This is a genomic window from uncultured Varibaculum sp., from assembly GCF_902489465.1.
Taxonomy (GTDB): Bacteria; Actinomycetota; Actinomycetes; order Actinomycetales; family Actinomycetaceae; genus Varibaculum.
This window is the reverse complement of record NZ_CABTZZ010000002.1, coordinates 1-57,671: the sequence shown is the minus strand read 5'-3', so window position 1 is coordinate 57,671 and position 57,671 is coordinate 1. Positions and strand designations below refer to the sequence as shown.

Here is a 57,671-nt window from a genome sequence, read left to right as displayed (position 1 = left end):
GTGAACCAGATTTTCCGATGATCTAGAATAGATTCCCATGCGCGTACTTTTCGCTAACTGCTCCGTCGAATACAGCGGTCGCCTCACCTCGTTTTTACCGATGGCACCGCGAATGATCATGGTGAAAGCCGATTCTTCGGTGCTTATTCACTGTGATGGGGGCTCCTATAAACCCCTTAACTGGATGGCAGGGCCGGCTACTATCGAAGAATTACCGGTACCGCCCGAAGACGAAGCCGCCGACATAGAACAGATTTGGTTAGTAGAATCAGCAAAAACTGGGGATCAGCTAAAACTGCGGATCGGAGAGATCTTTTCGGAAACCAGTTGTGAGTTGGGAATAGATCCGGGACTGCAAAAAGACGGGGTAGAGGCGCACTTACAAGAGCTGCTGGCGGCGCAAGTCCCAGATATTCTGGGAACCGGATGGAAGTTAATTCGGCGAGAATACCCCACCGCGGTAGGTCCGGTCGATTTACTGGTTTTTGACCCTGAGCTCAATCACGTAGCCATAGAAGTGAAGCGGCGCGGAGAAATTGATGGGGTAGAGCAGCTCACCCGCTATCTAGATCTGCTTTCCCGGGATCCGATTATGCCGGAAGTGCGGGGGATTTTTGCGGCGCAAGTAATCAAACCGCAGGCCAGAACCCTTGCCGAAGATAGGGGGATTCGCTGTCTAACCTTGGATTACGATACGATGCGAGGAGTAGACGACGCCGAATCGCGCCTGTTTTAAGCCATGAAAAAACAACTTATCGGGCAGGAGCATTGCAGCTATGAATGAAGTATTTGCCATCCGCGGACGAGTAGTAACCACCAACCGCATCATTACCGATGGGGCAGTGGTAGTTTCCGGAGACGCCATTGTTTGGATAGGCGAATCAACTGCGGCTAAAGACGCTGGTTTCGGTGACGAAATACTGGCAGCCACCGCTCCAAGTGACGATCGCTACGTATTGCCGGGGTTGATCGACGTCCACTGCCACGGGGGCGGGGGCGTGTCTTTCCCGGATATCCAGTCCGAAAACCAAGCCCTGGCAGCGGTGGCTGAACATCTACGCTGGGGCACTACCTCGCTGGTAGCCTCGCTGGTTACGCAATCACCGATGGTGTTGCGGGAGAAAGCCGAATTATTAGCCGGGATGTGCGCGGCAGGTAAACTCGCGGGTATCCATTTTGAAGGTCCCTTCATTGCTCAGGGGCATTGTGGCGCTCAAGATCCCGCGCATATTCAAGCCCCTAATGAACCCTTAGCGCGCGAGCTGCTGATTGCCTCCCGGGGGTATGCGGTGTCGATGACTTTCGCTCCGGAAAAACCTTATGCCATGGGACCTTCCGGAGTGGCCGAAGCCTTGATTGCGGGTGGGGCAGTGCCTTCCTTTGGCCATACCGATACCAGTTCTAAGAAGATGCGGGACGCCTTGGTAGAAGTGCGGCAAACTCTGCAGCATTCGGCGCATGCCCGCTGCCCGCATGCCACGGTAACTCACCTGTTTAATGGAATGGCGCCCATGCATCACCGCGATCCCGGACCGGTTCCGGAGATCTTGGCGGATGCGGCCGGGGGCGGAGTGATTGTCGAACTCATTGCCGACGGTGTCCATGTGGCTCCTTCTTTAGTACGCAACGTATATGAACTGATCGGACGCGAACAGATGGTATTCGTGACCGACGCGATGGCCGCTACGGGGCTGGGAGACGGCGACTACGTCCTCGGGGGGCAAGCAGTAACCGTTAAAGAGGGCGTAGCAACTTTGAGTCAGCGCGGCGGAGGGCTCGCGGGCGGAACCTCTCACCTCATCAACCAGGTGAAGATAGCGCATAAGGCAGGAATCCCACTGGTAGATGCGGTGTATTGTGCTTCGGCGCAAGGGGCAAAAATCTTAGGAAACCCCCAATTGGGGCAGGTGGCTCCCGGCAAATTTGCTGATCTTTTAGTTACTGATGCCCATTTGAATCCGATGGAAGTTTACAAACGCGGATCCCGGGTATTTTAAAGTGGCTAGGCGCTCTCGTAAACGTCCCTGGGGGGAGCACCGGCCTTTAAGGATAGATTCCTTAGCTTCCATGCCGCGGGCAGTTTCCCGCCCGGACGGTGATTTCCAGGTGCAGTACCTGTCCCAGGCGCGTAAAACTTATTTGTGTCCCGGGTGTAGCCAGGAGATCCGGATCGGCCAGGCACATGTGGTGGCTTGGCGAACCGACTTTATTTTTGGTACTCAAGCGGGTTTAGACCAGCGCCGACATTGGCATCGTTCATGTTGGGAACGCGGTCTCTAGTATTTGCGGGTTCGTGGAGCTCGCCAAAACCCTAAAACATAATTCCGCAACTATCGTGCCAGTTTTCGCGGTCATCTTCTCCGAGCTGTGCGAAGATGGAGATTATGAACGTGGCTATTTTTACGCGGGACGCGCATAGAATGGCGGGTACCCCCGCAGTGGTTTTATTAGCAGCTTTCCCCTATGACCATCGAATGTGGGAAGGGGTTGCCCGTCGTTTCGAGGGAGTACCGGTAATAGCGATCGATCCGCCTGGGTTTGGCCGTTCCCCGGTTCCGCTAGATCCTCCCTCTTTAGAAATCTATGCCGATTATGTAGCCCAGGCAGTACGAGCAGAAGGAGCGGAAAAAGTACTGGTGTGTGGGAACTCTATGGGAGGATACACCGCGCAGGCGATGATTGAGCGGCATCCCCGTTTAGTGGGCGGAGTGGTGCTAGTGGGCACTAAGGCTGATATTGATACTGCGGACGCGCGGGCTGCACGCACAGAAATGGCGGTCGGGGCTCTGGTTGGCAGGGCGCAAGAACAACTGGTGAAGTCCATCCCCAACATGTTGGCCAAAGAGACCCTCACGGATTTTCCCAAGATTCCCCAGCTGATGGAAAAATGGATTAACGAGGCACCCGGGGAGGCAATTTCTTGGGCGCAGCGTGCTTTGGCGGCGCGCCCTGGCCGTCTCGAGACGCTAGGACGGGCACAAATCCCGGCAATGGTGGTTCGGGGAGAGCAAGATCAAAACTCCACTGCGGCCCAGGCGGAGGCGATGGCCAAGGCACTCGGCACCCGGGTAGTCTCCGTGCCACGGGCGGGACATTTGGTGCCGTTAGAGGCACCCTCGGCGGTAGCGCGGGCAGTGATGAGTGTTTATCGGCGGATGTCCTGACTTGCGCACGGGATGAGTATCTTATTGCCAAAGAGTCGATCCCCTCTTTGGCAAGGGCTGATTTATAAGCCAGCACTCTAAAACAAGTTGCTGAACGCAGCCTGAAAGTTTTGGTATTTACCTGCTGAAACTGGTAAAAATCGACCGCAGAGTGAGACTAGAAAGCACGGGTAGGGCTTAGCCCCCTAACTTAAAACTATGAGTTCGTATTCTGACTTTGATCTAGCGTTGTCTAAGCTTCATCCCCATATGTTTGGCAAGTATGTGTTCTTGTCGGAGCGGGATGGTCTGCCCGCGGGCTTAGAGCCGTTTGCACAGATAAAAGAGGAAGAAGGACTCACCCTAATCGTTCCCTTAGAACAGGCAAAAGCAGCAGGTCTGGCCGCGGGGAAAAAGATTTATCGCCGAATTACTTTGGATTGCGATGTCTCGCTAGAAGAAACGGGGCTTACTTTTACGGTCGCTTCGCAGCTGGCCAGCCAATCTATTCCCTGCAATGTTTTATCGGGACTGCACCATGACCACCTGATGGTACCGGCAGCTAGAGCGCAAGAGGCTATTTCTTTGCTGCAGCAGCTCTCCCAGCAGGCTAAGGGTTGGCTCCAATACTAAAACCGTTAACTGTCGACTGATTTAAGAGGATAAGGCCGCGCTGATTTGAGACAGAGTGGTAGCGTTGCCGCCTACAAAAACATTCTCAATGTTTCGATCCGCCCCTGGCTTCCCCACTTTCTTTCCTTGCGGGTCATAGATTCCGATTTTTGCTCCCACATAGCGGCGCTGTGAAAACGCAAACTTTTTTACCTGGGCAAATCCGGCCTCCAGGATGGCATTAACCATCTCGTCCTCGCCAATCCAAGCTTCGTCATTATAGGAAACCACTATGGTTTGGGCGCGTACCCGGCCAAGCAAGGAAAAGAAACTTTGCGCCATAGTGCGTTTGGAGTTAAATACTGAACGGTGCTGATCACCGCGCGCATCTATCCGTTTGCGCGCCACTCCGTAGGCCTGGGGGGCATCCCAACGCACTAAGGTTTCCCAAATATGGTAGTTAGTAAAGTAACGGTGCTGGTTATAGGGGGGATCGAGGTAAGCGAGATCCACTTGGGGTACCTGGTCAACCAGTTTGAGGGCGTCTCCTTGGAAGGCCCGCCCCTTTCCCGGCAGCAGCTGCGGCAAACGTAGCTCTAACTGGTTATAGGAACGCGGCGCCCACTTCTTCAGATACGCCATCTGGACTCCAGTGGTGGAATCTACGCGGTCGGCAGCCTCCATCAGGGAAGTTAATAATATCGGGAATAAGGGATCGTTTTGCAGGTCAACCAGGTAATCTCGGCAAGCATCGATACGCCTTCCGTTATGGGGTTGAAAGAACCGAGCCTGGTGGCAAAAAGTCTCGGTGAAGTATCCTTCTTTACCTTTAAGGGTGCTCATTGCCTCGAGGTGGTCGCGTAAGGCAGCGATATCAACGGTGTTGGCATCAGTTTCGATATAGGTACGCGCCAGTTGATAACTATAGGAAGCAAGATCGCAGGCAGTAGTGGAGATCCCGCGACGTTTAAACTCTTGGGCGACCCGAGTGGTACCGGAAAACAGATCGAGAGCACTCCGCGCGCCAGCAGCGCTAGCAATGGTTCCTAAAGCTGGTACCAGGTTCCGTTTTGACCCCAGATATTTAATCAACTTACCTCCTTCCCCTCCCGCTCACTATAAACCAGACCCCCAGCATTTAAAGCATCTGACTTACACGCGCGGGGAGTGGGAGAAAAAGTACCAATAGGCAACTAGGGTGGAAGTATGGCAAAAGAGGAAGCAGTAGCCGCACGAGCATTAGTTAAACTGGCAGATGGAACCGTTAAGCAACGAAATCAGTTAACTGGAACCGAGGTGTGGACGGTACCGGGTCGGGGGCATCGCCCACTTTCCAAGCCTCAGGTTAACCCCACTCCCATTAGTGCCAAGGATCATACTTCCACTTGTGCCTTCTGCTCTGACCGCTATTTAGAAACCCCGCCCGAAAAATCTCGAATTGTCTTAGGTGATCCGGATCTGCCAGCAGATAAGACTACCAGTTTCGGAGATTTCCGGATTGTAGAAGGGCTAGCGGCCGATCAGCTTAGTAAGTACCCGGCCGATTTTCGGCGGATCCCGAACCTCTTTGAGATCGTTTCCTATCAGTACTGGCATCTTAATCATGGCCATGAACCATCCGATAAAGAACGCCAGCATCTGGCGGAATACCTTTCTACCCCTACCGGCTATGACCATGTGTTGCGGGTAGTGCGAGCGAAGCTGCACCAATACGGGATGAATGACGAGGAAATAAATAGCCTCAGCGAACCGGAAATGTTGGGGCAAGCAAACTCGTTCTTCTCGGGTGGACATGATCTGATTGTGGCCAATCGGCATTTCGTTCCGGGAGCCACTAACTCCTCTCAGCTGGCTTCCGCGGGTACTCTGACTCCGGATGAGCATCATGCCTATATTGCCTTCACGACGAGGGCGCTGCGGGATCTGTACGATCTGGATCCGGCTGTCAAATATGTGGCGACTTTCCAAAATTGGCTAAAACCGGCGGGTGCCAGTTTCGATCACCTACATAAACAATTGGTAGCGATTGACGAATTCCCTGTTCAGACCACTCAGGAACGAGAACGACTGCGCAAGGACCCCGATATTTACCACACTATTTTGAAGATTCGGGCTACTCGCGGACTGATCTTGGCGCAAAACGAGGACGCGATTGCGATGGCGGGGGTGGGGCACCGTTATCCTACGATCGCGGTCTGGCCACTCGGTAAGCCCTGTAATCCCTGGGATGCGGGAGAAAAGAAGACGCGGGCAGTTTCTGATATTTTGCATGCTATCCATGCTGCTACCGGTGCTGATGTCCCTTGCAACGAAGAGTGGTATCACCGTCCGCTATCGGTTTCGACTCCGATGCGCTGGCGGATCTTACTGAAATGGCGAATTTCGACCTTGGCGGGTTTTGAGGGCGGTACCCGGATTTACCTAAACACGATTGACCCTTGGGGTATTTCCCGGCGGGTGGTGCCACGACTAAAAGAGTTACGGGCAGCCGGTAAAATCGCGGATATGCGCATTGGTGAGGAAACCAAAGTTTCGCCCTCCCTACTGGATTAACTAGGCATTAACGAGGGACTCGGGATAGCGGGTTTTGAGACAGGGTTTGTTCGCGAGGATGCTAGGGGAGTAGGACATAAAAGAATCGGGAGGCGATCGCCTCCCGATTCTTAAACTAGCTATTTGCTACCGTTGAATCTTGCCGGATTTACTTGTCGTTAGAGAATCCTTCTTTGATTTTTTCGGCAGCAGCCTTCAGGTTAGCGCCGGCTTCTTCGGCCACGTCCTTAGCTTTATCGGTAAACTCAGAAACCTTATCTTTGATTTCTGCGCTAACCTGATCTGCTTTCCCTTCGGCTTCTACGTTCTTGTCTCCGCTAACTTTGCCGGCAGCTTCTTTTGCTTTGCCGCCCAAGTCCTCTGCAGAGTTCTTAATCTTGTCGTCCAGTCCCATATTGTTCTCCTTTTATACTTTATGAATCTACGCGATCCGCAGATCCTAAATTGGTTCGCCAATTCGTGGTGATCCGCACCAGAATCGGCATTTTTATTCCTAAAACTTGATCTAACTTCGCAATCGCTTGATCAATTTCTATCTTAACTTCGCGAGGGTTCGTCCCCTTGTAAACCGCGGCGGTTAACGCCAGTCCAGGGCGCTTTTTTACCTCCCAAGAAGAGATTTTTAGAGAGGCAATGTCGCGACTACTAGCCACTTCACTCTCGATTATGTCCTGGATTAACCCCAACTCGGCAGTAATCTCGCCTTCTTTGTCAGAATCCTTTCCGGCCTTATTTAAAGCCAGCGAGCGAATCTTGCCGCCGCCTTGGGAAAACACCCAGACTATCAGCAATAGGATCACTATAATTCCCAAGGCGAGAGCTCCTGCGTGAACTGCGGAAATCTCTCTGCCTTGCACCTGGAAGGTTGACTGTCTAGCCAGGTTGGTAAATCCGGACTCTATTTTTGAGCGGTAGTCAATAAGGCGGCGGTGAATCGAGGCTGAGGATGCAGCGGAGGTAATTGAAACTCCGGCGGCAAGAAACAGCAAACCAAAAATAAACAGTAAGATCCGATTCAAAGCTCGAGGTAGTTTTTTCACTTTTCAAGCCTCCCTTCGGTAGCGATCTTAACTGCTGACTTTAGCCGCGGCCTCAGCTGCCAGGAAGCGACCTCTTCGCTTGCCACCTGTTGGATTTGCGCTTGGTCTAAGGTGCGTCCAGTACTAGGGGTAATAGTACTTACCGAACGTCGTTTACTAACTGCGGTAGAGACGGTTCCTGGTGGCAGACCTGCCTCTTCGCGTACTAACCGAGAAATTCCTGCGGCGACCACACCATCATCAATAACGTAGGCAGTGCGTTCGTCACTGAGGGCATGTTTACTTAAAGTACCCGGCAGTACCGCTTTAGCTAGCAATATTAATCCGCCCAGGGCTAGCAGCACCCCTACGATAATCGCTAGGGGACGGTGACTATTACTTAAAGACGCAAATCCTTGCTGCCACATATCAGCCGGGTTTACCAGCAGGGGATCTTTCCCAAATAACGCCAACACGCCCTCGGTAGCTAAAAACCCCAGAGCAGCAACTATGATGATCGCTAAAATAACGCTGCTTAAAGCGCGAGAGGAATGGGTCTGCCGTCTAACCAGATAAGACACGTGAGAGCCGGATTTGCTGGATTGGTTACTCATTGCAGCTGCCTCCGTTTCTGATGCTTATAGATTCCAGTTAGTCGCAGATTTACTCGCCCAACTTTCACTCCTGCTATCTGGCCAACGCGGGTAACGATGTCATGCCGCGCTGCGTCCGCCAAGGAAAACACGGAGCTATCGGAGGTGTTAATGATAGTGTCTAGAACCTGGGAGCTAAGGGGACAAGAAATATCTATGCCCAATAACCCCTGGTCGTCACGGGTAGAAACTTTTATTTGCTCACCGGGGACACTGATTCGCTGGGCGGTGGCCGCCATCGCAATGGTTTGGATAGCGCGCGCAGACACCGTGGTGATTCCCGCAAGTTCGCTTGGTTCCTTATCGGAATTCATTACTCCTCCTTCTTAATCGGAGGTGGTAGTGTGCTTGCCGATTAGGGCTTCACCCACGCCTTTCAGATCTAGCTTTCCCGAAGCAGCCCTGCCTAATACCGCCCCGATGGCCATAAACAGGATGGCGACTAAGAATCCAAAGAATCCGTGAGCTACGGCCATATATGCGAGAAAAGCACCACAAAAAATACCAGCTATGGTGGTCATGTTATTTTCCTTTCCGGCGAAGGTTACTTCAGATCCTTTTTATCCTTCTCGGCTTCGTCTTCTTCATTGTCGTCATCGTCCGGTACGTGCACATCCGTAACCTTGATGTTTACTTCAGTAACTTCTAGTCCTACTAGCCCTTCGATAGCTGAGAAAATAGCTTCCCGGACTTTATCGGCTACTTCGTGTACCGGGTAGGGGTATTCCACAATCAGCACTACGTCCAGTGCGGTTTGAGTCTGCCCGATTTCTACCGAAATGCCCTGGGTTATGCTTTCGGAGGCTCCGACTTTGGAACGCAAAGCCCCCAGGGCGCGGGCGGCGGAGTTACCAAGATCGTAGACCCCGGGAATCTCTTTGATGGCCAGACCAGCAACTTTGGCAACTACCTGGTCGGCAACGGTGGTTAGTCCCTGCCCTTGATCCTCGGCGACGTTATTTGCAGGGATTAGTTCTTTGGCTTCTTCGGCGGTGGGTACTACGGTCGGGGTCTTTTTATCTTTTTGGGTATTTGCCATTATTCCTATCCCTACTTGGTTGGTAACGTTATACTTTCAACGGTCTATAACCAGCAATTTTTGTATTCCTGATCTTTAGTGACCTGGTTTAAGGGTATCGGAGTTTGATTCTCCAAGCGAGCGTTTAGGTTAATTTAATGAGCATCTAAGTGGGTTTTCCCGGTAGGATCGCCCTATGGCTAACCGACATGATGACGAAGAAACCGCTGAGCATAACGAGGATGCCGCAGATATCAGTTCCTTGAATAAGGCTGCCCTTTCACCCTCAGAGAACGGGGAGGAAAATGCTGCTCTCCTTGCTAATAAGGGCGATCGCTGGCAGGTAGATACTCCCGGCGAGGACGAACAGGCAGGTAAGCAGGAACCGCCGGAGGGAACCGCTACAAGCGCAGAGGGCGACGCCGCGGATGATACGGACTCTCCGGGCGAGGATCTAGTTACCGAGGGAGAAGATAGCGCTGACGAAGAGTTTCAGATTCCTGAGATCCTGCCGCTAGCTGGCGGAAGGGAAGCGGCCGCTGCGGTAGATCCCGAAGTCGCGAGCCAAGGGGACAAGCGAGTTTGGGGTAATCAAGTTGGCGGACACGTTGACCGCGATGAACTCGGGGACTGTGAATCTGGTACTGCCTTTAATGTTGATCAGATTGCCCTGAAGAAGACCGGTCAAATTAAGAAAACTCATTCTCGTTCGCGCACCGTTATTTCCTGGACATTGGGGATAGTGGCAATAGTGGCCGCTATGGGGATTGCGCTGTACGCCAGTGGCGTTTGGCAAAAGTTTTTTACTCCCGCGGGTGCCCCCTCCCCCCAGGCAGGAGCGAAAGCTTATTACGGGGCGCTGCTAGATAAGGATGCGCAAACTATTTGTGCTTTAAGTTCCGAGAAAGCGCGGGGGCAATTGGTGCAAGCGATTAGCCAAAAAACCGATGAAAATAGCCTCGAACAGTGCACGCAGGCAGTTGAGAAAACCTTTGCGCAGTCCGAGCAGTCGCCCTCGGTGAAGTTAGCAGATCTGAGGTTCTCCCCGGAGCCTAAGGCAGATGCCGGCGGAGCGAAGGCGGTTTTGATTAAGGATAAGCAGGGTACTCCGTTGCAAATTATGGCTTGGCAAGAAGATGAGGGGCGTTGGTTCCTGGCGGGGCAAAACTTACAGCAGCAAGTGATGATGAAGTACCAGCAATCCCTGGTTGCAGGGAGTAAGGGCGCTAAGTAGTGGTCAGCGCGACTTTAGCGGTCTAGCTCGTCCTCATCGTCGCTGAAACGCTCATCGATATTGGGGTCTTCAAAATCTTCGAGGGCGGGGGAGAGTTCTTCCCATTCTTCCTCGTGGTTATCCCAATCGCCGCTGGGGGAGAGCACCAGTTCATCGCGGTGATCGCGGAAGGAGTCCGCGTTAGCCATATAAACATAGGCCTGGACTTCTTGGGTGGGACCTTCCCAGGTGCTGTCTTTGTCCGGGAATACCTCTACCCGTACGATTTGCCGGGTATACATATTATTGGGGTCGCCTTCGCCTAAATACCCTTCGTATTCGTCGAGTTCTTCTAGGGTTTCTTCAAATAAACGCTGTTCGATCAGCAGTACTTGCCCCACAATACCGGTGCCGCCGATAGAGCGGATCGCCATCGGGTAGGACGCTCCAATATATAGGGAGGCTTCCCGCAGATAGGCCGGGGCGAATTCGGTCACCGCGGCTTTCAGACTGGAGCCAAAGCCGCGAGAACCGAGTTTCAAGGTGCCGTAGACAAATAAAGGTAGGTATCGCGCGCTCATGTTCCTATTTTCTCAGTAACGACTAGTTTTAGGGCGTCTTTGGGGCGGCGTTTTGGGTTACTGTCATTGGCGGTTGCGGATAGCAATATATATTGGCTGTTCAAAGGGAAAATTAGGGACTAGGTGGAGATCTTGGGGATAGAAAATTTAAAGTTGAGTCTATCTGACTTAACTTTTCGCCTTCAGAATAATTGGCTAGCACTAGGGTGTGGAGAGTGCCAGAATGGGATCCGTGAGACCGAGAGAATCTCGGTAAGAAGATTTCCCGCAACTACGCGGGGGTAAGGAGTAATCATGGTTCGCAGGTATGATCCCTTCCGTCAGATGGAAGCGATTTTTGAAGACGCGATGCGCCAAGGTCCTTCCCGGGCAGCTATGCCTTTGGATCTGTATCGTGATGGAGAAAAGTTTATTGCCCTTTTTGATTTGCCGGGGGTGGATCCGGCCAGCGTAGATATCGATATCGAGGATCGCACCCTCACTATTCGCGCCGAGCGCAAATCCCCCGAAATTACCGGTGCCCAGTGGCTGACTCATGAGCGTCCCTTCGGTACTTTCGCTCGCCAGCTCACCTTGGGTAATGGGGTGGCTCTTGACCAAGTAGAGGCCGAGTATGTGGACGGGGTGCTCAAGCTAGTTATCCCGGTGGCAGAGGAAGCTAAGCCTCGCAAGATTGCAGTCCAGCGTGGCTCTCGCCAGATCGAGGGCAATGCCGAGACTCTTAATGATGCCGACTAAGCGCAGCTGATAGCATTCTTGGGCGGGGACGCAGGTTTTGGGCGTCCCCGCCCTTAAGATTTTTCTCTATCGCCGTTGGTGGCTTCCAGAAGTCCTAGCTAGTCCCCTTTGCTATTTATTTGAACGTTGATTTGCCTCGTAAACTCTATGATCTGACTGGCCACGGTTACCGGATCGAATAGCTGCAGGTGATGGCGGGAAGAATCGGCGCGCACCAGGCGGGCATCAATGGCTCGGGCGTAGGAAGTCAAACCTTGCCAGGTTTTACTGCTTCGGCGGTGGGCAGCGGAAATCACCAGTTGAGGCAGCTGACGATCCAGTAAATCAATCTCTTGGAGATCTTGCCAAGCCAAGTAAAAGGAAGGTTGCTCGCGGGCGGCTCCGCGGTAAATCCAGGCAAGGATCTTTTGCTCCAGCTTTTGATAGAGAGGACTGGCGCCCTCGTTGTTTCCCTCGAAAGAGGGGTCTATCTGTACGATTCCAACTGGCCGTACCCGGGCGGAAGTGGGGGACTTTAATAGTTGTGCTGCCCAAACTCGTACCAGCATTGCGCCATAGGAGTGCCCGACCAGCACCATAGGTAGTGGGTTTTCAAAAGTGGCGCCCAGGTGGAGAGCAAGTTCTTCTCCGCCCGCTCGCATCTCCGCCACTAGGCTTTGCCAAGTCACTTCCGCGCCCTCTTCGGGGTACAAAATCGGGGAGCGGGTTGAGCGAGCGCAGTAAAAAGCACGGCTAAGAATCGGGAAAGTCAGGTTCCAGCTACGCATAGACCCGCCCAGTCCGGCCTCTAACCAGATAAGAGGCTGAGGCCTGGCGACAGCGGTCTTGCCAATCTGAATCTGCATAAAGCTAATTTAAGGTACGAAGCTACCGCGTGAGAAGGATTTACCGTCACGCAGAAACTTGCGGGGAACAATGTTTGAAGCGGATAACCACAGACTTCGCCTCTCAGCTCACAGCGCTAGCCATTGCTAATTTATCTCGATATCGAGTAAAGTTAAGACCAAGGACTTAAAACTAGTAGCTTTGGAGTTATTCATGGCAAAGATCAAAGTAGCCGGCCCGATCGTCGAACTAGACGGCGATGAAATGACCCGGATTATTTGGCAAAAAATCCGTAACGAACTAATCCTTCCCTATCTGGATGTGGATCTTCGTTACTACGACCTCAGCGTAGAGAACCGGGATGCCACCGGTGACCAGGTCACTATTGATGCCGCCAACGCGATTAAAGAATACGGCGTAGGGGTTAAATGTGCAACTATCACCCCTGATGAGGCGCGGGTGGAAGAGTTTGGGCTCAAGAAAATGTGGAAATCGCCCAATGGCACTATCCGCAACATTCTCGGCGGGGTGATTTTCCGCGAACCCATTATTATGAGCAATGTGCCGCGTCTGGTGGGTGGATGGACAAAGCCCATCGTGGTTGCCCGACACGCCTTCGGTGACCAATACAAGGCCACTGATTTCAAAATCCCCGGTGCCGGGAGCCTAACCATTAGCTTCCAACCGAAAGATGGATCCGAGCCTATAGAACATACCGTGGTTGAGTACCCCGAAAGTGGGGGAGTTGCCATGGGTATGTACAACTTCAATGACTCCATCAAAGATTTCGCTCGCGCTTGTTTCCGCTATGGCCTGCTGCGGGGATATCCGGTTTACCTGTCCACCAAGAATACGATTTTGAAGGCCTATGACGGGCAGTTTAAGGATATTTTCGCCGACGTCTATGACAGCGAATTCAAAGAGCAATACGAGGAAGCCGGCCTGCACTATGAGCACCGCTTGATCGATGATATGGTGGCCTCTTCCCTGCGCTGGGAAGGTGGATATGTTTGGGCATGTAAGAATTATGATGGCGATGTTCAGTCCGATACGGTAGCTCAGGGTTTCGGTTCCCTAGGGCTGATGACTTCGGTACTAATGACTCCCGATGGGCGCACTATCGAGGCTGAAGCAGCACATGGTACGGTAACTCGCCACTATCGCCGCTGGCAGCGGGGAGAAAAAACCTCCACCAACCCGATTGCCTCTATCTACGCCTGGACCCGCGGTCTGGCACATCGCGGCAATCTAGACAATACTCCAGAAGTTGCTCACTTCGCGCAGACCTTAGAGGAGGTAATTATCTCTACTGTTGAAGGCGGGCAAATGACCAAAGACCTAGCTCGCCTGATCGATGAGGATCATCCCTGGTTGGATACCGATGGCTTCATGAATGTGTTGATTGAGAACCTGGCTAAGCGTCTAAAACAAGATGCCTAACCTAAAACCCAGCTGACCTAGGGGTTTTAACAGGTGGCTTGAACCTGGAAATCCCAGATCCTGTCGGTCTTTTCGGGGCGGACGCGAAGAAGAAGCGTCCGCCCCGATCTTTTTCGTCTGGTCGATACCAAGAAATAGGTTAGTATTGGGTAGTGAGTTAGATGCTCAGTAACCTAGCAGAATTGGCGTCAACAGAAGGGGGTCACAGTGGCGAAGAATGCTAAGACACAAGCGAAGCGTTTTCTGTTAGTCAGTCCTCCGATGCCGTATGATTCTCCGTTACTTAGCATGGTGATACGCACCGGCTATGAAACCGCCAAGATGGGATTTGACTTAATCCCTGTCCAGGTAGAGGCCGCTAAACTCGATGTTGATGCTTTGGCGGACAGTGCAAAGCTAATTGGCCCAATTTTGCCGCTGGTTCCCTTTAGTAAAGAGCAAAATAAACAGTTGCAAAGCCTGGGTGTACCGGTCGAGCCGGCAATTTTTGCCACTGATTCTCCGGCGTATCCGGTGGTGGCAGCGCTATATGGTGCTTCCGGGCGAGCCATGGCATCCCGAATGGTCTCCTCAGGTCACCGCAACTTGGTGTACCTGTGTTCCTCTGACCCCTTGCTCGAAAACCTTAACCAGTTACGGTATGCCGGAGTGCTACAAGGGTGTATTTTCGGAGGTTGTCCCACGCCCACCATGCTGACTACCGAATACAATTCTCCCAATCTTTCCGGAGAGTTAGTGCAGCTGTTTTCAAAGAATCCTGGGGTTGATGGGTTCATTTGCCATAACGATTTCCTGGCGATGGAGGTTATCCAGGCTCTTAGGATGTGTGGACGCATGGTTCCCAATGACTGTGCCGTTATCGGGGTAGGCAATGCTCCCGAAGGTCAACTCTTCAACCCGCCACTTACCTCTATTGATTTTAATCCCGAAGTAAGCGGGCAGCTTTACGCCCAGGCGCTCGGCAAATTCTTGTCTGGCGAAAAAATCGATGCCCCAGATCCGAAAGAAGTTGACAAAATGATGACGCTGGTTGCCAGGGGAAGCGCCTAGGTGCCAGCCTTCCAGAGGAGGAATAATGGGTCAGTCCACAGGGGCCGAACCGAAGCGTCTAGGAGTCTTAACCTCGGGCGGGGATGCCCAGGGGATGAATGCTGCCGTACGGGCGGTAGTGCGGACCGCTTTAAAAATGGGTGCGCAGCCCTATGCGATCCTTGAAGGTTGGCAGGGAGCTGTTACTGGCGGTGAAATGATCAAACCGATGGGATGGTCCGATGTATCTAGTGTGCTCAATAAGGGGGGCACAATAATTGGGACTGCCCGCTGTAAAGAGTTTCGCGAACGTTCTGGACTGCTCAAAGCCGCTAAAAACCTGATTCTAAATGGTATAGATTGCCTGATTTCTATTGGGGGAGACGGTTCGCTAGCCGGTACTAACGAGTTTCAAGAAGAATGGCCCAGCCTCCTGGAAGAACTGATGCAGGCAGACGAACTTACCCCCGAACAGGTAGCTGGACATGAAAAGTTGCGGGTAGCCGGCCTGGTTGGTTCTATCGACAATGATTTAGTTGGTTTCGATATGACCATCGGCACTGACTCAGCCTTGCAGAGAATCTTGGCGGCTCTGGATGAGCTTTCTTCTACCGCGGCCTCCCATCGCCGCACTTTCGTCGTAGAAGTTATGGGACGCCATTGCGGATACCTACCACTGATGAGTGCGGTTGCCCGGGGTTGCGATTATGTATTCATCCCCGAAGCTCCTCCTGAACAAGGGTGGCAGAAAATCCTGACGAAAAAACTGGAAGCTGGACGCAGGGCAGGCAGGCGCGAATCCATCGTGTTGGTGGCCGAAGGCGCTATCGATCATCAAGGTAATCCTATTACTGCAAACGATGTGTGCGATGCCCTAGAGCAAGAAACCGGAGAGCGTCCGCATCTGACTATCTTGGGGCACGTACAGCGCGGGGGCACGCCCTCAGCCTATGATCGCTGGATGCCCACCGCCCTGGGATATGCAGCGGTGTATGAAGTGCTACACCAAGACCAAGATTCCGAGCCGGTGATCATTGGGGCTCGTAATAACCGGGTTGCCCGCTTGCCTTTGATGAAAGCAGTCAACGATACTCGCGCGGTTGCCAAGTTTACGAAAGCACAAGAATACGAAAAGGCAGTTAAGGCGCGAGGACGTTCATTCAGCGAGATGCTGGCCATTAATGAAGTAATGTCGACTCCGCCCCAGCAAGACGCACTACCCGATAATGCGCGGCGGGTAGCCATTATGCACGTAGGCGGACTTGCTCCCGGAATGAATACTGCAGCTCGAGCCGCAGTCCGGCAAGGCATAGACCGTGGGTTTGAAATGCTGGGAATCTACGGTTCCTTTGAAGGGCTCATGTCTGGAAAAGTTAAGCAGCTAGCTTGGGAAGACGTTGAAGGCTGGGGCTTTGATGGAGGAGCGGAGCTCGGAACGTTGCGCGCCATTCCGCGGGTAGAAGAATACTACGCAATAGGACGCGCTCTGGAAGAACAGCGCATCGACGCCCTAATCGTAATCGGTGGCTACAACGCCTACCTGTCGATCAATCAGATGCGGCAGGAAACCTCCCGCTACCCGGCGTTTAATATTCCGATGATTTGCATTCCGGCATCAATCGACAATAACTTGCCGGGATCTGAGCTTTCTATCGGCGCTGATTCTGCCCTAAATAATGCGGTCTGGGCATTAGATCGTATCCGAGAATCTGCGGCAGCTTCTCGGCGTTGTTTCGTAGCCGATGCGATGGGGCGGCACTGCGGATACCTATCCCTAATGTCAGGTATCGCCGCGGGAGCCGAGTTGGTCTACCTCGATGAATTCCCCTATGACCTGCAGGATCTAGCCAGCGATGTGAAAATGATGCGGGATTCTTTCCGTGACGGTCGCCGCCTGTGCCTGGTACTACATAATGAAGAGGCCGGAGGCAGATATGATCGAGAATTCATAGCCTCCGTGTTTGCCCAAGAATCGCAAGGGATGTTCGATGTGCGCCACTCGGCTCTGGGACACTTGCAGCAGGGGGGAGAACCGTCTCCCTTTGACCGCATCTTAGCTACTCGCCTGGTGCGGGCAGCGATTCAAGAGCTCAGCGAGCAATTCGCGCAAAATCGCAGCGAGCCCTTGGGAGTGGGGCTGTCAGCAGAGGGGATTGAGTCTTTCCCGCTGCTGCAAATGCAGCAAAAGGTTGATCCTCAAGTGCGTCGTCCCCTCAGCCAATGGTGGTTGCCACTGGTTGATATTATCTCGGTGGTTTCCCGTGATGAATGGGATATTGAAGTCCGACCATTGCCGATAACCGACCTATAACCTATACCAATTCGAACAGGAGAAAACATGGGCGCTCCGATTGACCCCAGTACCACCCAGGCATGGCAAGAGTTAACTAATCTTGCCGAATCATTCAAACCGGATCTTACCGGTTGGTTTGAACAACAGCCAGACCGTGCCGAACAGCTTAGTTTTACTGCCGCGGATTTGCGGGTTGACTTGTCAAAGAACTTGGTAACCGCTCCCATATTGGAGGCACTGGCACGCCTGGCGGCACAAACCAAAGTCGAGGCTCATCGTGATGCCATGTTCGCAGGGGAACATATTAATACCACCGAGGATCGCGCGGTACTCCATACCGCGCTGCGGCGCCCTGGGAAAGATAAACTCGAAGTTGATGGGCAGGACGTTAGCGCCGATGTAACCGCCGTTTTAGAGCGAGTTTATGCCTTTACGGAAAAAGTGCGCAGTGGAGCCTGGCTGGGAATTACTGGAAAACCCATCACTACCGTGGTGAATATCGGAATCGGAGGTTCGGATTTAGGTCCGGCGATGGCCTACGAAGCGTTGCTTCCCTATGTTAAAACCGGGCTTGAATGCCGCTTCGTATCCAATATTGATCCTACGGATCTATGCGAAAAAGTGAAGGACTTGGATCCTGAAACCACCTTGTTTATCGTGGCCTCCAAGACTTTCACCACTTTGGAAACCCTCACCAATGCCCGCGCCGCCCGCAGCTGGCTGTTAGACCAGCTGGCTGCCCGCGGAATCTGGGAAGGCAAAGATAGCGGATCGCAGCTTACTGATGAGGATTCCCGACAGGCAGTGTCCAAGCATTTCGTGGCAGTGTCTACTAATCTTGAGGCGGTAGCCGAATTTGGTATTGATCCAGATAACGCCTTTGGTTTTTGGAATTGGGTAGGAGGACGTTACTCGGTAGATTCCGCAGTCGGCACCGCTCTGGCTGTCGCGATTGGTAAAGAGGGATTCTCCGATTTTCTGTCCGGTATGTACGCTATGGACGAGCATTTCCGGACGGCTCCGCTCAGTGAGAATGTTCCGGTGCTGATGGGACTAATCAACGTGTGGTACCGCAACTTCCTGCACGCTCCTACCCACGCGGTCTTGCCCTATTCACAGTATCTGCACCGGTTCCCGGCCTACCTTCAGCAACTAACTATGGAATCCAATGGTAAAGCCGTACGCTGGGATGGGGCAGCGGTAACCTACGATACTGGCGAAATCTTTTGGGGAGAGCCGGGCACTAACGGGCAACATGCTTTTTACCAGTTGATCCACCAGGGAACTCAAATGATTCCCGCCGATTTTATCGCTTTCGCTAACCCCACCTGGCCGCTCAAAGATGGAGACAATGATCAGCACGAGCTATTCCTAGGTAATTTCTTCGCCCAAACTCAGGCGCTCGCCTTTGGCAAGACCGCTGATCAGGTACGTGCCGAAGGGACTCCAGAACCCATCGTCCCTGCCCGGGTATTCCCCGGCAACAAGCCGTCAACCTCGATCATGGCGCCGCGTCTAACGCCCTCGGTACTGGGGCAGCTGATCGCCCTCTATGAACACCTCACCTTTACCCAAGGGGTAGTGTGGGGGATTAACAGTTTCGACCAGTGGGGCGTAGAACTGGGCAAACAGCTCGCCAAGGCGCTTACTCCCGCAATTGCCGGTGATAAAGAGGTATTGGAGCAACAGGATCCTTCTACTAAAGCGATGATCAACTACTACCACGCCAATCGAGAAAACTAGCCTTTACTAGATTTTTATAGAGGGATGCGCGGGGGATAGGAGTTTTGCGTTTGAGCGCGAGGGTTGCGGGTTGGTGCGCTAAAAGCGCTCGGGGCTCTGGTGAGCCTTGCTTCGCTCGGCTCAAGTCGCCCTCTCGCATCTTTTAGCGCGCCAACCGTAAGGTCTTGCCTAGGGGCTAGTATGCGCCCGTTTTGGCGCAACATAGCAGCCTGATTTGTTCCAGCTGTGCGCGGGGGCTAGGTTTTATCCGAGTCGGCTAGGCGGGCGCAAATTTTGGAAAATGTCGCTACGTTTTCCAAAATTTTGGGCAGGAGGAAAAATCTAGCCCCCGCATACTTCTACCGCACCAACCTATTCCCAGGAACCGCTATGGCTGATTGTCAGGTGGGAGGAAAAATATAGGCCTCGCGTTGTTGGCAGATACAGAAGTTTAGAGGATAGCCATAGTGTCGGGGTGGGAACCGGAGCGTCCCGCCTCGCCCTTATCTAAAGAATCCAGATCGGCTTTAGCCTGTTCATCTAGTTGGAAATCAAAAATATCCAGGTTTTCTTTAATGCGGTCGGGGTGAACCGACTTGGGGAAGAGGACGTCTCCGCGTTCAATGCCCCAACGCAGTACTATCTGGGCAGGCGTTTTCCCGAGGCGCCTGGATGCCGCAACTACTATTTCTTCCTCTAAAACATTGCCGCGAGCTAGTGGTGACCAGGCTTCGGTCACGATCTGGTGTTGGCTATGAAAAGCCCGCAGCGCGTTATTGGCAAACTGGGGGTGAATCTCTACCTGGTTGACAGCCGGGGTTACTCCCGTTTCCGCGATCAAACGCTCCAGGTGGTTGATCTGGAAATTAGAAACCCCCACGGTACGGGCGGTCTTATCGAACTGGAACTCCAGGAGAGTGCGCCAAGTCTGCACGAAGTCTCCCCCATAAAGGGTGGGAAGCGGCCAGTGGATCAAAAACAGATCCACATAGTCGGTGCGTAAATCTTCCAGGCTCTGCTGGAAAGACTTCCGGGCGTCCTCCGGCAGGTGCTTGTCATTATTAAGCTTGGTGGTTAAGAAAATTTCTTCGCGGTCAATCCCGGATTCTTCAATAGCTCGTCCCACTTCTGCCTCATTGTGATACATCTGCGCGGTATCGATATGGCGAATGCCGAGATCTAAAGCATATTTAACTGCATCTACGCAATCTTCCGGGGCAATTTTGTAAGTTCCAAAACCAAATTGCGGAATCTGATATCCGGTGGAAAGTTCCACACTGGGAATGGACAGGGCGCTCATGTAATCATTCCTTATTTCTCGACTACTTTTGCCCCTATTGTTCCCTGATCCCTACTCTCTTTGGGCAACATTGCTAGCTAACTCACTCTTTACGCCGTGGGGTCTTTGGGAAAAAACCGCTTTAAAGTGGGTTTATCAGCAAATATGGTTATCTAATTTGTTAATGTGTTTTATCTTGCATCACAGGGCAAACTCGGCCGACCCCTCACAGTTGTGAGTCTTTGTAGCTATACGTTTGTGAGGATATAAGGGGAGATTAAACTATCCCGCGTAACGGTAAACGTTGGTTTCGCGCTGTTTAAATCCGCAGCGCCGATATAGCCGGTTGGCGGCCTCGCGCGAGGGGCGGGAGGTAAGATCCACGGTTTTAGCTCCGACTTTTTTGGCGTGGCGCACTGCTGCCTCTACTAGTCTTTGCCCTGCTCCCTGGCCGCGGGCAGCTGAATCTACGACCACGTCCTCGATCCAGGCCCGCTTACCGGTGGGGATTTTGAAGGTTGCTAAGGAGAGCATCCCTAAGATTTCTCCCTCTTCGGAGCGGAAGACCAACAGATAAACCCCCTCTTGGTCGCAGAATTCTTTTATTTGATGTGGGCTTAGCTGCTTGGCGGACTGTGAAAGCTGGGGGAGGAGCCGAGAAAATGCCTCTACGAGTTCGTTGCTAAACTCTTCAACCAGTTCTACTGCCATGTTTTCTCCTTTACTGCGCGGAATGCTCTTACCTAGAAAAGATATACGCTCCCAGCGCAATTTGGGAAGTAACTTGACCTTAGCGGGCTAAGTTTTGGGAAATCTTTGCCGTAATAGGTTTTGTTTAAGATAAAATCCCAGTTTGCCGCACTTTTAAAGGCTTTTCTTAAAAATACTTAGAAATAGGGGAATAAAAGCTGCCTGTTTAAAGTTGAGTTAAGTAGACTCAGGTTTTGAAGATGTGGCTTGATACTTCGTCGATATTTGGTAACCTTGAGTGCGTAAGGCTCAAGGTTCATGGAAATCTGATCGGAGGGCGCCAATGCTGACAGTATCGGGCATCAGCCGTCAGAGCCTAGAGCTAGTAAGACCAACTAAAAAGATTCTTAGGAAGGAAAGATTATGGCACGTGCAGTAGGTATTGACTTGGGTACCACCAACTCCGCAATTGCGGTTCTAGAAGGCGGGCAACCCACTATTGTTGCCAATGCGGAAGGTCAGCGTACCACCCCCTCGGTGGTGGCGTTCTCTAAGGCCGGGGAAGTTTTGGTGGGCGAAGTTGCCAAACGGCAGGCGGTAACTAACGTAGATCGCACCATTGCCTCCGTGAAGCGTCATATGGGAGACAGCTCCTGGAAGGTAAAAATTGACGATAAAGAATACACCCCCCAGCAGATCAGCGCTTTCATTTTGGGCAAGCTGAAGAAAGATGCTGAAGAGTACTTAGGGGACTCGGTACAGGACGCAGTAATCACCGTGCCGGCCTACTTCAACGATGCGCAGCGTCAGGCCACCAAAGACGCCGGTAAAATTGCGGGACTAAACGTACTGCGTCTGGTAAATGAGCCCACCGCGGCCGCGCTGGCATACGGGTTGGAAAAGAGTGAAAAGGACGAATCCATCCTGGTATTCGACCTTGGTGGCGGTACTTTTGACGTTTCCCTGCTGGAAGTAATGAAGGATGAGGACGGCTTTTCCACTATCGAAGTGCGTGCCACTAACGGTGATAACCGCCTCGGTGGTGACGACTGGGATCAGCGGATCGTGGATTGGCTAATCGGTACCGTCAAAACCAATACCGGCGTGGATCTGTCGAATGACAAGATCGCGATTCAGCGCCTACGCGATGCCGCCGAGCAAGCCAAGAAGGAACTATCTTCGGCGACCTCTACCCAGATTTCTCTGCAGTACCTGTCGATGGCCGAATCTGGCCCGGTGCACCTAGATGAGCGCCTCACTCGCGCCCACTTCGAAGAAATGACCCAGGATCTGCTAGAACGCACCCGCAAACCCTTCGAGCAGGTAATCGCGGATGCCAAGATCCACGTGTCCGATATTGACCACGTGGTGCTAGTGGGTGGCTCCACCCGGATGCCGGCAGTAGCCGAGATGGTAAAGACCTTGACCGGTGGAAAAGAAGCCAATAAGTCGGTTAACCCCGATGAAGTGGTAGCCACTGGTGCCGCCCTACAAACCGGGATTATCCAGGGAGACCGCAGTGACGTCCTCCTAATTGATGTCACCCCCTTGTCCCTGGGAATCGAAACCAAGGGTGGGGTAATGACTACCCTGATTAAGCGTAATAGCGCGATTCCTACCAAGCATTCGGAAATCTTCTCCACTGCGGAAGATAACCAGGATTCGGTGCTAATCCAGGTATTCCAAGGGGAGCGTACTTTCACCCGTGACAACAAGTCGCTGGGCACCTTCCAACTGACCGGGATTCTGCCGGCACCTATGGGGGTTCCCCGGATCGAAGTCACTTTCGATATCGACACCAACGGGATTGTGCACGTATCCGCGAAAGACCAAAACACCAATAAAGAACAGTCAATGACTATTTCTGGGGGTTCGGCGCTTTCCAAGGAAGAGATCGACCGCATGGTTAAAGAGGCGGAAGCCCACGCCGAAGAGGACGAGAAGCGGCGAGAAGAAGCCGATTTGCGTAACTCGGCGGAACAGACGGTTTACTCGATCGAGAAACTGCTAAAAGATAATGCTGAAAAGCTGCCCGAGGAAATCGCCAAAGAGGTACGCGAAGCCTCCGACAAGGTTAAGCAGGCTTTGGAGGGCGAAGACATCGAGGCCGTGAAGGCAGCGATGGAAGAACTGAACACCAAGTCGCAAAAGATTGGGGAAACTCTCTATGCGCAGACCCAGGCAGAAGCAGCACAAAGTCAGGCTGAATCTGGCGCCTCCAGCGCTGAGGATGCTGGAGCGGGAGCAGACGATGACGTAATCGATGCGGAAGTAGTCGACGAAGAGGACGAAAACAAGTAACTCTTTAGTCTCAAACTGTCTGGGGCGCTCGCGAAAGTGGGCGCCCCTGGGCAGGGGGTAAAAATTTGGATCAGCACAATGGGAAACGGAGGATAAAGATCAAGGTGAAAGACCCATTGCATCCTACTTCGGAACCAGAGCCAGAAAAACCAGCGGATTCTGCCGCCTCGCAGGCAGACCAAGCACAACCAGCAGGTACGCCGGAAGTAACCACTAACGGCCAAGATAATCAGGCGGAAGCTTTCCCGGCGCCAGATACTAGCTCCGCTAATTCAAAGCCGGAAAAGGGCGCTGAGGAAGACTTGGATTCCTCCAAGGAATCGGCGCCTGCAGGCAGTGGCAGCATGGAGAAAGCCGAGGAACCGGACGAAAATGCGGCTTTCGTTGACCTCGCCGCACGCCTGGGAGAAGAGATCGCCGATGCTCCGGCACCCGCTGAAGGGGAAAATGGCGTGCCGGCAGAAACCGAAGCGGATTCGGAGCCTACTGCGGAGCTTGATCAGCTTAAAGCCCAGGTGGCAGAGCTTACCGAACAGCTGGCGCGCGCAAGAGCAGAAACCTATAACTTACAGCAGGAATACTCTGGGTATGTTAAGCGCAGTAAGTCAGAAATGTCGGCTCATCATAGCGAAGGGCAAAAAGCAGTCTTGCAGGTACTGCTAGGCGTCCTCGACGATGTGCAAGCAGCTCGCGATGCCGGAGACCTAGAAGGTCCCTTCGAAGCTATTGCGAAGAAACTGGAAAATACCCTGGAAACCAACTTTGGGCTAACTCGCTACGGCAGCATTGGGGAGGAATTCGACCCAAACGTGCATGAAGCCCTGATGGCGCAAAGTGGTGGGGAGGGCGAACCCAGTATCGCCCAGGTACTCCAGCCCGGGTATAAAGTGGGCGAAAATGTTTTACGGGCAACGAAAGTAATAGTCAATAACCCAGATTAGGGATTAAGGAGGTGAGCGTTCATGGCTGGACAAGATTGGATAGGCAAAGATTTTTACGGCACCCTGGGGGTGTCAAAAAAAGCAGATCAGTTGGCCATTAAGAAGGCTTACCGGAAGCTGGCACGTAAATACCATCCCGATCAAAACCCCGGCGATAAAGCTGCCGAAGAAAAGTTTAAGGCGATCGGGGAGGCATATCAGGTGCTGTCTGATCCGGAGCAAAAGCGGCAGTATGACGCGATTCGCGCTATGGCGGGCGGGGGGGCCCGTTTCAGCGCCGGCCCCGCTTCAGGTCGTGGTGGGGCCGGAGGCTTCGAAGACGTATTAGGCGCTATGTTTGGGGGCGGAACCGCTCCCGGGGCCGGCTCCGCTAGGATCAACCTGGGAGCAGGCGACCTCGGCTCCATGTTTAGTTCTCTGTTTTCGTCAGGTGGGCGCGCCAGCTATGGGGCACCTGGTTCCTTCGGCGCGGAGTCTGGCGGCTTTCCCGGTGGGGGTAAAGGTCAAGATTTGGCCGCGGAAGTCACCTTAGATTTTCGTGCCGCTATGGTCGGGAGCACCATGAAGTTGACGGTGGATGGCAAGAGTATGACCGTGCGCATTCCCGGCAAGATTCGTGATGGTAAGAAGCTGCGTCTGCGCGGGAAAGGGCGACCGGGGCCAGCTGGAAGTGGTGACCTGGTAGTAACGGTGCATGTAAAACCGGATCCGGTGTATTCCTTTGACGGGAAGTCTCTGCAAATGCACCTGCCGGTGACTGCAGCAGAAGCATTGGCAGGTGCCACGGTGAAAGTGCCCCTGCTCGGAGGTAAAACTGCAACTATTAAGATTCCTGCCGGGGCTGATTCGGGCACTAAGCTGCGTTTGCGCGGGAAAGGTTTGGATGGGTTAGATGTGGTGGCTACCGTCCGGATAGTCAACCCGCGTAAACCTTCTAGGCGGGTAGTTGATATCGCCCATCAGTTAGGGGAAGCAATCCGAGCCGATCACCCGGATTTCGATCCTCGCTTGGGTCTTGAGAAAAGCTGATGGCACGATCAATGGAAACCCTATATGTGATTTCGGTAGCCGCAGAGTTGGCGGGGATGCATCCGCAAACTCTGCGGCAATATGACCGCATCGGGCTGGTTATCCCTAAACGCGCCAAGGGTAGGGGGCGGCGTTATAGCGCCGAAGATATCGCAGAACTGCGAGAAATCCAGCGTCTGTCCCAAGAAGAAGGTATTAACCTGGCGGGCATTAAACGCGTGCTGGAATTGCGGCGCGCCGCTGCTCACTTAGCCGCAGAAAATCAACGTTTGCGTCAGCGATTGGCTGTTTATGAACGAGGACGCGGACGGGTGTTTTCAGCTGCCCCCACCGGTGAGGTATCTCCACTTACTAAATTCCCGCTCTCGCGGGTGGCGCGAGGGCAGGAAATCGTCCCCTATCTGCCAGGACAAATGATTATTTGGGGCGAAAATCGAGGCTAGCGTTTACAATAGGGCTCAGGCTAATCAATGGGAGGAACTATGGGCGAAACCCCTAACAGATACGGCGCGCACTCTAGCGAACAGGAACAATGGGTGTTGAATGGTGAGCTGCATTCTGGCACCCCGGCCACGCAGCGACAAGCTGCTGCGCCGGCCTCCTCTCAGTCGGAGTCTTCCGCGGGGCAAATGCCCAGAACAGCTGGAGCTAGCGAGGAAAATAATGCCGGCTTTAGGGGAGCAAATGGTTCTTCTACCATCTCGGAGGAAGAATCCTCTCAGCCTCCGTCTTTCTCGGAACCGCAACGGAAATTTCCGGTTCCCCCTGGATATGGTGGGAACGATTCTTGGCGCGAGCCCTCGGGAATGCCACAATCAGGCGGACCGGGAGGTATGGGGCCGGGGAGCTTTTCTGGCCTAGGTGACAATCCGGATACACCGCCGAAAACTCCAAAATCTCGCGCCGTGCCCATCACTATTTTGGTAGTGGGAATCGTGTTGATGCTAGTGGTAGCGCCGATTGCTTTTGTCACGATGCTAGTGGTTTATGGTCTGCAAGTAGATTCCAAGATGGAGACCCACCCAGGGGTCAGCTCTATCACCCGAACTGCGGACTACCAGGGAACTTCACTGCTGGTTGTGGAAGCCTCTAACGGTGGTAACGTGCGCTGTGACGCTACTTTTAATGGAGACAAGATTGAGTCCCTATCTGGGGACAATAGTTTTGTTTCCGGTTTTGCCTCCGACCCGGATGACGAGGAGCAGCACACCTTTATTTACAACCTAGAATCTCAAGGAACCTTGAAGGTTAAATGCGAGCCCATAGGTGATAAAGAGGCTGTTATCTCCTCAATTGCGATTCTTCCTAACCTTTCCTTCGCTCCAATGATTGCGGCTTTCGTGGTGCCCACGATTATCGGCTTTACTGGCCTCGGGTTGTTGATCTGGGGGATCGTTTGGACGGTCAAACGCGGTCGAGATAACCGTCAAGCGTTAATAAATAACTCCTACTATCGGTAGTCTTGCGGCTTAAAGTCTTTTTTCTTCACTGCTGCCGGCGCTTCCTCGGTGGAGTGGGGCATAGACGTGCTTGCTTACGGGTTTCCGCTGCTTATTTTGGCGACAGAAAATGTCGTTAGTAGGAGGGATAAACCAAAGAATCTAAAGTTGAGTGGAATAAACTCAACTTTTGGGGTGTTGGACTAAATAGCAACACCCCATCCCACCCGGATGGGAATACGGGAGGAAATATATGGAAACTAAACTTACTGTTAAATCGCAGGCTGCCTTAGGGGATGCGGTGCAAGCCGCGCAGGCCAATAAAAATCCCCAGGTAGAGCCAGAACATCTGTTGAATGCCTTGCTGGGGCAAACCGACTCGATCGCGTTTGCGCTCCTGGAGGCGGTAGTACCAAATCGTACCCAACAGATTAACGCGCCCCTGCATCATATGCTGGGAACACTGCCTAGCGTCACCGGCAGTTCCGTCGGGGAAGTACAAACCTCCCTGGCTATGCGGCGGGTGATTAATAAAGCCGGTGATTTGGCGCGAGAACTTACTGACGAATACGTATCTACCGAACACCTGTTAATCGCCCTCGCAGATGAATCTGAAGGGGAAACCGGCGTTAGCCGCCTGTTAAATAAGGCGGGCGCGAGCGCAAGCGCGCTGCGTGAAAAGCTCCAAGAGATTCGCAAAGACCCGGTCACTTCCCAAGACCCCGAAGCCTCTTTCGATGCCTTGAAAAAATATGGTCGTGACCTGACGGAAGTAGCCCGCAGCGGCAAACTCGATCCCGTAATTGGACGCGACAAAGAAATTCGCCGCGTAATCCAAGTGCTCTCGCGGCGCACCAAAAACAACCCAGTGTTAATCGGAGAGGCCGGGGTAGGTAAAACCGCAGTAGTAGAGGGTCTAGCGCAACGAATTGTAGCCGGAGACGTTCCCCAGTCTTTGCAAAACAAGAAACTGATCAGCCTAGATTTAGGAGCGATGGTTGCTGGTGCCAAATACCGCGGCGAGTTCGAAGAGCGACTCAAGGCCGTCCTCGAAGAAATCAAGAACGCTGGCGGGGAAGTTATTACCTTTATTGACGAGCTGCACACGGTAGTAGGAGCCGGGGGTGGCTCCGAGGGGGCGATGGATGCCGGCAACATGATTAAACCCATGCTGGCGCGCGGCGAACTACGGATGGTGGGAGCTACCACCCTGGACGAGTATCGACAACATATCGAGAAAGATCCGGCGCTAGAGCGCCGCTTCCAACAGGTGTTCGTAGCCGAACCCTCGGTAGAAGATACGGTAGCGATTTTGCGCGGGATTGCCCCCAAGTACGAGGCGCACCATAAGGTCACGATTACCGATGGGGCGCTGGTGGCGGCGGCGAAACTTTCGGATCGCTATATCACCGACCGCAACTTGCCGGATAAAGCTATTGACCTGATTGATGAGGCCGCTTCGCGGCTACGGATGGAGCTAGATTCCAGTCCGGTGGAGGTAGACGAAAAACGCCGTCAGGTTGACCGGTTGAAAATGGAAGAAGCTTATTTAGCTGATTCCGAGGGCGAAGGCTCAGATGAGCAGACCAGAGCCCGGCTGGAAGATTTGCGCGCGGAAATCGCCAAGGAACAACAAGTCTTGGATGACCTCAATGTGCGGTGGGAATCCGAAAAAGCCTCTCGCAATAAGGTCGGGGATTTGCGTGCCCAACTCGATAAGCTAAACACCCAGCTAGAGCGGGCAATGCGTAGTGGCGATTGGGAAAGTGCCGGACGGTTGCAGAACGGAGAAATCCCGCAAATCCGGGCTGCGATTGCCGCTGCTGAAAAGCAGGAGCAGGAAAGTGATGACTCCCAAGTCATGGTGGTAGAAAAAGTCGGTTCTACCGAAGTCGCCGAAGTCGTGGAGTCCTGGACCGGGATCCCTACCGGAAAAATGTTGCAAACCGAAACTGACAAGCTCTTACATATGGAAACCGAGATTGGTAAACGACTAATTGGGCAAGAGCAAGCAGTGCAGACGGTGGCAGATGCGGTGCGGCGCTCGCGGGCAGGCGTCAGTGACCCTAATCGTCCGACGGGATCTTTCCTCTTCCTCGGGCCAACCGGGGTGGGGAAGACTGAGCTTGCCAAGTCCTTAGCGGCCTTCCTCTTTGATGATCCCACCGCCATGGTGCGCATTGATATGAGCGAATACGGAGAAAAACACTCGGTATCACGCCTAATCGGGGCGCCTCCCGGATACGTGGGTTATGAAGAGGGCGGACAGCTTACGGAGGCAGTGCGGCGGCGTCCCTATTCGGTAATTCTGCTCGATGAAGTGGAAAAGGCACATCCAGAAATCTTCCATGTGTTGCTGCAGGTCTTAGATGATGGCCGCCTTACTGATGGGCAAGGCCGGGTAGTGGATTTTCGCAGCACTATTTTAGTGCTTACCTCAAACTTGGGCTCGCAGTACTTGACGCAGCCGGATATAACCGAGGACGAGAAAGGACGGCTCGTGAAAGAAGCGGTCAATGCCAATTTTCGACCCGAGTTCTTGAACCGGTTAGACGAGATTCTGATTTTTCAGCCCCTTAGCCGCACCCAGCTAGCTAAGATAGTGGATTTGCAGCTGGCGCAGGTCATGCAGCGGCTGGCATCTAGAAGGTTGAAACTGGAGGTTAGCGAGGACGCGAAGAATTGGCTAGCTGACCGGGGTTATGACCCGGCATTCGGAGCACGTCCGTTGCGTCGGCTAATTCAAAGCGAAATTGGTGACCAACTGGCGCAAGGGCTGTTAGCCGGAAAATGGGAGGATGGTTCAGTTATCCAGGTAACGGTGCCGCAGCAGCGGGCTGTTCCGGCGGGTAGGTTTCATCTTCAGCTAAGTTAATGACATAGCGTCAGCAAAGTGGCGCCGGGGTCGAAGGTTCTCGGCGCTACTTTTTGCGTTTTCTTTACTAATAACTGGCGATCGCATGAGATGTGTGGGTGCTTTTATTAGAATAAGTAAATAAACTCTTAATGTGATCTTCGTTTATGTAATTCGCTTACGAAATCTAGTCGATTTGTTAGGTGGTTTGAGGGGAAAAACTGTATCCTAGTTAGAGCTTGGGTTTTTTGTGCCCAGATATAGAAAAGATAATAGGCGGTAGGCAAAAGGGAGGGGGATGCCCAGGTGCCCAAACCAGCACACAAGAGCGGGGAGCGTGGGCCTTACGCCGGTGGCGTAGCTCGACGCGAAGCCATACTTGACGCAACCGTAGACATGATTGCGGAAGTTGGCTACCACGGCTTATCTATGCGCGATGTGGCTCGCCGTGTTGGTATTTCCCACCCGGGGGTCATCTATCACTTCCCCTCCAAAGAAGCCCTACTCATGGCGGTTATTGAACGCTACGAGGATCGCTCTAACTTCGACGTGCAGGCTATGCGGCATATGCAGCCTTTCGGAGTGTTCAACGCCTTCACTGAACTTTCTACAGAACTTAGCTCTAACCCCACGATCGTGGAAATGGAGTGCATGCTTTCGGTGGAAGCCTCTAACGAGGTACACCCCGCCCATGACCACTTCGCAGCCCGGTTTGAAGGATTGCAAAGTGTGCTGACTAGTGCATTTAGTCAGCTACAAACAGACGATCTGATTAACAAAGATGCCGATCCGAAGACACTGGCGCATTCCCTTCTGGCCGAATGGTACGGCCTGCATATCCAGTGGCTCTACAACAGGGACGGGGTAGATGTGGTCGGTTCCCTCACTAACTTGATTATTAATCAGGTCGATCTTTCCAACCCCAAGGCGCTCCGTGCCATCATGTCCAGCGGTTTTGCTACCCCCTCGGCAATGGCTGCAATCGAACAGGTGACTGGGTTTACCTTGGAAGATTTGTTGGAAAAGGGATACATCAGCCTTTCCTCCCAAGAAATGGAGAAATACGGTCTTTCGGACGTGCCCGAAGACATCCTGGACAAGATTGTTCGTTCCGGCATCCTGAATGCCAACGACCTGGAGTACGCACAAGAAAACCAGGCTCTCAGTATCGACTTGCTGGGGCGCTTGGTTATCAACAGCGTTCTCGAAACCGAGGAATACAACACCTTGGCGGATGTTGGCGTCGTGCCGCGTGAAGCGGTGGCGGCACTTACCGCAGTTATGGCAGCTCGCCCCTTCTAGGAACTATCCCGGATGGCTTCTGATCCAGTAGCTGCGGTGCTAGCGCAATTTCCTTTTCCGGTTTCCTGCGCGCTTTTTTCCTATGAATCTGCATCTTTGCCAGGGAGCTGTCAGCTACTTGGAAGCTGGGGTGACCAGGATAAAGTTTATCCTTGGATGTCGGTCACTAAGCTGCTAACTTCCCGCACTATTTTGGGGGCAGTAGAAAACGGAGTCCTCGATCTTAGCGAGCCCCTGCCACAGCTACCAGGAGTTAGCGAGCCCCGCCCGGTAAATGTCGCTGACCTGCTGGCGCACCGGGCCGGCCTGGGTCATGAAAAACGGGAGTTTACCCGTGCCCCCGGTAGCCGCCGGGTGTATTCCAATTCCGGGTATGAGATTCTTGGCGAACTACTCAGCCAGCGCTCCGGGATTCCTTTTACTGTCTGGGCGCAAGAAATGGTGTTTTCACCCCTGGGAATAAAACGCCAGCTGAAGGGATCGCCCGCCTGGGGAATGTACGGAAGCCTGCGGGAACTCTTGGCGTTTGCTTTCGAGGCCGCCTGTCCGCGTTTCCTCTCCCCAAAGCTGTTTGCTGCCTGGTCAGGTAGTGATGGGATGCAGCTTCCGGGAGTGGTGCCCGGCTACGGCTTTCACCGCGACAATGCCTGGGGATTAGGATGCGAAATCCGCGCCGCCAAAGATCCGCACTGGACGCTTCCTGATTCCAGTGAGCAAACTTACGGCCATTTTGGGCAATCCGGTTCATTTTTGTGGATTGATCCTCTAGCGAACCTAGGAGCGGTCTTTTTAGGGCAAGAGCCTTTCTGCGCCCTCCACAAGCAGCTATGGCCGAAATTAAACCGTGCCCTGCGGGAAGTAGCCCAAGCCGCTTAATGGTTCTTAGGAGCCACCTCTAAAATCACCGGTACGTGGTCAGATGCCCCTTTGCCTTTGCGTTCCTCGCGCAAAGACTGCGCTCCCGTGACCCGTTTTGCCAGGGCAGGGGAGCAATAGGCAAAATCAATCCGCATTCCTTCATTTCGAGGGAACCGCAGCTGTTTATAGTCCCAATAGGTGTACTGATCAAACAGGTCACGGGTAACTTCGGTAAATCCGGCATCCTCGAAAGCGAAGAAAGCCTCCCGCTCGGGTGCAGACACGTGGGTGGCGCCTGCAAACACTTCCAAATCCCACACGTCCTGGTCAAAGGGGGCGATATTCCAGTCTCCCATCAGCGCTATTTCCGCCTGGGAATCCCCCTCTAACAGCGAGGATGCGTGTTCGCGGAGCCGCGCTAGCCAGGAGAGCTTATAGCGGTAGTGAGGGTGAGCAAGCTCCCGCCCATTGGGGACATAGAGGGAAAAAACTTGCAGCCCGCCACAAGTGGCGCTGATTGCGCGCGGCTCCACTACCGGTTCTTTCCCGGGGTTAGCGTAGGCTGGTTGCCCGGGAAAATCTCGCTGCACGTCCTCTAGACCCACCCGAGAAATAATCGCCACCCCATTCCACTGGTTCGCTCCATGCACTGCGACCTGGTATCCGGCAGCGGTGAAAGGTTCAGCAGGAAACTGCGCGGGGCGACATTTGGTTTCCTGCATCGCCAAAACATCAATGTTTTCCCGCTCTAAAAATGCGCTCACCCGCTCATATCGGGCGCGAATCGAATTAACGTTCCAAGTTGCAATCCTCATGTGCTAACCATATCGGTAACAAAACCGATAAACTGAATGTCATGACCGCTAATGATTCTCAAAAGGCTCGTTTGGTTTCCTTAATCAAAGAGCTATCTGTTAAATACGGCGATTTCACGCTGGCCAGTGGTAAAAAATCCTCATTCTATATTGATTTGCGGCGTTCAACTCTGCATCATGAGGCTTCGGTGCTAATTGGGCATGTGCTGCTTGACCTGTTAGAAGAAGCAGGCTTTCTGCCAGAGGATATTGACGCAGTCGGCGGGCTGACGATGGGAGCCGATCCGGTAGCTTTCGCGATTATGCAAGCGGCGGCTTCGCGCGGGCTCGATATCGACGCGTTTGTGGTTCGTAAAGAAGTTAAAGATCACGGCATGGGGCGTCAGATTGAAGGCCCAGATATTGCGGGCAAACAGGTGATAATCGTGGAAGATACTTCCACCACCGGCGGCTCGCCTATTCAAGCAGCCCAGGCGGCAGAAAAAGCAGGCGCCAAAGTACTCTGCGTAGCGGTAGTGGTAGACCGTGGTGATGTAGCGAAGCAAAAGGTTAATCAGGCTGGCTGGAAATATCTGGCGGCACTAGATTTGGCAGATTTAGGAATCGAGGGGGATTAAAGATGTCATGGGTTTTAGTAACTGGGGCTTCCAGTGGGCTAGGGCTAGAGTTTTGTAACCAGTTGGCAGGGCGCGGACACAATGTGGTGATGGTTGCCCGTCGGGAAAATGTTTTGGTGACCGAGGCGCAACGCATCGAGAATTACTATGGGGTTACCTGTGAGGTTTTACCCGCAGACTTGGCTACCCAACCGGGGCTAAAAGCGGTTGCGCGCCGCTTGGCTGCCTCCGAACGCCCGATTTCGCTGCTGGTTAATAACGCTGGTTTCGCCCTGGCAGAAGATTTTGTGGACGGATCGGCCTCCCAACAGGTACGGGGGCTAAACGTGATGGTGAGGGCGGTAATGCTGCTGTCACAAACCGCGGCCTCTCGGATGCGCCGGCGCGGACGGGGTGCAATTTTGAATGTGTCCTCGGTAGCATCTGGAACGGCGATGGGAACCTACGCTGCCCATAAGACCTGGGTAGAAATCTTTAGTTGCGCCCTCGCCGAGGAACTGCGCGGCAGCGGAGTACAGGTAATGGCGCTGAAACCCGGCACTACCGATACCGGCTTCTTCAGTAAAATCACTACCAAAATCGAGGACGTGCCCACTATTGCCCGGCTAACCCCGGAATACGTGGTGGAACAGGCTTTGAATGACTTGGCGCGGGGCAAGGTAATCTCGGTGCCTTCCGTGATTTATAAGGTTATGGATTTCTTGACTTGGAAAGCACCCCGCTCCCTGGTGTGCCGGTTTACCGGTTACCTCCAGCGTGACCGTTTCCGGGTCTAGGGTATGGGTAACGGAGTTGGTCCATGGCCGGGAGGCCCGGAAAACTGGCCAGAGGGCGATCATTGGGATCCTGATTTGCTGGCGGGAGGCGACCGCCGGAATGTGGAAGATCGTTTCCGCTATTGGCGGCGGGATGCTATTCGCGATTTCCTAGATAGTGAACGTTTCCCGTTTCAGGTGGCTATCGAAAACCTCGACCATGATTTCAATATCGGATCCATTGTGCGTTCTGCTAACGCGTTTGGCGCAAACTCGGTACATATTGTGGGGGTACACCGCTGGAATAAACGCGGTGCGATGGTAACTGACCGCTACCAGCATGTAGACCATTTCCCAGACGCTTCTTCTTTTGCGCATTGGGCGCGGCAGAGCGGGATTACCCTGATTGGGATTGACAATGTTGAGTGTTCTCAGCCTCTAGAGGGCGCAGTTTTACCGCAGAGCTGTTGCCTGGTTTTTGGCTCTGAGGCGAACGGTTTGAGTCCAGAAATGATTGCGGAATGCGCGGCAGTTTACGAGATTACCCAGTATGGTTCTACCCGTTCTATCAATGTAGGAGCAGCTGCCGCCGTTGCCATGTGGGCGTGGGTGATTCAACATAACAAAACCGTGGGACACAAGACCCTGCAGTAAGCTTTACCTTGTGAGAGAATGAGACCCGTAAGAACTTTAGAAAAGGAGGGCCACAGTGCCAATCGCAACCCCTGATGTTTATAACGAAATGCTTAACCGTGCTAAGGAAGGCAAATTCGCCTATCCCGCGATTAACGTTACTTCTTCCCAAACGCTAACCGCCGCGATTCGTGGTTTTGCGGAAGCTGAATCTGATGGCATCATCCAGGTATCCTCCGGTGGCGCGGATTTCTGGTCAGGTTCCACTGTGAATGACCGGGTAGCTGGTTCCCTGGCCATGGCCGCTTATGCTCGTGAAATCGCCAAGGGCTACAACGTTACCGTGGCGCTGCATACTGACCACTGCTCGAAAGAGAAAATTGACGGTTGGATCCGTCCGCTAATGGAAATGGAAGCTGAAGAAGTAAAGGCTGGGCGTCTGCCTTTCTTCCAGTCTCATATGTGGGATGGCTCGGCAGTACCGCTAGATGAGAACCTGGAAATCGCTAAGGAAATGCTAGAGCTATCAGTTAAAGCCAACACCATCCTGGAGGTTGAAATCGGGGTTGTCGGTGGCGAAGAAGACGGCGTTGTTGGGGAAATCAACGAAAAGCTGTACACCACTGCTGAAGATGGTCTAAAGACTATTGAAGCTCTAGGTTTGGGTGAGAAGGGTCGTTACATTACCGCTTTGACCTTCGGGAACGTACACGGCGTTTACAAGCCCGGTCACGTTAAACTGCGCCCAGAAATCCTAGGCGATATTCAGAAAGAGGTCGGAGCTAAAGTCGGTAAAGAAATGCCGTTCGACCTGGTAATGCATGGTGGCTCTGGATCTAGTGCCGAGGAGATCGCTACTGCGGTTCGCAACGGTGTTATCAAGATGAACGTAGATACCGATACCCAGTATGCCTTCAGCCGTCCGGTAGCTGACTGGATGATGAAGAACTACGACGGGGTTCTGAAGATTGATGGCGAGGTCGGCAACAAGAAGCAGTACGACCCGCGTTCTTGGGGCAAAGCTGCCGAAGCCGGTATGGCGGCGCGCGTAGTTGAGGCTTGTGAACGCCTCGGCTCGGTCGGCACCAAGATGAAGTAACTTTGCTGTTTAGCTAGTTACCTAAAGATTCCAGGGTAGCACTGGCGGATTTTCCGCCAGTGCTACCCTTTTTTCTTGCATTTTATTACCGAGACTTAGTACCGGAAAAAATCGCCCTCCCGCGACGAAATCGCCCTCCGGGGACAAAACCACCCTCCGGAAACGAAACCGCCCTCCGGGGACAAGACCACCTTCCCGCGACGAAATCGCCCTCCGGGGACAAGACCGTCCTCCGGGGTTGTGTTTTGGGGGCTAGGTGAACGTGTTTTTATTGGCGCTGGAGGGTGTTTTTGTCCCTGGAGGGTGCTTTTGTCCTGGGCGGGCATAATTGCTCGCTTTTCTTCCTAATATCTGACGAAATCACCCTCCAGCGACAGGATGACCCTCCCTAGTTGTGTTGGAGCCGCTAGATTCGGGTCTTTTTCCCGGCGCTGGAGGGTGTTTTTGTCTATGGAGGGTGTTTTTGTACGGGGAAGGCGATGTGGTATTTGATCCGCGGGTAGGGGAGGACACAAGTGAAAATAATTTAGACGATCGCTGTTTGGGTATTTCGCCGCTTAGATATGATGGAAAAAACTAACCAAAGGAGATATGGCAATGGGCGAAGAACGTCAGGTATCTGCGGTGGTAGTAGCTTATAACCGCGCTAAACTACTTCGCGAATGTCTGGATGCAATCGCCGCGCAGACCAGGCCAGTCCAACGGGTAATCGTGATTGATAACGCTTCAACTGATGATTCTGCACGTATTGCCCAACAGCACCCGGTAGTTGACCGAGTAATACAGCTTTCAGAAAACACCGGCGGGGCAGGTGGTTTTTGTGCGGGAATCGCACACGCTCTTGCCTATAAAGAGCTGGAAAGCCAGGATTTCATTTGGATCATGGATGACGACACCATTCCTACAGCGGATGCGTTAGAACAACTGCTAATAGCCGGGCAGACTTATCCCGGCTCCCCAGCGCTCCTGGCATCAAAGGCACAGTGGACAGACGGTAGTGAACACCCCATGAATGCCCATCGGGAAAGACCGCTAGTATCACCGGACCGCAAACAGGTCGCCCGGAGTCTGGGAATGCGCCAGGTACGTGCGGCCTCCTTCGTGTCGATACTGGTAGAGGTAGCACAGGTGCGCAGGAGCGGTCTGCCGATTGCTGATTACTTTATTTGGAATGATGACTTGGAATACACCGCCCGGCTGCTGAAACACCGGATCGGATTGTACGTACCAGCTTCGGTGGTAGTACATAAAACCCGCGCTGCCGCGTCCGCTACCGATGATCCCGGGGATCGTTTTTATTACGAGACTCGCAATAAAATTTGGTTCCTATTGCGGTCGCGGGGATTACTACCTCTGGACCGGCTACTTTACGGCGGTTCCACGATCGTGCGCTGGTTCAGAATGTGGCTATCCAGCGGGGAAAAGAAAAAGATGCTGCGCCTGGGAGTAAAAGGAGTAACCGATGGGGTGCTATCTGGGCCGCGTCCTAACGAAGAGGTTTTTGCGGCCGACCCGGAAACCGCGAACCTGGTTGCCGCCTGTGAAAACGCTGCTCAGGTGAGAACGGATAAGAACCATGGTTAAAGTTCTTTTTGCTGGCTCCTCCGGCGGACACCTAGCCCAGCTCTACACCTTAAAACCCTGGTGGAAGCGGCAGCAATCCCTGTGGGTGACTTTCGAAACTCCCGATGCGATCTCCCTTTTAGCTGATCAGAAAGTTGTGTGGGCACAGCATTCACCCGACCGTAATCTACGGGACGTATTTCGTTCGCTGCGTCTAGCCTGGAAGCTTCTACGTTCTGCTCGCCCCGAACTGGTGGTTTCTGCGGGGGCTTCCCTGGGGACAGTTTTCATTGCACTAGCGCGACTAATGAAGATTCCCACTATCTATATCGAGGTCTTCGACCGGATCGAAATTCCCTCGCTATCAGGTAAGATCTGTTACCGCTTGGCAGATCGCTTCGCCGTGCAATGGCCTGAACAGTTGAAACTTTATCCGGGTGCCACCGTGATCGGACCGCTACTATGAGTGAAAGTGCCAATGTAAGCGAAAATAATAACCGCGAGTTTCAGGCTGACTACCTGTTTATGGTGGGAACGCACCATATGCCTTTTGACCGTTTAATCCAGATGGCGGATCGTTTCGCTCGCGAGAATCCGGATGTGTCCGTCCTGGTGCAATACGGAACTTCTCATCCTCCGAAAGAGGCGAACGGGCGCGAAAACCTTAGTCACCAAGAAATGGACGTCCTGGCAGAGAACCTAAAAGGAGTGGTTTTACCGGGCGGGCCTTCTCTGATGATGGAATGGTTGCGGCGCGGTTTTCTGCCCGTGATCGTACCTCGCGACCCGGAACTGGGTGAGCATATTGACACTCACCAAATCCGGTTCTCTGACTTCATGCGCAGGCGCTCGCTAATCGCCCTCGCCCATGATTATGAGCAGGTAAAAGCGGCTTTAGCGGATCCTCAACCCGTATCTGCAGCTCAGCTAGAAAAGATCGATAGTGCCGGCGCAGTTAGAGCCTTCGAAAAACTAGCCTCGTCACTGCTGGTAGATTAATTTTTAGTTTTCAACACGGTAGGATTGAGGGAGCTGTAAACGCACGCAAGACAAGGGGAAGCCACGTGAATACCGATTTAGTGATTGTCGGATCCGGACTATTTGGTCTAACCATGGCAGAACGAGTCGCCAATGATTTAGGTCGGCGGGTCACCATAGTTGAAAAACGTGATCACATCGGCGGAAATGCCTACTCTTACCGTGATGAGGAAACCGGTATTGAGATCCATAAATATGGGGCCCACCTGTTCCACACTTCCAATGAGCGGGTATGGGAATACGTCAACCGCTTCACTGCATTTACCGACTATGTCCACCACGTATACACCAATGTCGGGGGCGAAGTTTTCCCCATGCCGGTCAATCTGGGAACCATTAACCAGTTTTTCCGCGCTGCGTATTCTCCCGATGAAGCTCGCCAGCTAATTGCCTCCCAAGCTAGCGCGATCCGGGGCGAGGACGCGGAAGAAAATTTTAGAACCAAAGGGATTTCCCTGGTAGGCGAGCCCTTATTCGAGGCTTTCTTTGAGGGGTACACCGCGAAACAATGGCAAACTGATCCGCGGGATCTTTCGGCGGCTATCGTGTCGCGCTTGCCGGTGCGTTACAACTATGACAGCCGTTATTTTTCCGATAAATACGAGGGACTTCCTCAAGAGGGGTATGCCGCTTGGCTAGAAAAAATGGCGGATAACGATCTTATTGACGTGAAACTATCGACCGACTTTTTTGACACCTCGCAACCTTTCAACCGCGATGCCTGCATTGGGCAGGTACCGGTGGTTTATACCGGTCCGGTAGATAGGTTCTTCGACTACCGCTTCGGGGAGCTCGGTTGGCGTACCCTCGATTTCGATTGGGAGACGGTTGCTACCGGTGATTTCCAGGGCACATCGGTGATGAACTATGGCGACCGAGAAGTTCCTTACACGCGGATTATTGAGTTCCGGCATTTCCATCCGGAGCGGGATTACCAAAATGAAAAAACGGTGATTGCCCGGGAATATTCGCGCACTGCCGGTAAGGACGATGAGCCCTACTATCCGATTAACACTGCTCGTGACCGTCAGCAGCTACTGGAGTATCGCGCCCTACGTGATCAGTTGCCCCACACCCTCTTTGGAGGACGTCTGGGCTCCTACAAATATTTTGATATGCATATGGCGATTGCTTCTGCGCTTTCCCGCTATGACAATGTGGTGAAACCTTATTTCACCGGGCGGAAGACGGATGGGGAGTAACTAGTGAGTGTCAGCACTGATTTTACCCGGCCGGGTACTTCTCGCGGGTTATTTGAAGTATTCCGTAAACAGTACTTGCTGCAACTACTAGTGCATAAAGAACTACGAGTACGTTATCGGGGTTCGATACTGGGGATGCTCTGGTCTTATGCCAAACCCGCAACCCAATTCCTGGTGTTTTATTTTGCCATCGGGGTGTTCATGGGAATGAACCGGAACATTACCAACTATGTGGTTTACATGTTCGCCGGCGTGGTAGCAGTCAACTATTTTTCTGAAATCTTTGGTAACTGCACACGGTCTTTAGTGCAGAACCAGGATTTGGTGAAAAAGATTTATTTGCCACGGCAACTTTTCCCGGTTTCTTCCGTGTGGGTTGCGTTTGTGCATTTTGTGCCGCAAGTGGTGATTTTGATTACTGGAAGCCTGATTTTCGGTTGGCGACCGGGGATAGATAATCTACTGACAGTGCTGCTGGCGTTCGTCATTCTCACGATCTTTAGTTTGGGGCTCGGGCTGCTTGGCGGAGCTTTTAACGTGCTGTATCGCGATGCCGAGAATTTCGTAGATTTGATTTTAATGGTCGCTACCTGGGCTTCTCCGGTGCTTTACAAATGGTCAATGGTTTATCACGTACTGGGAGACTGGCAGGGAGGATGGCTGTGGTATGTCTATCAGCTGAACCCCTTAACCACGGTAGTGGAACTTTTCCATTACGGATTTTGGATTCCCACCCAGGGCGTCACCGAGAGCTTCCCGGACAACTTTTCGTTAATCGTAGTGGCTTCTACCCTGATATCAATCCTGTTGCTGCTAATAGGGGATAAAGTTTTCCGCCACTATGACGGGCGTTTCGCCCAGGAGCTGTAAAAGCATGGCCAATAAGAGCGTGAAAGTAGACCCTGAATTAACCCAAGCTGATACGGTGATAACCGCACAAGACGTGGTTAAAGACTTCACTATCCGCAACACCCACACTTTGAAAGATATGTTGGTGTGGTCATTGACCGGTAGGCGCGGACAGATGCGCGACCAATTCCGCGCCCTCGATCATGTTTCTTTCAATATTTCCGCGGGGGAAACCGTGGGGCTCTTGGGTTTCAACGGATCCGGGAAATCAACTATGTTGAAATTAATTTCTGGGGTAATGCAACCCTCGGCCGGAGCCGTAGGGGTGCGGGGGAAAGTTGCCGGATTAATCGAGGTAGGTGCCGGGTTCCACCCTGATTTAACCGGCAGGGAAAACATTTTCTTGAACGGTGCCATTCTGGGGATGGCCCGCGAAGAAATCGAAACCCATTTTGATGAAATCGTGAATTTTTCTGAGATTCATGAATTCCTAGATACCGAAGTCAAGTTTTATTCTTCGGGAATGTTCCTGCGGCTAGCGTTTTCGGTGGCAGTTCATACCGACCCGGATATTTTTCTGATTGATGAAATTCTGGCGGTGGGGGATGAGCCCTTCCAAAAGAAATGCCTTGATCGCATCTCGCAACTGTCTGAGGCGGGAAAATCACTGGTGATCGTCAGTCACGATTTAGACTTGATGGGACGTTTTTGTGAGCGCGGGATCGTGCTGAAAAAAGGCAAAAAGGTGCTAGATGGCCCCATCAATGATGCGGTTAAGCTAATGCGTTCCTAGGCGAAACGCTAGCTACTTTGCAGTGTCTTACGGGCGGTTAGCTCTCGTGTCCGCGTGCTGGTGAAAAAATCACGTCCAGATAGTGCCTTACGGTATGCTTAGAGGCAGTGAAACTCTTAACCATTTGCTCGCGCCCGACCGGTGCGGGCAATTTTTCTATACGCCCACGTTTAGGCGAAGCGTAGATAAGGAGTAATCGTATGCAGCAGGACTCCTCGGACCTGGCCTTAATCGTGCTGGAGGACGGGTTCATAGCGAAAGGCAAAGCCTGGGGCAAGCGAGGACGCGCCCTGGGGGAAGTAGTGTTCGCGACCGGGATGACCGGATACCAGGAAACTTTGACCGACCCGTCCTATCACCGCCAAATAGTTATCCAAACCGCTCCCCATATCGGAAATACCGGGGTAAACGAGACGGATCCGGAGTCTAGCAGAGTCTGGGTAGCCGGATATGTGGTGCGTGATCGCGCCCGGCGGGCTTCCAATTGGCGCGCTACCGGCGACCTAGAAGACCTATTAAAGTCCCAGGACGTGGTGGGTATTTGCGAGGTAGATACCCGCGCCCTCACCCTGCATTTGCGCGAAGCCGGCGCCATGCGGGGTGGAATCTTTTCTGGTGATGCTCTCCCGGCGGGGGCTGCCTATCTTGACCAGGCAACCTGCGAGCTTTTGGTGTCAGTTGTGCGCGACCAGCCGGTGATGGCAGGAGCGGCGCTGGCTGCTGATGTGAGCACCCCGGAAAAATACGTAGTGGAGCCCGCCGGTGAATATGCAGGCAAAGAACCTTTAGCGGTGGTGGCTGCCCTAGATTTGGGGATTAAATCCCGCACCCCCGAGCAGATGGCGCTGCGCGGAATCCAGGTGCATGTGTTCCCGCAGGACTCCACATTTTCCGAGATCATGTCGGTGAATCCCGATGGGGTGTTTTTCTCTAACGGACCGGGCGATCCGGCCTCAGCAGACCACGAAGTAGCCCTAGCGAGGGCGGTGCTGGACGCGGGGCTTCCCTTCTTTGGAATCTGTTTTGGAAACCAAATCCTAGGGCGGGCTCTCGGGTACGGCACCTATAAACTCGCCTACGGTCACCGCGGGGTAAACCAACCGGTGGTAGACCGTGAAAGCGGGAAAGTGCAGATCACCGCCCACAACCACGGTTTCGCGGTAGATGCCCCGGCTGAACAACCTTCGGTGGCGCCTTTCGATGGCGGACGTTACGGGCGGATAGAGGTATCTCACCTGGCTCTAAACGATGGGGTAGTAGAGGGGCTGCGCGCCCTCGACCTGCCGGCTTTCAGCGTACAGTACCATCCGGAGGCAGCGGCCGGTCCCCATGATGCCCAATATCTCTTTGATAAGTTCCTAAGATTAATGCAGGAAACGAAGGAAAAAAATGCCACGCAGAACTGATCTAAAATCTGTCCTAGTTATTGGTTCCGGGCCGATCCAAATCGGCCAGGCCTGCGAATTTGACTATTCCGGGAGCCAAGCCTGCCGCGTGCTCAAAGCGGAAGGGTTGCGAGTCATTCTGGTTAACTCCAACCCGGCAACCATTATGACCGATGCGCAAATGGCGGACGCTACCTATATTGAGCCGATAACCCCGCAGGTGGTGGCGTCGATTATTGAAAAGGAACGTCCGGACGCTCTGCTGCCTACTTTGGGGGGACAGACCGCACTGAACACTGCGATTGCCCTTTCCCAAGATGGCACCCTGGAAAAATACCAGGTGGAGCTAATCGGTGCCAGTGCCCAGGCGATTAACGCCGGTGAAGATCGCGAAGAGTTCAAAAAGGTAGTACACCGCTGCGGAGCGGAAGTGGCACGTTCTTTCATCGCTCACAACCTGGCAGATTGTAGAAAAGCCGCCGAAGAGTTGGGATATCCGCTGGTGGTGCGCCCGTCCTTCACTATGGGCGGCATGGGTTCGGGTATTGCCTATAACGAACAGGATCTGATCCGCATCGCCGGAGGGGGCATGGCTGATTCCATCACCTCCGAGGTACTGCTGGAAGAATCGATTCTGGGGTGGAAAGAATACGAACTAGAGCTGATGCGCGACAAGGCCGATAACGTGGTCGTGGTCTGCTCTATCGAAAATGTTGATCCGGTAGGGGTACATACTGGCGATTCCATAACGGTGGCACCGGCGCTCACCCTAACTGACCGGGAGCTGCAGAATCTGCGCGATATTGGGATTAACGTGATCCGGGAAGTAGGGGTGGATACTGGCGGATGTAATATCCAATTCGCAGTGCACCCCGATACTGGTCGGGTAGTAGTCATCGAGATGAATCCCCGAGTGTCTCGCTCCTCCGCCTTGGCGTCGAAAGCTACCGGTTTCCCGATTGCGAAACTGGCTGCAAAACTGGCGCTCGGTTACACCCTAGACGAGATTCCCAACGACATTACCGGTTCGACGCCGGCTTCTTTCGAGCCCACTTTGGACTATGTAGTGGTCAAAGTGCCGCGTTTTGCTTTCGAAAAGTTCCCGGCCGCTGACCCCACCCTAACTACCGCTATGAAGTCGGTGGGCGAAGCGATGGCGCTGGGACGTAACTTTACTGAAGCCCTACAAAAAGCTCTGATTTCCTTAGATAAAGCCGGCACCTACTTCCGCTGGGATACCCCGCTTTCTTCCTCAAAAGAGGAGCTATTAGAGCAGGTCAAGACACCTACGGAAAAGCGTTTGATCCAGGTGATGGACGCGATCAGGGCAGGGGCGAGCCTAGAAGAACTCTATGAAGCTACCAAGATTGACCGCTGGTTCCTAGACCAACTGTTCTTACTGGACGAGGTCGCGGAAGAAATCCGGGAAGCCGAAGCGATTAGTCCTCAACTGTTGACCAAGGCGAAACGTCACGGTTTCTCTGACTTGCAGATTGGGCAGATTCGCAATGTATCCGACCAGGTGGTGCGGGAAGTTCGCAAGGCTTTCGGGATTCGTCCGGTTTACAAGACGGTAGATACCTGCGCCGGGGAATTCCCCGCCCAAACCCCCTACTATTATTCCAGCTATGACCTGACCAGCGAAGTTAAACCGCGTCAGCGGCCGGCAGTGATTATCCTGGGCTCCGGTCCGAACCGGATTGGGCAAGGGATCGAGTTCGATTATTCCTGTGTGCACGCCACCCAGGAACTGCAATCTGACTATGACACGGTGATGGTTAACTGCAACCCGGAAACCGTTTCCACGGACTACGATATTTCTTCCCGCCTCTATTTCGAGCCACTTACTTTCGAGCATGTGATGGAGATTTACGAGGCCGAATGCGAGGCCGGATCGGTAGCGGGGATGATTGTACAGCTCGGGGGGCAAACCCCGCTGTCATTAGCTTCTCGTCTGCAGGCGGCCGGGGTTCCGATTGTGGGTACCCCGCCCAGCGCGATTGATGCCGCCGAAGACCGCGAACTCTTTGGTCGGGTGCTGGAGGAGGCAGGGCTGCCCGCTCCGGCGCATGGGACTGCTACCACTCCGCAGCAAGCCTTTGAACAGGCCGAAAAGGTCGGTTACCCGGTTTTGGTGCGTCCGTCCTTCGTACTGGGAGGACGGGGAATGGAGATCCTGTATTCTCGAGAAGAACTCGATTCCTATCTGCAGCGTTACAACCTGTCTGATCCTACGGTGATGACCGGGCCGCTGCTGATCGATCGCTTCCTAGATGATGCGATCGAGATCGATGTGGACGCTCTTTATGATGGTCAGGAGCTATTCTTGGGCGGAGTAATGGAGCATATCGAGGAGGCCGGGATCCACTCTGGAGATTCTTCTTGCGTGTTGCCCCCGATTACCCTGTCGGACGCGATTATTGCCCATATTCGCACCTCGACTGAGAAAATCGCGGCGGGAGTAGGGGTACGCGGCCTGATCAATATTCAATATGCCCTAGTCAGCGGGGTGTTGTATGTGATTGAGGCTAATCCGCGAGCCTCGCGCACGGTACCTTTTGTAGCCAAAGCGACCGGAGTGCCCTTAGCGCGGGCCGCTGCCCTGGTGATGATGGGGGCTTCGATCGCACAGCTTAAGGAGCGCGGTTATCTGCCCGCAGATGATTCTGATTTCGCTACCCCGGGTCGTCCGATCGCGGTTAAAGAAGCGGTGCTACCGTTTAAGCGTTTCCGGGATAAAGATGGCCGGATCGTGGACACAGTTCTCGGTCCCGAAATGCGTTCTACCGGGGAAGTCATGGGGTATGACCGAGATTTCCCCACCGCCTTCGCCAAGAGCCAGACCGCGGCCTATGGAAATCTACCCGCTAAAGGAACTGTGTTCGTATCGGTTTCTGACCAGGATAAACGCGCCCTAGCCTTGCCGGTGTCGCGCTTATTTGATTTAGGGTTCTCCATCATGGCAACTGCAGGTACAGCTGCTTTGCTGCGCCGCTACGGGATTCCGGTTACCGAGGTGCGTAAAGCCAGCCAAGGACGCGGCCCGAACGGGGAACAAACAGTAGTGGATATGATCCGCGCAGGCCTCATCGATATGGTGATCAACACCCCCGGCACTTCCGGGGCGAGGGCGGATGGTTACGAAATCCGCACCGCCACTACTGCTGCAGATAAACCGATCATTACCACCATGTCCCAGTTCCAGGCAGCGGTGCAGGCGATTGAAGCTACTCGTGACCGCTCCTATGGGGTCTGTTCGCTGCAGGAATACGATAAAGCTAAATAGTAGTTTTTTGCTGGGTGCCGCCGCCATCGGGCTGTCGATTGGCCTGATAGCGGGGCGCTGGGCGCTGGACGCCGGTGGGGGAATGCTGACCCATAGGGACAGGGGCAGCCCCCCTAGATTTACGGATTTTTGGTTCCGGAAAATACTGACGCAAATCTTGAGATGTACTTGGTTATGAATCTAGTAGAGCAAAACTTGACCTGTATTTGCCGTACAAACACTTGCTGGCGCCAGAAATTGTTTCTGGCGCCAGCAAGGAGTATTACAGCTATTGGCGGGGGTGGGAACTATTTGTTCTTCAAAGCCGCTAGGCGAGCCTCAATTTCTGCGGAAGAACCGGATTTTTCCAGTTCCGCGAACTGATTTTCTAGTGACTCAGAAGCCAGCTCGGCGCGTCCTGCTGCCAGCGCTTCCTGCTTGCGGATTTTCTCCTCGAAGCGATTAAGCTCGCTGGTGGGATCCGCCAAGTTAAACTTTTCCGCGGTTTCTTGTACCTGATTTTGAGCCTGGGCGGTCTTTTGTCGCGCCACCAGTTGGTCACGCTTGACTTTAAGATCTTCTAGCTTGGTCTTCATCCCGGCCAAGCCCGCCTTGAGCTGCTCCGCCATATCTTTTTGGGAAACCAGCAGCGGTTCTTGCGCGTTAACCTGCTGTTCAAAATCAATCTGCTTGCCTAGAGCCAGACGCGCCAGATTATCGAGGCGTTCTGCCTCGGCCGTATCCCCGTTAGTACGCGCTTCTTCCGCTTTCTTTGACGCTAAAGCCGCCTTTTCGCCCCACTGGGAGGCGGCGGAGCGATCATCTTCTAAATCTTTCTCTGCCAACCGCACATTCCCTACAGTCTGGGCAACTGCGCTCTCTGCTTCCCGTATCGAGTTGGTATAGTCTCGAATCATCTGGTCAAGCATCTTTTCGGGATCTTCTGCCCGGTCAAGGAGCGCATTGATATTGGCTTTCGCCATATTGGTAATCCGACCCAGAATTGTTTGTTTTTCTGCCATGGTTCCTCCTACTATTGGTTGGTTTTGTCTAATAATTACTGATTCTACTGGAAATACTGTCCACTGGCGGGCTAAAACTTTCCTCCGAAGCCACCCCCGGAGGTTCCACCGCCGAAGCTACCGCCGAAGCTACCTCCGAAGCCCGATCCGCTACCGCCCCCAAAACCGCCGCCGAACCAATCGGAGTTGCCGGTGCTTGAACCCCAACTGGTTCCGCCGCCGAAGCCCCGTCCCCCGTTTAAGATTCCGCCTAGGATCATTCCGGTTAGGAAATCGCTGCTGTTTCCTGCTGGCCTTCCATCCCAATCGTTGCGGCGCTCTCGGTAGTCGGTATTGGCACTCTCGCGGGCTTTATCGGCAGCTTCTCCGGCTAATTCTGCTAATTTGATCCCGGTATCTCCCTGAGAGGCCTGTGCCTGCTGGTAGAGGGATTCGGCGCGCGCCAGATACTGGCGAGCATCTAAACCGACCGCACCGCGGTGACTAGAAACGTAGCTATTTGCGCTAGCTATCCGGGCTTGCGCGCTAGCTAAAGCCGTCTGTAATCTGGCCGCAGCTTTCTGTTTTTGTTCGCTATTTTGCCGGTGTGGTGCGAGTGCTTGATCCAAGTCGGCTTCGGCTTGGGCAATTGCCGATAAAGATGCGAGGGGATCGCCCTGACCATCGCGGGCTTTCAAGCAGTTATCAATCGCGGTCTGTGCGTTAGCGCAAAGGGTTTGAAAAACTGACTTGTCTTGTAAATTCAGGCGTTTTACATCATCTAGGTCTGAGGAAATAGAAGTCACGGCCTCCAGTAGCGACTGCTGCAAATTCGCCAAATGGGTCTCGGCCTCAGAAACTTCCTCTATCAAGGTGCGAGCCTGGGCGATTGCCCGTTCGGCGGTTTGTACCTGTACTTTCACGCTCGGCGAGCTCTCCTCGCCCTGTAGGGGTTCCAAAGTTTCTCGCGCAGCCCCCAAGAGGTTGCTGACCTGCTCGGGCGCATCATCCAGTGAGGTCAATACCGCCTGGGGGTGGGTCTTATGAAGCGCCGCTATGATGGCGGGAAGCTGGCTTGCCTGGGTTTGTAACTCGGCTATCAAAGATAACTGGTTCTGAATTCGGCTAGGTAACGAATCTAAAGATTCGCGCAGCCTCGTCAAGTTCTCTGTCTGCTGCGCTAACAGCTCCAGGCAGCGTTTAGCCTCGCTGGAAGCTGCTTGTGCCTGCTGGGATTTTTGGATACCCGACAGGGAATCTAAGTCCCGCAACTTCTCCATAGCGCTATCTCGCGCCTGACTCGCCTGGGCTAAAACCTGGGCATATTCCTCAGTTTGGGCTGTCCCTAGCTGCATTTTCGCGAACTCTAGTTCTTCTTTTGCACCCCGGACAGCATCGTCAGCGGCCAAGACATCTACGCCCGCCTGTTCTACCAGCTGCTTATCCGAGGCGGCCTGCCTGGTTTTTATTTGATCGCGGGTCTTTGACTGTTTGCGGGCAAAGACCATTATGCCGATCCCGATCCCCGCTACCACCAGCACTAACGCTAGCGGCCCGAACCAGCCACCCGTCCCCGCGGATTCTTCCCCACTTACGGCACCGCCCAAATCAGAGGAGGACGAGGCCGCGCTAACCGCGAATACTTTAACTGCTTGATCCCAATTACCTTGGGACAGCAGGGGTTCTATTCCTTGAACTATGCGATTTTGCTTATTCTCGCTTATGCGCACATTAGCAGCAGGACAAATATAGTAAGAACGCTCTTTTACCGCGATAGCTAACAGCACGCTTTGGCTATTGCCTGCTGCCTGCTCCCGGCTTTTCACGCACCATTGCTGCGCGCTTAACGGCGAGAAGTTATCGGTGAGGGCGGCATAGATCTGATAGCCGGAGCTGGAGGCTCCAGCTAGCGTTTCCTCTACTTGCTCCGAGTTTTCCAGATAGTCAGCCGGATCCGATAGATGTTTATCGAAACTGCTGGCGGGAGGGGACGCTAGCGCCAGGCTCACGGGCGCAACTACCGTGACGGTAACGACCAGCACTGCCAGGAAGAATATCAGTAAGCGTTTACGGAATTGAGCTACGCACATAGCTAAATCCTATCGGCAAGTGGAGGTTAAAGCTCGTCCAATCAGAAAGATTTAGCTTTTATAAGCGCCTTTGCCCACTTAGCTCCGCTTCACTACATCGTTTTCGGCTAGACGCAGAGCTTGCTCGGTTTGTTGCTGCGCGCGTTGCAACAGTCGCAAAGCCTCCTGCGGATCATGGTTACCTGGTTGGTCAAGACGGGTTAAAGTTCGATTCGCCAGGTCTAGCATGGTGCGAGCCGCCACTCCCACTTTCGCGGTATGAACCCCGATATAGTCATCGACAGCCGCCATCAAAATTGCGACCTGCTCGCTGAGAGGCTCAACTTTTTCCGCAAAGGTCAACGCGGACTCAACTTTTGCAGCGGCGCGGAGAGCTGCTTCTTCCGCATGTGCTTGTCGCGCGATCTTTTGTGCCTGTAACAAGAGATTCTCGGTACGTACGGTAGCTTTCAGAACCTCGTTTTCTTGTCCGGCGCGATCCCTAGCCTTCGCGTCCTCGATGAGGTTCTGAGCCCGAGAAAGTAGTTTGTGGGCTCCCATCACATCGTTACCAATACGCGTGGCCTTTTGGGGATCAACGTTTTGGATACGTTCCACAATCAACCGGCATCTGACCAGGTCTTCCCGGCAGGTCACGATTTCCCGCTCGAACCTTAAAAGGATCTCGTTCAACGGGGTTTGCTGGTGATACAGATTAGTAAAGTGGGTGATCTGATCGCGTAGCTCCCGCAGCGGCCCGGGCAGGTTACCGGCTACGATCTGCTGATCGATAGGACGGGACTGCAACTGGGCAGTAGCGAACTCGCCAAACGCAGCCCGTACGCTATCTTGAGCGCGAACTAACGCCAAAGCAAAAGGTTGAGTTACGGTTTTTCCTACCCGCTGCTGGGCGAGCGTCAGTTTGCTGGCTCCCTTACGAGCCCAGGAATCTGCCTGGCGCAATACTTTCGTAAAGTCGGGTTGCGGGCGCGCTTCTTCCCGGTGGGAAGTTTCTGGCTGAGCCGGCGAGGGTTTCACGCTTTGCTTCGCTACTCTAACGGGTTGCGCTGGCACCTGCGACGGAGCAGGGGAGAGCGCGGCCCCGTTCGCCATGGCCGGTGCCTGTCCCGGTACTTGCCGCGACAGCTGTCCGGGTGTCTGTGGTGATACTTGCGGGATTGCCTGCGGAGATATCGGTGGCAAAGAGCGGGCAGTTATATGGTTAATTGCAGGAGCCATTTTCGGTAGCGTGGGCACCCCGGATTGTCCGCGCTGATGGGCGGAAGAAGCGGCATTATCTGGTGCCTGCCGGGCGAAATCATCGGAGGTGCGGGAAGTAACTGCCGGCGCGTAGGCGGCGTGAGTTGCTGCCTGCGAACCTACCTGAGGGCCGGAAGTATCCCCTTTATCGGGGACAGCGCCCTGGGGCGCAGCCGGTGCAACCGGAGAAGCGACAGCCTGCGGCGGCAGCGGAGAGGCAAACGCTGGGGCTGCCTGCCCCTGATCGCTAACGTTTGCTGGCAGGGGGCTAATCTGCGGCTGAGTTGCGTGCGGGGTTTGCGCGGTGGCCAAGGCCTGTTTTCTTGACTGCTCTTCCCGGAAACGAGCAGCTGCCTGGGCACGGGCTTTGGCTCGAGCGATCTCATCGCGACGCTCTTGGCCATAATCTTTAATCTGTGCAGCCGAAGTAACCTGGGTGTCATCGTCATTGGCCTGTGGAGGCAAATAGGTAGTTTCTCCAGGGCGCAGCACCGAAGAATGCCGCTGCGGCGTCGCGGGATTCGCGGCTGCGGGCGTCACAGGCGAGCTGGCGGCCGGAGTGTAAGGCGCGTTTGCTAGGGGAGGAGTCGCCGGAACTTGCCCGGGAACCTCTGGAGTTAAGCCCATCGATTCGGGACTAAATGCGCCCGGTTGTGCTTGCGGTAGTGGCTCTGCTTGCGGGGACATTACTGGTTGTTCCCCAGATAATGCCGGAGCTGGTGCGGGCACTTGCGCTAGCCCCGGCTCTTCGCTTTGATGCGGTAGTTGCGAGGAAGTGGGCGCTTGCACTTGGGGTGCGCGAGGTACCTGGTAGAGCGCGTTGGCCTCGGTGTTGGTGGTAGCGTGCGGCCTCGTGCGTGCTAAAGCGATCTGATCCAGTTCTGCCAGCGAAGGAACTTTTCCACCCGGCTGCTTATCCAAAGTGCCCGGAACGCCGGTGGGAATAGCTGGATTTGGTTCCTCTGCCTTAACCTGCGCTGTTCCGACGGCGGGGGGTAGGTTAGATTCCTTGTTCACCAGACCGGCATCAGTGCTAGGCTCCTGCAAAAGCGTAGCTGCCACCGGCTGGGAGGACGCTGTACCCGCAAAGTTTTCCGAGTCGGCCGCGGCAATGTCGGGATTATCGCCTGGTGTCTTGCCGGACTTAATCTGCTCGGACTTAGGTTTAGACGAGGATTTATCTTTGCGCCCAAAGCGTAAACGGAACTTGCCTTTGCTAGGCTGCTCATCCTGGTGATCGTCCTCGTCAAACGCGGACACTTTCGAAAATTCTTTACTTACCGATTCCTGAGAGTCGGTTGCTCCGCCTTGCAAGTTCCCTACCGCGGAGGAGGGCAGCTGGCTCCGCGAATCCTGCGACGCGAGAACTTCCGCCGAGTCACCCGAAGTATTATCCTCGGTTCGATCTTGGGCTTTCCTACGTGCCCGGAGTACGCGGGAAATCACGATAATTACCACGATCAGGGCAATCAGAAAAGCAATCATTGCCCAAGGGGCAACCGCCAAGCCTGAGCCCATTTCTGGCGCTTTCACTGAGAGCGCATCTAGGTAAGCTAACACTGCCTCCGGGTATTTTTGTTGATTCAGCAGGGGAACCATTTTTTCGGAGGCAATAGCAGACAATTCTTCTTGGGAGAGTTTCGCCGCATTATCCGCAGAAGCTAAATACATGGTCTGATTAGGGTTATCAGCCACTATCGAGAGCATGTAGGATCCCTGCGGGGCGCCTGATTTTTGCAGAGCCATCAGATTCCAATTGCTGACAGTGTCATTGGAATATTCAGAGGGGAACGCCACATACACGTGTAGCCCAGAACGATCCAAAGAAGCTAACCGCTCCTTAACCTTGTCGGCCTGCCTCCCAAGTTTGTCGCCAGGATCATATACATGATCGGAAATCGTGGGCGGTTCTTCGGCGTGTGCGATATTTCCGGCGACTGTGAAACTGGCGAAAAGCGCTGTTAGAAGCACTATCGTCACAAAACTGATTCTCTTTAAGACTTTCACTTAAGTTTCTCCCTAACTAATGAGGCTAGCCCGGAGCGGATTAAATCCTCACTTTGCATTATCATATGCAAAGAAGTGGGTTATATGTTGCCTCATGTAACCTAGATTAAGAAAAAGTAGGGGAGAAATCAGTGCCAACCGGAAAAGTTAAGTGGTTTGATGCCGACAAAGGGTTCGGGTTTATCACTGCGGAAGACGGCTCGCAAGTATTTTTACATGCCAGCGTGTTACCTGTTGGCGCTAAACCTCCCACGGCGGGAACGCGGGTAGAGTTCTCAGTTGCCGACTCCCGCCGCGGCCCGCAAGCCCTATCGGTGCAAGTGTTGCAACGTACGCCCTCGGTGGCAAAAAATTTGCGGCGCAAACCTAAAGACATGGTGCCGCTAGTAGAAGACCTGATTAAGTTATTGGACGCCTCCTCCGGACATTTGCGGCATGGACGCTACCCGGATAATGGCGGAAAGATCGCGCAGCTGCTGCGGGCGGTTGCCGATGATTTCGATGCCTAATGGCGGCGGTGAACTAAGAAAGACGCACATGAGTGAAACTACCCGGCGCAAAGCGGGAAAAGTAGATACGGTTTTGGCCAGCGCGGTCGATATTGCCCGCGAAGGGCTGGCGCCTATTGCTAAGCCGGAAGAAATCGGACAGCATTTGGGCGCTACTAGCGAAGGTGAACGCCTGGCCACCCACAGTTTTGAATGCCTAAAGCCCGGTTACCGCGGCTGGCACTGGGTGGCAGTCTTAGCGCGGGTGCCGCGAGGACGCAAAGCCACAGTTTGTGAAATCGACCTATTGCCGGGAGAGGACGCGCTGCTGGCACGCCCCTGGGTGCCCTGGGCAGAACGCCTGCGCCCTCAAGACGTAAAACGCGAGGACGTACTGCCATACGTTCCCGATGATGACCGCCTAGACCCGTCCTATGCCGATACCAGTCCCGAAGATTTGGATCGCCGAACCGTGGAGGAACTCGGTCTTGGCCGTCCCCGGGTGCTTTCGGCTTGTGGGCGTGCCCAGGCCGCTAAGCGTTGGTATCATTCGGAGCAAGGGCCAGCTCGCAGGGGATTGACCCGCAAAAGGCTCCCGGAAAACACCTGTTCTACCTGCGGATTCTTGCTAAAGATGGCGGGTAGTATGCGCACTATGTTCGGGGTGTGTACCAATGAATGGTCGGTCGATGATGGGCGGGTAGTCTCTATGGATCACACCTGTGGTTCCCATTCGGAAACCGATGTGAAGGTGGACACTTCCCCCTGGCAACCCACTCCGGCGCGACTGGATGAACTGGATGTAGAGCAGGTGGAAATTTAGCGCCTACCGGCAAACGCCAAGAGCTAAGGGACTAGCGGGCAGAGCTGCAACTAAGTTGCGCATAGCGGGCATGATTGGAAAAACCCTGAGAATCTTCCGATAATGAGCCTGTAAGTAACTCCTATGCCCCTGGTGGCGGATTGGAAAGTTATCTTGTCTTCTCAAGATACGGCGAAAAAGCCGGATAGTTCCCTAGATCGTTTCTTTAAAATCTCGGAGCGTGGCTCCACCATTGGGCGGGAAGTCCGTGGCGGATTGGTCACTTTCTTCGCTATGGCCTATATCTTGGTGGTTAACGCCGCGATTTTGGGCGTGGCAGCCCCCAAAGATATAAGCCAATCTTCAATCGCTGCCGGCACCGCCCTGGTCGCCTGCGTGATGACCCTGTTAATGGGGCTAGTCGCTAACTTCCCGCTGGCGGTAGCATCCGGTATGGGACTAAACGCCGTGGTAGCTTTCACTTTGGCTAACCCCGAGGCTTTAGGGCTCAGCTACCAAGAAGCAATGGGACTGATCTTTTGGGAGGGTGTGGCGATCACCATCCTGGTGTTGACCGGTTTTCGAGAAGCCGTGTTCAAAGCGGTTCCTGCGCAACTCAAAACCGCGATCAGTGTGGGTATCGGGCTGTTTATCGCGTTTGTCGGGCTGATTAATGCGGGGATTATTCGTCCCGGGGGCACACCGGTGCAGCTGGGGGTCAACGGATCCCTGGTGGGATGGCCAGCGCTAGTGTTCTGCTTCGGTTTGATCGTGATCGTGGTGCTGTATGTTCGCAAAGTCCAAGGCGCGATACTGATCGGGATCGTAAGTGCTACGGTTTTGGCATTTATTGTGCAAGCTTTCACCCATTTGGGTTCGCGGGCAGCCGATGAAGAGGCAGTATCTGCCTGGGCATCCAATGTTCCGCAGCTTAAGGGATCCCCGGTTTCCCTGCCTGATCTTTCCACTATCGGCGCGATTGATTTCTTTGGCCCCTTCACCAATCCCCACACCACCGCGGTGGGGGTAGTGTTGCTGATTTTCTCGCTCATGCTGGCGGACTTCTTCGACACCATGGGAACCATGGTGGCCGTAGGCGCAGGCGCACACCTACTTGACGAGGCGGGCAATCCGCCCAAGACCCGCGAAATCCTGCTGATTGACTCGCTTTCCGCCATGGCCGGGGGGCTCGGCGGAGTTTCCTCTAACACCTCCTTCGTGGAATCTACCTCCGGGGTGGGCGAGGGCGCGCGTACCGGTTTGGCTTCGGTAGTCACCGGCCTACTGTTCGGGCTGTCTATGTTCATCGCCCCGCTAGTGGAGCTGGTACCTGCCGAGGCGGCCTCGACCGCCCTAGTGTTTGTAGGCTTTTTGATGATGGTGAATGTGCGCGATATTGAATGGACGCGGGCGGACGTAGCGATTCCCGCCTTCATGACCATTATGATGATGCCGTTCGCCTATTCGATTACCGTCGGTATCGGGTTCGGTTTCATCACCTATGTGGTGGTAAAGATTGCCTCCGGACGAATTTCGCGGATCCACCCCCTCATGTGGGTGGTTTCCATATTGTTCGTTATCTACTTCAGCCTCGGGCCCATCCAATCCCTGCTGTCATAGCCATGCACTGATTATTTCCTATATTCGCCTAGCACTATCTGGGGGTAATACCGAGTGGGTATTACCCCCAGATATACTTTTATAAATACATTCATTGGGGAAGCGGGGGCTGGTTCGATATTGGCTATATTTATTATTGAAAGTACAGTTCATGAGGAAAGAATACGATTTTAGCGAAAGCCGGGTTAATCCCTATGTGGAACGTTTACGCAAACCGGTCACTATAAATCTCGATGTCGCCAACATTGACTATTTCAAGTCAGAGGCTGCGCGTACCGGAGTTCCTTATCAAACCATTATCAATATGTATCTGACGGAGTGTCGCACTCAAGATAAACACCTGGTGTTTGCTTAGCGGGCGCAGTCACGTGGCAGGCGCAACAAGCGTGCGACAGGGTTAAAGGCGTGCGACAGGCCTAGGGGACGCACCAAGGTTAGAGGCGGTCGATTACATAATCCAGGCAAGCGGTTAGCGCCTGAGTGTCTGCGACCTCGATATTAGGGAAACAAGCTACCCGGATTTGGTTTTGACCCAATGCGCGGTAAGGATCAATATCCACAATCCCGTTAGCCCGCAGCTGCGCAATTACCGTATCCGCATCAATATCTTTAAAATCAATCGTCACCACTACCGGGGACTGCTCCAGCGGATTCGAGATATAGGGGCAAACCTCGGGTCGGGAAGCAGCCCACTCATAAAGCACCGCCGAGGACGCGCGGGTGCGTTTCTCCATAGCTGCTAGGCCGCCCTCTTCTAGCATCCATTGCACCTGGTCTTCCCATAAAATCAAGGTGGAAATTGCCGGAGTGTTTAAAGTCTGGTTCTTAACCGAGTTCTTCAGTGCCACCGAAAAATCCAGCACCGGCGGGATCCAGCGGCCGGCACCCGGGTCTGCTTTTATTTCTTGCGCCCGTTCCTGAGCGGCGGGGGAGGCCAACGCCACCCACAGCCCGCCCTCGGCCGCGAAACATTTTTGTCCCGAGAAGTAATACACGTCGGTCTGCGAAATGTCGACCTGGACTCCACCCGCAATCGAAGTTGCATCTACCAGGTTTAATCCCCCCGCGATCCTCTTTATCGGGCTGAGGGCGCCGGTAGAAGTCTCGTGCGCCGGATAGCAATAGGTATCGATTCCCTCTTGCTCGCTGCGCAGTAGCGCAATATCGCTCGCGGTTTCCTGCCCCTGCGCCCTCGCCGAGATGCCCCCCAGTTCAATCGCGGGGTCTTTAAGATGTGGCGCGCCGCTGACGGTTTCCGCAAACTTGGCGCCAAAAGAACCGAACACGGCGTGGGCAGAGCGCTCCCTAATTAAAGAGGACGCCGCCACTGCCCAAAAAGTAGTGGCTCCGCCATTGCCGAGCACTACCTCGTAGCCGTCGGGTAAGGAGAACAATTCTTTTAGTCCCCCGCGCAGCGAACCTACCAGGTCTTTAACTGGGGCTTGCCGGTGCGAGGTGCCGGGCAGATCACTGGCTGCAACTTTCGCAAGTGCGGTTTTTCTTATTGAGCTGGGACCCGCGCCAAATTTTTTGTTTTCAGGTAGTAAATCTGCGGGAATGCTAATGAAGTTCTCCATAGGGAAAACCTTACTCTAGGTGCATAAATCGTTGCGAATCTAGTCGCTATGGTTCTAGATAATGCAGCGGAAAAAGAAAATATATCGGCTAGCGGGTTAACCTGAAAGCGGGTAATTGCGCGGTGACAGCTCCCGCGTACGGCACAGCATAAGGGGCATTAATGAGTGACCTGGTTGATACTACTGAAATGTATCTAAAAACTGTCTACGAGATGCTAGAGGACGGAGTTCCGCCTCTGCGTGCCCGCATCGTGGAACGTTTAGATCATTCGGGGCCCACTGTTTCCCAAACTGTTGCCCGTATGGAACGTGATGGTCTGCTTTATTTGACTGATAATCGCCGGATCGAGTTCACCGAGCAGGGGGTGGAGCTAGCGCGGGAAGTAGTGCGTAAACACCGTTTAGCTGAGCGCTTGTTATTGGATCTGATCGGTCTGGACTGGGTAATGGTTCACGATGAGGCTTGTCGCTGGGAACATGTAATGTCCGACGCGGTAGAGATGCGCCTGTTGGATCTGCTACATCACCCGTCTACGGATCCTTATGGCAATCCGATTCCCGATGGGCATGACAGGATTGAAGGGTCGGGGACTTCCGTTTCTCAGATTGTGGAACAATACGGCGGCATTGTGGCTACCAAGATTGTGCGAATCGGTGAACCGATCCAAGCGGAGCCCCGGATGCTGGCATTTTTTGATGAAGCTGCTATTTTACCTGGTAAAGAGGTGAATCTGCAGCCTGATAACGGCCGGATTGCCGTTATGGGGGTCGACACGGAAAAAACTGTGTTACTTGACACGTCCCGGGGGCAACATCTGTTTGTCGAAGGAGTTTCCAATAGAGATTAGGTCTGTTTAATGCAGGTTTTGAGCTGCGGTAATGGCGGATTTTTGCGGTTTATTTTCCGGTTCTGAGGGCGCGTGCTTTTGTGGGGCTGACCACTTGGGTGTTGAGGCACGGTGAAACATTAAAAAATTTTCGTAACCAAAACGTGACATTCCGTTATCGAAGCATTATATTTAGTTACGACCAATCGGCCAGAGGAACTGCTTGAGTAGCTACCGAAAAGTTTTCCGGCCGAAAGCGAAATAAGCACTTTTAGGAGAGCTCTCATCGTGACTCAGAAACTTCAGGCGCGTCACCGCGCTCCGAGCCGTCCCTCTACTCCGGTTTCTCAAGCTGCGAAATCCCTGTTTTCCTCCGAAAATGGCAAGCGTTTGTCGGCGCTCGCTGGTTCGGGGGTTGCGCTGACAGTAGTGGCGGCGGCCGCCGTTCCCGCCCGGGCAGATGCCACCGTGGCC

Annotated in this window: 53 protein-coding genes and 1 pseudogene; 38 read left to right on the top strand and 16 right to left on the bottom strand. The window is 53.6% G+C overall.

Annotation, left to right across the window (positions count from 1 at the left end):
- Nucleotides 1-37: 37 nt before the first annotated feature.
- The 5 genes from nucS (at nt 38) to RDM26_RS00725 (ending at nt 3,776) form a co-directional block, all read left to right on the top strand.
- Nucleotides 38-736, top strand: a complete 699-nt coding sequence (gene nucS, locus RDM26_RS00745; protein ID WP_307737170.1) for an endonuclease NucS — start codon at nt 38-40, stop codon at nt 734-736.
- Between the two features lie 40 nt (nt 737-776).
- Nucleotides 777-1,997, top strand: coding sequence for an amidohydrolase family protein (locus RDM26_RS00740; protein ID WP_307737169.1), 1,221 nt, complete (start codon nt 777-779; stop codon nt 1,995-1,997).
- Between the two features lies 1 nt (nt 1,998).
- Nucleotides 1,999-2,280 (top strand): ATP/GTP-binding protein, encoded by a 282-nt coding sequence (locus tag RDM26_RS00735; RefSeq protein ID WP_307737168.1) that lies wholly within the window; start codon nt 1,999-2,001, stop codon nt 2,278-2,280.
- 110 nt (nt 2,281-2,390) lie between these two features.
- Nucleotides 2,391-3,164 (top strand): alpha/beta fold hydrolase, encoded by a 774-nt coding sequence (locus RDM26_RS00730; RefSeq protein ID WP_307737167.1) that lies wholly within the window; start codon nt 2,391-2,393, stop codon nt 3,162-3,164.
- 198 nt (nt 3,165-3,362) lie between these two features.
- Nucleotides 3,363-3,776: an ACT domain-containing protein gene (locus RDM26_RS00725; RefSeq protein ID WP_278608574.1), complete on the top strand. Its 414-nt coding sequence runs from the start codon at nt 3,363-3,365 to the stop codon at nt 3,774-3,776.
- Between the two features lie 21 nt (nt 3,777-3,797).
- Here the strand turns inward: RDM26_RS00725 and RDM26_RS00720 are convergent, their stop codons facing one another.
- Nucleotides 3,798-4,847, bottom strand: a complete 1,050-nt coding sequence (locus RDM26_RS00720; RefSeq protein WP_307737166.1) for a DNA adenine methylase — start codon at nt 4,845-4,847, stop codon at nt 3,798-3,800.
- A 114-nt stretch (nt 4,848-4,961) separates the two neighbouring features.
- Between RDM26_RS00720 and RDM26_RS00715 the strand changes: the two genes are divergently transcribed.
- Nucleotides 4,962-6,308: a DUF4921 family protein gene (locus RDM26_RS00715; protein ID WP_307737165.1), complete on the top strand. Its 1,347-nt coding sequence runs from the start codon at nt 4,962-4,964 to the stop codon at nt 6,306-6,308.
- A gap of 148 nt (nt 6,309-6,456) precedes the next feature.
- Here RDM26_RS00715 and RDM26_RS00710 read toward each other — a convergent pair whose 3' ends face one another.
- Genes RDM26_RS00710 through RDM26_RS00685 form a run of 6 tightly spaced genes read right to left on the bottom strand, consistent with a single transcriptional unit; the run spans nt 6,457 to nt 9,019 of the window.
- A complete protein-coding gene (locus RDM26_RS00710; RefSeq protein WP_307737164.1) occupies nt 6,457-6,702 on the bottom strand; it encodes a CsbD family protein in 246 nt (81 codons plus the stop codon).
- A 19-nt stretch (nt 6,703-6,721) separates the two neighbouring features.
- Complete coding sequence (locus tag RDM26_RS00705) at nt 6,722-7,348, bottom strand: hypothetical protein (RefSeq protein WP_307737163.1); 627 nt, start codon at nt 7,346-7,348, stop codon at nt 6,722-6,724.
- Nucleotides 7,345-7,941, bottom strand: coding sequence for a hypothetical protein (locus RDM26_RS00700; protein ID WP_307737162.1), 597 nt, complete (start codon nt 7,939-7,941; stop codon nt 7,345-7,347). The genes RDM26_RS00705 and RDM26_RS00700 overlap by 4 nt, the downstream gene beginning before the upstream one ends.
- Nucleotides 7,938-8,294: a hypothetical protein gene (locus RDM26_RS00695; protein WP_307737161.1), complete on the bottom strand. Its 357-nt coding sequence runs from the start codon at nt 8,292-8,294 to the stop codon at nt 7,938-7,940. The genes RDM26_RS00700 and RDM26_RS00695 overlap by 4 nt, the downstream gene beginning before the upstream one ends.
- A 12-nt stretch (nt 8,295-8,306) precedes the next feature.
- Nucleotides 8,307-8,501 (bottom strand): hypothetical protein, encoded by a 195-nt coding sequence (locus tag RDM26_RS00690; RefSeq protein ID WP_024059343.1) that lies wholly within the window; start codon nt 8,499-8,501, stop codon nt 8,307-8,309.
- A gap of 23 nt (nt 8,502-8,524) precedes the next feature.
- On the bottom strand, nt 8,525-9,019 hold the full coding sequence (locus RDM26_RS00685) for an Asp23/Gls24 family envelope stress response protein (protein ID WP_307737160.1): 495 nt from the start codon (nt 9,017-9,019) through the stop codon (nt 8,525-8,527).
- A 175-nt stretch (nt 9,020-9,194) separates the two neighbouring features.
- On the opposite strand from RDM26_RS00685, the gene RDM26_RS00680 reads away from it, so the two are divergent.
- Nucleotides 9,195-10,232, top strand: coding sequence for a hypothetical protein (locus RDM26_RS00680; RefSeq protein WP_307737159.1), 1,038 nt, complete (start codon nt 9,195-9,197; stop codon nt 10,230-10,232).
- Between the two features lie 14 nt (nt 10,233-10,246).
- Here RDM26_RS00680 and RDM26_RS00675 read toward each other — a convergent pair whose 3' ends face one another.
- Nucleotides 10,247-10,792, bottom strand: coding sequence for a gamma-glutamylcyclotransferase (locus tag RDM26_RS00675; protein ID WP_307737158.1), 546 nt, complete (start codon nt 10,790-10,792; stop codon nt 10,247-10,249).
- Nucleotides 10,793-11,086: 294 nt separating this feature from the next.
- On the opposite strand from RDM26_RS00675, the gene RDM26_RS00670 reads away from it, so the two are divergent.
- Nucleotides 11,087-11,530, top strand: coding sequence for an Hsp20 family protein (locus tag RDM26_RS00670; RefSeq protein WP_307737157.1), 444 nt, complete (start codon nt 11,087-11,089; stop codon nt 11,528-11,530).
- Nucleotides 11,531-11,628: 98 nt separating this feature from the next.
- On the opposite strand, the gene RDM26_RS00665 is transcribed toward RDM26_RS00670, so the two are convergent.
- Nucleotides 11,629-12,375 carry a hypothetical protein gene (locus RDM26_RS00665; protein ID WP_307737156.1) on the bottom strand — a complete coding sequence of 249 codons (747 nt, stop codon included), beginning with the start codon at nt 12,373-12,375 and terminating at the stop codon, nt 11,629-11,631.
- Between the two features lie 193 nt (nt 12,376-12,568).
- On the opposite strand from RDM26_RS00665, the gene RDM26_RS00660 reads away from it, so the two are divergent.
- The 4 genes from RDM26_RS00660 (at nt 12,569) to pgi (ending at nt 18,860) form a co-directional block, all read left to right on the top strand.
- The gene (locus tag RDM26_RS00660; protein WP_307737155.1) at nt 12,569-13,795 is read left to right on the top strand and encodes an NADP-dependent isocitrate dehydrogenase; all 1,227 of its coding nucleotides are present in this window, start codon (nt 12,569-12,571) and stop codon (nt 13,793-13,795) included.
- Between the two features lie 207 nt (nt 13,796-14,002).
- On the top strand, nt 14,003-14,845 hold the full coding sequence (locus tag RDM26_RS00655) for a substrate-binding domain-containing protein (protein ID WP_307737154.1): 843 nt from the start codon (nt 14,003-14,005) through the stop codon (nt 14,843-14,845).
- A 25-nt stretch (nt 14,846-14,870) separates the two neighbouring features.
- Entirely contained in the window at nt 14,871-17,135 is a 2,265-nt protein-coding gene (locus RDM26_RS00650) for a 6-phosphofructokinase (RefSeq protein ID WP_307737153.1), read from the top strand.
- A 27-nt stretch (nt 17,136-17,162) separates the two neighbouring features.
- Nucleotides 17,163-18,860 carry a glucose-6-phosphate isomerase gene (pgi, locus tag RDM26_RS00645; protein WP_307737152.1) on the top strand — a complete coding sequence of 566 codons (1,698 nt, stop codon included), beginning with the start codon at nt 17,163-17,165 and terminating at the stop codon, nt 18,858-18,860.
- A 430-nt stretch (nt 18,861-19,290) separates the two neighbouring features.
- On the opposite strand, the gene RDM26_RS00640 is transcribed toward pgi, so the two are convergent.
- Nucleotides 19,291-20,139: an aldo/keto reductase gene (locus RDM26_RS00640; protein ID WP_307737151.1), complete on the bottom strand. Its 849-nt coding sequence runs from the start codon at nt 20,137-20,139 to the stop codon at nt 19,291-19,293.
- Between the two features lie 261 nt (nt 20,140-20,400).
- Entirely contained in the window at nt 20,401-20,829 is a 429-nt protein-coding gene (locus RDM26_RS00635; protein WP_307737150.1) for a GNAT family N-acetyltransferase, read from the bottom strand.
- A gap of 402 nt (nt 20,830-21,231) precedes the next feature.
- On the opposite strand from RDM26_RS00635, the gene dnaK reads away from it, so the two are divergent.
- The 8 genes from dnaK (at nt 21,232) to RDM26_RS00595 (ending at nt 31,550) form a co-directional block, all read left to right on the top strand.
- Nucleotides 21,232-23,109: a molecular chaperone DnaK gene (gene dnaK / locus RDM26_RS00630; RefSeq protein ID WP_307737149.1), complete on the top strand. Its 1,878-nt coding sequence runs from the start codon at nt 21,232-21,234 to the stop codon at nt 23,107-23,109.
- Between the two features lie 104 nt (nt 23,110-23,213).
- Entirely contained in the window at nt 23,214-24,050 is an 837-nt protein-coding gene (gene grpE / locus RDM26_RS00625) for a nucleotide exchange factor GrpE (protein WP_307737148.1), read from the top strand.
- Between the two features lie 21 nt (nt 24,051-24,071).
- Nucleotides 24,072-25,079 (top strand): DnaJ C-terminal domain-containing protein, encoded by a 1,008-nt coding sequence (locus tag RDM26_RS00620; RefSeq protein ID WP_307737147.1) that lies wholly within the window; start codon nt 24,072-24,074, stop codon nt 25,077-25,079.
- A complete protein-coding gene (locus RDM26_RS00615) occupies nt 25,079-25,522 on the top strand; it encodes a heat shock protein transcriptional repressor HspR (protein ID WP_307737146.1) in 444 nt (147 codons plus the stop codon). The genes RDM26_RS00620 and RDM26_RS00615 overlap by 1 nt, the downstream gene beginning before the upstream one ends.
- A gap of 39 nt (nt 25,523-25,561) precedes the next feature.
- Nucleotides 25,562-26,539 carry a hypothetical protein gene (locus tag RDM26_RS00610; protein ID WP_307737145.1) on the top strand — a complete coding sequence of 326 codons (978 nt, stop codon included), beginning with the start codon at nt 25,562-25,564 and terminating at the stop codon, nt 26,537-26,539.
- 232 nt (nt 26,540-26,771) lie between these two features.
- Nucleotides 26,772-29,393, top strand: coding sequence for an ATP-dependent chaperone ClpB (clpB, locus tag RDM26_RS00605; RefSeq protein ID WP_307737144.1), 2,622 nt, complete (start codon nt 26,772-26,774; stop codon nt 29,391-29,393).
- A 285-nt stretch (nt 29,394-29,678) separates the two neighbouring features.
- Nucleotides 29,679-30,674, top strand: a complete 996-nt coding sequence (locus tag RDM26_RS00600) for a TetR family transcriptional regulator (RefSeq protein ID WP_307737143.1) — start codon at nt 29,679-29,681, stop codon at nt 30,672-30,674.
- 12 nt (nt 30,675-30,686) lie between these two features.
- Nucleotides 30,687-31,550 carry a serine hydrolase gene (locus RDM26_RS00595; protein WP_307737142.1) on the top strand — a complete coding sequence of 288 codons (864 nt, stop codon included), beginning with the start codon at nt 30,687-30,689 and terminating at the stop codon, nt 31,548-31,550.
- Here the strand turns inward: RDM26_RS00595 and RDM26_RS00590 are convergent.
- Nucleotides 31,547-32,347 carry an exodeoxyribonuclease III gene (locus tag RDM26_RS00590; protein ID WP_307737141.1) on the bottom strand — a complete coding sequence of 267 codons (801 nt, stop codon included), beginning with the start codon at nt 32,345-32,347 and terminating at the stop codon, nt 31,547-31,549. The two genes, RDM26_RS00595 and RDM26_RS00590, sit on opposite strands and share 4 nt — an antisense overlap.
- 41 nt (nt 32,348-32,388) lie before the next feature.
- Between RDM26_RS00590 and pyrE the strand changes: the two genes are divergently transcribed.
- The 12 genes from pyrE to carB all read left to right on the top strand — a co-directional run bounded on the left by pyrE (nt 32,389) and on the right by carB (nt 45,567).
- The gene (gene pyrE / locus RDM26_RS00585; protein WP_307737140.1) at nt 32,389-32,964 is read left to right on the top strand and encodes an orotate phosphoribosyltransferase; all 576 of its coding nucleotides are present in this window, start codon (nt 32,389-32,391) and stop codon (nt 32,962-32,964) included.
- 2 nt (nt 32,965-32,966) lie between these two features.
- A complete protein-coding gene (locus tag RDM26_RS00580) occupies nt 32,967-33,740 on the top strand; it encodes an SDR family NAD(P)-dependent oxidoreductase (protein WP_307737139.1) in 774 nt (257 codons plus the stop codon).
- Nucleotides 33,741-33,743: 3 nt separating this feature from the next.
- On the top strand, nt 33,744-34,373 hold the full coding sequence (locus RDM26_RS00575) for a TrmH family RNA methyltransferase (RefSeq protein WP_307737138.1): 630 nt from the start codon (nt 33,744-33,746) through the stop codon (nt 34,371-34,373).
- Nucleotides 34,374-34,428: 55 nt separating this feature from the next.
- Complete coding sequence (fbaA, locus tag RDM26_RS00570; RefSeq protein WP_307737137.1) at nt 34,429-35,451, top strand: class II fructose-bisphosphate aldolase; 1,023 nt, start codon at nt 34,429-34,431, stop codon at nt 35,449-35,451.
- Between the two features lie 597 nt (nt 35,452-36,048).
- Nucleotides 36,049-37,035 (top strand): glycosyltransferase, encoded by a 987-nt coding sequence (locus RDM26_RS00565; RefSeq protein WP_307737136.1) that lies wholly within the window; start codon nt 36,049-36,051, stop codon nt 37,033-37,035.
- On the top strand, nt 37,028-37,480 hold the full coding sequence (gene pssD, locus RDM26_RS00560; protein WP_307737135.1) for a PssD/Cps14F family polysaccharide biosynthesis glycosyltransferase: 453 nt from the start codon (nt 37,028-37,030) through the stop codon (nt 37,478-37,480). The genes RDM26_RS00565 and pssD overlap by 8 nt, the downstream gene beginning before the upstream one ends.
- Entirely contained in the window at nt 37,477-38,013 is a 537-nt protein-coding gene (locus tag RDM26_RS00555; RefSeq protein ID WP_307737134.1) for a hypothetical protein, read from the top strand. Before pssD ends, RDM26_RS00555 begins: the two co-directional genes overlap by 4 nt.
- A 65-nt stretch (nt 38,014-38,078) precedes the next feature.
- Nucleotides 38,079-39,254, top strand: a complete 1,176-nt coding sequence (gene glf, locus RDM26_RS00550) for a UDP-galactopyranose mutase (RefSeq protein WP_307737133.1) — start codon at nt 38,079-38,081, stop codon at nt 39,252-39,254.
- Nucleotides 39,255-39,257: 3 nt separating this feature from the next.
- Nucleotides 39,258-40,124, top strand: a complete 867-nt coding sequence (locus RDM26_RS00545; protein WP_307737132.1) for an ABC transporter permease — start codon at nt 39,258-39,260, stop codon at nt 40,122-40,124.
- 4 nt (nt 40,125-40,128) lie between these two features.
- On the top strand, nt 40,129-40,896 hold the full coding sequence (locus tag RDM26_RS00540) for an ABC transporter ATP-binding protein (protein ID WP_288292234.1): 768 nt from the start codon (nt 40,129-40,131) through the stop codon (nt 40,894-40,896).
- A gap of 200 nt (nt 40,897-41,096) precedes the next feature.
- On the top strand, nt 41,097-42,302 hold the full coding sequence (gene carA, locus RDM26_RS00535) for a glutamine-hydrolyzing carbamoyl-phosphate synthase small subunit (RefSeq protein WP_307737131.1): 1,206 nt from the start codon (nt 41,097-41,099) through the stop codon (nt 42,300-42,302).
- Entirely contained in the window at nt 42,286-45,567 is a 3,282-nt protein-coding gene (gene carB / locus RDM26_RS00530; RefSeq protein ID WP_307737130.1) for a carbamoyl-phosphate synthase large subunit, read from the top strand. Before carA ends, carB begins: the two co-directional genes overlap by 17 nt.
- A 287-nt stretch (nt 45,568-45,854) precedes the next feature.
- Here carB and RDM26_RS00525 read toward each other — a convergent pair whose 3' ends face one another.
- The 3 genes from RDM26_RS00525 to RDM26_RS00515 form a co-directional block, all read right to left on the bottom strand.
- Complete coding sequence (locus tag RDM26_RS00525) at nt 45,855-46,568, bottom strand: PspA/IM30 family protein (RefSeq protein WP_307737129.1); 714 nt, start codon at nt 46,566-46,568, stop codon at nt 45,855-45,857.
- Between the two features lie 71 nt (nt 46,569-46,639).
- A complete protein-coding gene (locus RDM26_RS00520) occupies nt 46,640-48,637 on the bottom strand; it encodes a TPM domain-containing protein (protein ID WP_307737128.1) in 1,998 nt (665 codons plus the stop codon).
- A gap of 78 nt (nt 48,638-48,715) precedes the next feature.
- Nucleotides 48,716-51,856, bottom strand: coding sequence for a hypothetical protein (locus tag RDM26_RS00515; RefSeq protein ID WP_307737127.1), 3,141 nt, complete (start codon nt 51,854-51,856; stop codon nt 48,716-48,718).
- Between the two features lie 158 nt (nt 51,857-52,014).
- On the opposite strand from RDM26_RS00515, the gene RDM26_RS00510 reads away from it, so the two are divergent.
- From RDM26_RS00510 to RDM26_RS00495, 4 genes are all read left to right on the top strand, one after another.
- The gene (locus RDM26_RS00510) at nt 52,015-52,392 is read left to right on the top strand and encodes a cold shock domain-containing protein (RefSeq protein WP_307737126.1); all 378 of its coding nucleotides are present in this window, start codon (nt 52,015-52,017) and stop codon (nt 52,390-52,392) included.
- Between the two features lie 28 nt (nt 52,393-52,420).
- Entirely contained in the window at nt 52,421-53,194 is a 774-nt protein-coding gene (locus RDM26_RS00505; protein WP_307737125.1) for a DUF3027 domain-containing protein, read from the top strand.
- Between the two features lie 123 nt (nt 53,195-53,317).
- On the top strand, nt 53,318-54,793 hold the full coding sequence (locus RDM26_RS00500) for a solute carrier family 23 protein (protein WP_307737124.1): 1,476 nt from the start codon (nt 53,318-53,320) through the stop codon (nt 54,791-54,793).
- Nucleotides 54,794-54,944: 151 nt separating this feature from the next.
- Nucleotides 54,945-55,148 (top strand): antitoxin, encoded by a 204-nt coding sequence (locus RDM26_RS00495; RefSeq protein ID WP_071128683.1) that lies wholly within the window; start codon nt 54,945-54,947, stop codon nt 55,146-55,148.
- A 79-nt stretch (nt 55,149-55,227) separates the two neighbouring features.
- On the opposite strand, the gene serC is transcribed toward RDM26_RS00495, so the two are convergent.
- Nucleotides 55,228-56,370, bottom strand: coding sequence for a phosphoserine transaminase (serC, locus tag RDM26_RS00490; protein ID WP_307737123.1), 1,143 nt, complete (start codon nt 56,368-56,370; stop codon nt 55,228-55,230).
- 161 nt (nt 56,371-56,531) lie between these two features.
- Here serC and RDM26_RS00485 point away from each other — a divergent pair, with 161 nt between their 5' ends.
- Nucleotides 56,532-57,218: an iron dependent repressor, metal binding and dimerization domain protein gene (locus RDM26_RS00485; RefSeq protein WP_307737122.1), complete on the top strand. Its 687-nt coding sequence runs from the start codon at nt 56,532-56,534 to the stop codon at nt 57,216-57,218.
- Between the two features lie 267 nt (nt 57,219-57,485).
- Nucleotides 57,486-57,671, top strand: a pseudogene (locus RDM26_RS00480) (hypothetical protein); the annotation flags it as partial.

Coding starts and splice junctions, on each gene's coding strand:
- nucS (WP_307737170.1), top strand. CDS start 38: ATGCGCGTACTTTTCGCTAACTGCTCCGTCGAATACAGCGGTCGCCTC.
- RDM26_RS00740 (WP_307737169.1), top strand. CDS start 777: ATGAATGAAGTATTTGCCATCCGCGGACGAGTAGTAACCACCAACCGC.
- RDM26_RS00725 (WP_278608574.1), top strand. CDS start 3,363: ATGAGTTCGTATTCTGACTTTGATCTAGCGTTGTCTAAGCTTCATCCC.
- RDM26_RS00715 (WP_307737165.1), top strand. CDS start 4,962: ATGGCAAAAGAGGAAGCAGTAGCCGCACGAGCATTAGTTAAACTGGCA.
- RDM26_RS00710 (WP_307737164.1), bottom strand. CDS start 6,702: ATGGGACTGGACGACAAGATTAAGAACTCTGCAGAGGACTTGGGCGGC.
- RDM26_RS00700 (WP_307737162.1), bottom strand. CDS start 7,941: ATGAGTAACCAATCCAGCAAATCCGGCTCTCACGTGTCTTATCTGGTT.
- RDM26_RS00695 (WP_307737161.1), bottom strand. CDS start 8,294: ATGAATTCCGATAAGGAACCAAGCGAACTTGCGGGAATCACCACGGTG.
- RDM26_RS00690 (WP_024059343.1), bottom strand. CDS start 8,501: ATGACCACCATAGCTGGTATTTTTTGTGGTGCTTTTCTCGCATATATG.
- RDM26_RS00685 (WP_307737160.1), bottom strand. CDS start 9,019: ATGGCAAATACCCAAAAAGATAAAAAGACCCCGACCGTAGTACCCACC.
- RDM26_RS00680 (WP_307737159.1), top strand. CDS start 9,195: ATGGCTAACCGACATGATGACGAAGAAACCGCTGAGCATAACGAGGAT.
- RDM26_RS00675 (WP_307737158.1), bottom strand. CDS start 10,792: ATGAGCGCGCGATACCTACCTTTATTTGTCTACGGCACCTTGAAACTC.
- RDM26_RS00670 (WP_307737157.1), top strand. CDS start 11,087: ATGGTTCGCAGGTATGATCCCTTCCGTCAGATGGAAGCGATTTTTGAA.
- RDM26_RS00665 (WP_307737156.1), bottom strand. CDS start 12,375: ATGCAGATTCAGATTGGCAAGACCGCTGTCGCCAGGCCTCAGCCTCTT.
- RDM26_RS00660 (WP_307737155.1), top strand. CDS start 12,569: ATGGCAAAGATCAAAGTAGCCGGCCCGATCGTCGAACTAGACGGCGAT.
- RDM26_RS00650 (WP_307737153.1), top strand. CDS start 14,871: ATGGGTCAGTCCACAGGGGCCGAACCGAAGCGTCTAGGAGTCTTAACC.
- pgi (WP_307737152.1), top strand. CDS start 17,163: ATGGGCGCTCCGATTGACCCCAGTACCACCCAGGCATGGCAAGAGTTA.
- RDM26_RS00640 (WP_307737151.1), bottom strand. CDS start 20,139: ATGAGCGCCCTGTCCATTCCCAGTGTGGAACTTTCCACCGGATATCAG.
- RDM26_RS00635 (WP_307737150.1), bottom strand. CDS start 20,829: ATGGCAGTAGAACTGGTTGAAGAGTTTAGCAACGAACTCGTAGAGGCA.
- dnaK (WP_307737149.1), top strand. CDS start 21,232: ATGGCACGTGCAGTAGGTATTGACTTGGGTACCACCAACTCCGCAATT.
- RDM26_RS00620 (WP_307737147.1), top strand. CDS start 24,072: ATGGCTGGACAAGATTGGATAGGCAAAGATTTTTACGGCACCCTGGGG.
- RDM26_RS00615 (WP_307737146.1), top strand. CDS start 25,079: ATGGCACGATCAATGGAAACCCTATATGTGATTTCGGTAGCCGCAGAG.
- RDM26_RS00610 (WP_307737145.1), top strand. CDS start 25,562: ATGGGCGAAACCCCTAACAGATACGGCGCGCACTCTAGCGAACAGGAA.
- clpB (WP_307737144.1), top strand. CDS start 26,772: ATGGAAACTAAACTTACTGTTAAATCGCAGGCTGCCTTAGGGGATGCG.
- RDM26_RS00595 (WP_307737142.1), top strand. CDS start 30,687: ATGGCTTCTGATCCAGTAGCTGCGGTGCTAGCGCAATTTCCTTTTCCG.
- RDM26_RS00590 (WP_307737141.1), bottom strand. CDS start 32,347: ATGAGGATTGCAACTTGGAACGTTAATTCGATTCGCGCCCGATATGAG.
- pyrE (WP_307737140.1), top strand. CDS start 32,389: ATGACCGCTAATGATTCTCAAAAGGCTCGTTTGGTTTCCTTAATCAAA.
- RDM26_RS00580 (WP_307737139.1), top strand. CDS start 32,967: ATGTCATGGGTTTTAGTAACTGGGGCTTCCAGTGGGCTAGGGCTAGAG.
- RDM26_RS00575 (WP_307737138.1), top strand. CDS start 33,744: ATGGGTAACGGAGTTGGTCCATGGCCGGGAGGCCCGGAAAACTGGCCA.
- RDM26_RS00565 (WP_307737136.1), top strand. CDS start 36,049: ATGGGCGAAGAACGTCAGGTATCTGCGGTGGTAGTAGCTTATAACCGC.
- pssD (WP_307737135.1), top strand. CDS start 37,028: ATGGTTAAAGTTCTTTTTGCTGGCTCCTCCGGCGGACACCTAGCCCAG.
- RDM26_RS00555 (WP_307737134.1), top strand. CDS start 37,477: ATGAGTGAAAGTGCCAATGTAAGCGAAAATAATAACCGCGAGTTTCAG.
- RDM26_RS00540 (WP_288292234.1), top strand. CDS start 40,129: ATGGCCAATAAGAGCGTGAAAGTAGACCCTGAATTAACCCAAGCTGAT.
- carA (WP_307737131.1), top strand. CDS start 41,097: ATGCAGCAGGACTCCTCGGACCTGGCCTTAATCGTGCTGGAGGACGGG.
- carB (WP_307737130.1), top strand. CDS start 42,286: ATGCCACGCAGAACTGATCTAAAATCTGTCCTAGTTATTGGTTCCGGG.
- RDM26_RS00525 (WP_307737129.1), bottom strand. CDS start 46,568: ATGGCAGAAAAACAAACAATTCTGGGTCGGATTACCAATATGGCGAAA.
- RDM26_RS00520 (WP_307737128.1), bottom strand. CDS start 48,637: ATGTGCGTAGCTCAATTCCGTAAACGCTTACTGATATTCTTCCTGGCA.
- RDM26_RS00505 (WP_307737125.1), top strand. CDS start 52,421: ATGAGTGAAACTACCCGGCGCAAAGCGGGAAAAGTAGATACGGTTTTG.
- RDM26_RS00500 (WP_307737124.1), top strand. CDS start 53,318: ATGCCCCTGGTGGCGGATTGGAAAGTTATCTTGTCTTCTCAAGATACG.
- RDM26_RS00495 (WP_071128683.1), top strand. CDS start 54,945: ATGAGGAAAGAATACGATTTTAGCGAAAGCCGGGTTAATCCCTATGTG.
- serC (WP_307737123.1), bottom strand. CDS start 56,370: ATGGAGAACTTCATTAGCATTCCCGCAGATTTACTACCTGAAAACAAA.
- RDM26_RS00485 (WP_307737122.1), top strand. CDS start 56,532: ATGAGTGACCTGGTTGATACTACTGAAATGTATCTAAAAACTGTCTAC.